This window comes from Citrobacter sp. Cb023 (assembly GCF_030336805.1).
GTDB lineage: Bacteria > Pseudomonadota > Gammaproteobacteria > Enterobacterales > Enterobacteriaceae > Citrobacter > Citrobacter braakii.
The window spans coordinates 335463-391449 of record NZ_JAOWCV010000038.1 but is presented as its reverse complement, the minus strand read 5'-3'; the positions used below and the strand labels follow the sequence as shown (position 1 = coordinate 391449).

Sequence of the window (55987 nt, the reverse complement as noted above, 5' to 3'; positions counted from 1 at the left end):
ACAGTGAGTTATGATTTTGTTGGTTACTGCGATGTTGTAAATGAAAATAACAACAGGAAGCTAAATGAGAATTGGTTGATATTGATCAAATTACACGCATGCTGAAACTTCTGTGTATGAAACATATTGATTACCATCAAAAATCCCGCATATCAGCGCTTGACTCTTTTTTTTATGTACTCTCCATATGTACCAATTGCCACTCATCCTGCATATCCATAATCACGTTAAAATTGTTACGCAACCAGAAATAATACCCTCCGGGTAAAAAATGATGTGTATGGAGATATAAAGTCTTATATTGATGTCGCTGACAGAATACCTTAGCTAAAGCAAACAATTGACTTCCGATCCCCTGTCTGCGGTAGCGCTCATCCACGTAGCAACGACAAATTTCCGCTGTTTCAGACAAGTTATAGCGACCACGTAGTTCAGTAATACGATCATCATATTGACATACCGCCAGTGTAGCGATTAATTCCTGGTTTTCACTCCACGCGCAAAGCAATGAATTCCTTTCCTGCAAGATATACTGTTGTGCGAGATCAAAGAGATCTTCTTCGGCAGAAGGCATGGCTCTACCGGCATTGAAGTATAAATTAAGATGCTCAACAAGAAACGACTGAACAGCAGGAATATCGGCGGGAGTCATCTCACTAAACCTAAATGGGATCATGGCAGCATAACTCAAATTTAGAACGGAAAATGATAATAACAATAAGACCACTTTAAAAACAATATTGAGCAGTAAGAGACAGACTCGCAATTGCATACGGAGCTATTCTCATTACGGGTTATAAATGGGTGTTTGGGCGGCCACCACAGAGTGCAATCAGGCAGAAAAACTTAACAAAATTCTTCGCGCAGAAGGTCAGGCTGTCGCGAGAACTAAGGTTTTCAGCGTCTTCTTGGGACAGAAAAAAGAATTGCATCCTATTGGGCTGCCAGGCATTTGCAACTGAGGCTGCATTTTTTTCTTCATTACCTGGATTGCCCTAATAGAAAAGCATCTGACATTTTGTTTTTGAAAACGACGTCTCAAAACATATCTGTATTCATTCTCTAAGCAGAATATTATAGAAACTAAATTATGAGTGGTAAGAGTAAATGTCACAACAAGGTGATTTACAATATGTATTATTTCATACTGTAATAGTTGATTAAGGTTAGGGTTTAGAGTATCTTTAATCTAATCGTAGATTTTCAAATAAAAGCAGACAATAACAGTATGAAAACCAGACTCTATAATTTTTCAGAAGACACAAATGAAATTTTTGTTTTTAGATGGACTCGGAAGCACTATGAATTTTGCATGGATAACGATATCTTTTTGAATCATAGAGGTAAGAAAGTTTATAAAGAAAGAAATTTGTTACTGTTCTCGAAAGGTGACAAAATTAGAATTGAAGCTGATGTTATTGCTGAACAATATTCCACAATGCCAGTAAAAAGTTTTTCTAGCGTTGGTGCGTTTTCATTTCCAACCTGTTATTTTCCGGGTAATGTAAATATCGGAAGATTTTGTAGTATTGCATCAAACGTAAAAATCATGGGAGGAAACCATCCTATGAATCGTTTTACAACTCATATGCTTACTTATAATGGCGAGTTTGATAAATATGCTGCCAACGAGTTCGGACAAAACTGGGTATTGAAACCATTTATTACAAAGCCTAAAAATACAACGATTGGCAATGATGTCTGGATTGGCAATGATGTCGTTTTAAAAGGTGGTATTTCAATTGGTGATGGTGCTGTTGTTGCAGCAAATTCCGTTGTTACTAAAGATGTGCCTCCATATGCTATTGTCGCAGGGGTTCCTGCGAAAATTATCAAATACAGATTTGAGTCAGATATTATTGAACAGTTGTTAAAAATAAAATGGTGGAACTATAATTACACCGATTTACCTGATAACAGCAAGTGTGATGATATTATAAATTTTGTCACTGAAATGAGCACGTTGATATCGAATGGCACTATAAAAGAAAAAGCATATAAAAAATTTAATCTTACCGAAATATTTACAACTCTTTAGTTTAATATGTCATTGTTGGGACTGTTATCCGGCGAAAGCAAAATGAGATAAGGACAACACGATGACAAAAGTTAGCATCTTGCTAGCGATGAGCGTTTTGCCATTGTCAGCATACGCAGCAACGACCGGACTAACCAGACTGGCACCGAGCGTCTGTGTAGAAACGATTGCTATTTCGGGCCAGATGGTAAGCGTAGCGGGAAACTGAATACTCGTTACACCGCTCTATTGTTCAGACAGAACGATAAATCCTGATAGTCCTGCGCGTTTTCCCTGCCTGCGCGGCGGGGACGCCGTTTTCTGCTTTTCCATCTGCCCGCAACACTAACTCTCAGAAATGAGAGGCCGATCCTCTGAGCAGGACTTTTGTCCTCAATCCTCTGCAAACCTCTGGTTACAATCCCTGCATATCTTCAATACCCATAATTCAGGAATTGTTATGACTGCACATATTAATGCCAAAGCGGGTGATTTTGCGCCAACCGTTATTATGCCGGGCGATCCGCTTCGCGCTAAGTTTATTGCCGAAAATTATCTAATGGATTACCGCGAAGTCACCAATGTACGCAATATGCTGGGCTATACCGGTCTTTATTTTGGGCAACCTGTTTCGGTGATGGGACATGGCATGGGTATTCCGTCAATGACGCTTTATGCTCATGAACTGGTACATGACTTCGGTGTACAGCGAATTATTCGTGTCGGCAGTCTGGGGGCAACACAACATCATGTCAAAATGCGAGATATTATTCTTGCCATCGCCGCCGGAACGGATTCCGTCACAAATTTAAAACGTAGCGCGGGCTACACGATGGCGACATCTGCCCATTTCCCATTATTGCAGCAGGCGTGGGCATTGGCGCAGAAGGCCGGTATTGACGTTAAAGTCGGCAATGTCTTCAGTGGCGATCTTTATTACGATCCTGACGAAAATTTAATACCTGCACTGGAAAAGTTTGGTGTGCTGGGTGTGGATATGGAAGTGGCAGGGTTATACGCTTTAGCGCATCAGTTTAATATTGAAGCGTTGGCTATATTAACCGTATCCGATCATTGCCTGACAGGAGAAGAAACAACGGCGGAAGAACGGCAGTTAACCTTTAAAAATATGATAGAGCTGGCGCTAAATACAGCTGTTACGGCTTAGCATCAAAATTTAAATGAACCAATCAGAGATGGCATTATATGAAGAATAAAATAGCACTTACGCTGATTAGTTTTCTGGCAAATTTTATTATGGCAGGATTTGCCAGTCAGTTTGGTATGCTGATTGAACCGATTGCAGTACGCTACAGTGCCGATGTGAATACCGTCGCCTCGATATTTTCGTTGCTTAACGGTGGGGCGTTAGCCGGGACCATCGCCGCCTTTTTCCTGATTGAGAAAATCGGCGTTAAGCGTATGACGCTCATTATCTATTCGATAGTGTTCCTCTGCGCTCTGGCAATGCACTTAAGCCCTGGCTTATGGCCGGTGATGGTCGCCATGACCCTGGTGGGTTTCTGCGGCGGGATTGGTCTGTGCGTGGCGGGAACGATCGTGGTTTCGGTTTGGCAGGATCGCATTCAAAGTACGATGCTGGTGGTGCAGGACGCCACCTTTAACGTCGCGGGCGTAGTTTTCCCGCTGATTACCACCTTCGCCCTGACGCACAATATGTCGTGGAGTTACAGCTATCTGAGCGTAGGCATAGTGGCCTTACTCACGTTGGGCGTTGTGGCTCTCACCCGCTTTACCGCCTGTGAAACGGCTCCTGCAGCGGATAGCGCAGACCCGGTGAAATCCGAGTGGAATCCAGGGATTATCAGCGGAGGCATTGGCCTGTTCTTAGGTATGTTGGCGCTGTATACCTTCCTGACCTGGGCACCATTATTTGTGAAGAACAAATTTGGTATTCCCTTCGAAGAAGCAGGTAATATTATTACGCAATACTGGGGTGCTGCGCTGGTCGGCGCGTTAGTCTCAACCGTTATTGTTTCCCGCGTAAAGATACATTATTTCTTGCTTAGCATTATTTTGTTAGCTTGCGTTATTACCACCATCATTGTCACGAAGGAAAATATCTCCGGGCTTGATTATCTGGCCTATAGTTACGGGTTTGTCTGCGCAGCGCTGTATAACTCCTTTATTGCCTACGGGGTTTCTTTCGTGAAGCGCGCGAGTAGCCAGAACGTTTCTTATATTTTAATTAGCGGTAGTGCTGGCGCCATGTTTAGTCCGGCGATCAGTGCGCTAATGGAAAAAACTATGGGGTTGCAGAAAATCATGTACGCAATACCGGTGTTGTATTTAATTATCTTTATTATGTTGATGGGTACATTAAAACTCAAACGTAATTAAACACAGTAATAACGCTTACCTCTTTAATTAGATAGCCCGCCGTCACGCCATTTATCTGGTGGGGCGACACTCAACCTTGCTCAAAGGAATTGAAAATGCTGAAGAAAAATAAATCAATGATGAAAAAAACAGTTCTGGGTGCGGTAATTGCGATGTGCTGTACGCAAGCGCTTGCGGCTGATTATGCCGATGGCAACATCCGCAAAAATGATTTTAACTGGATGCAAATGAACTTAATGCAAAGTGTGGACGCGAAAGTGCCTTATGGTATTCGTAATGACACCTATCTTGAGCTGGAGTTTGGCGCACGATCCGGGATTATCGATCTGTATGGTTATGTGGATTTTTTTGATATTTTGGATCGCGAGCAGGACGATCGTCACGGGGGTGATAACTTCTTTGCCAAGATATCTCCACGTTTTTCCCTCGACGCCATTTTTAATAAAGATTTATCCGTTGGGCCATTTAACGAATTCTATATCGCAACGGTAAATAACATTGGTGACCGGGAATTATTTGAGCATTACGTTGGTCTTGGCACGGATGTTAAAGTGCCGTGGTTTGGTCTGGTGGGAATGAACATTTATGCGCACTATGTACGTGAAAATTACGGTGCGGATAACGAAGGCAAGTGGGATGGTTACATGTTCTCGACCAACTGGTCGACGCCGTTCTATACGTTCGCCAACGGCAGTTATTTGAACTATCAGGGTTACTTTGACTACCAGTTCGCCGCGAACAAGATTGCTAACCAGCCGTTATATAGCAATAACGCGATTGAATGGTATAACGGCATCTACTGGCATTCAGAGCATTATGCGGTAGGTTATGGCTTAAAATATTTCCGCAACATGGCATTGATGGAAAACCACGGTGGAGCAGGGCGTACCACCGGGCTGGGTCACTATTTCAACCTCACCTATAAGTTCTGATTGCGCTGAAATGACACACCAATGCTCCGTTTGCCAGGGTTGGTGTGTCAGTCAATGATGTCATTGCCGAGAAATTTACGCAGCCCATCCAGATCCTTAATCTCCAGTCCTTGCTTCGTGCGCGTTACCAGCCCGGCATCCGTCAGCGCTTTCACCGCCCGCCGATAGACCCGGTCGGTGGTGCCGAATCGCTCAGCTTCCTGGTATTTTTTATGAAAACCATCCATTGGCTGCTTGTCCTGATGCTGGCGATACAGGTCATACGCTACGTTATGTACGATAGGGTAGAGCATCCGGTGCAGGAAGATTTCCAGCATATCCTGATAATCAACGGCCATTGCGCTGGCGAAAAATATCGCCAGTCTGGGGTGTCGGTTCAGCGCTTCCTCCAGACGGTCACAGTTGCATACCGCCACGGTCAGCGGTTCTTCGGCTACGATATCAAGCTGGCAACGATACCCGGTAAAAAACTCCATTTCGCCAAACAGTTGCTCATCACATTCCATTGCACCCAGTTGAAAACGGCGACCATTCTCCGCGCTATAACGCAGAGAAATTCTCCCTGACTGCACCATGATTAGTCGATCGACTACCTGTCCCTGGCGGTAAAGATAGTCATCTTCCTGGATAATCTGTGTTTCAGAGAGCAACTCCTGGAATATCTTCTCAATTAAGGCATCATCTTGCTGCCAGATATTGTGAAAACGACCTTTTGTGAGGGGCTTAAGCTGCATGGCTCAACGTCTTATTGTTTGAGATAATTCTTATCGCTGACTGTATGCCATCTGCTGCGCAATGTCATTAAGAGCGGGTTGCGGATAATAAAAGGGCCAGCACCATGCTGGCCTTGACACATTAAGGATGGCTGATAAAACGAGACAATCGCTGGCGCAGCAGGCGGTTTTCCTGCCGCAGTTGAGCGTTCTCTTCCAGCAATGTCAGCGCAACGGCAATTCCCGGCCAGTCAAGTTCCAGCTCCTGACGCAGGCGTATCGCGCGACGCATGACGTTCAGCGCATGATCGTCAAAAGTCTCGTCTTCATGAGGTTCTATCACCCCTAAGCCGACAATCTCATGTAGCTCTTCTTCTGACACACCGGTGTACAGACAAAACTCGGTAATGGTAAAGGTGACGGTGACGTTAGCCATTATGCTTTCCCCCACTCTTTGCGCGGATCAAAGGTCTTTTGTGCATCCGCCAACTGCTGCCACAGGGCGGCGCTGGCGTCGTCAGGTTTCGGCGGCATGACGATTTTGATCACCGCATACAAATCGCCGGTATGTTTTTTACTTACCAGACCTTTGCCCTTAATGCGTAACCGCTGCCCGGCCTGGCTGCCCGCAGGAATGGTCAGCAGGATGCTCTCTTTTAACGTCGGAACGGTTACTTTCGCGCCCAGCGCGGCTTCCCACGGCGCCAGGGGAACGACCACTTCCAGATCCTGATTAACGATATCGAACAGCGGATGTGGCGCGATATGAATCACCAGCCACAAATCACCATTTGGCCCACCGTTTTCACCGGGGGTGCCCTGGCCTTTCAGACGAATACGCTGACCGTTACCGACGCCAGCCGGAATTTTCACATTCAACGTTTTAGGAATTTCACGTTCGACCATGCCGAACGCATTGTAAACCGGCAGGGTGTAACTGATCGTGCGGCTATGCTCAGTAAGCGTTTCTTCGAGGAATACGGCGACTTCAATTTCAATATCGTGCCCGCGGCTGGCATGACGCTGGCGAGACTGTTGCGCATGCTGACCAAAAATGGAGGAGAAGATATCGTCGAAATCTTCGGCGTTATAGCGTTGATTCTCTCCTTGTTGGAATTGACGGTTGAACTGTGGGTCGTTGCGGTGCTGCCACAACTGGTCGTACTCGGCGCGTCGCTGTTCATCACTCAGGACTTCCCAGGCTTCAGCAACCTCTTTAAACCGGGCCTCCGCGTCAGTCTCTTTGCTGACATCAGGATGATATTTACGGGCGAGTCGACGATAGGCGGTCTTGATTGTCTTGAGATCGTCTGTCGGTTTCACGCCCATAATGGCGTAATAATCCTTTAATTCCATAGCGTTCTCTCGTGTAAATCAACACTTGCAGAAGGTGAACCCTGACAACAGGTATCACCGCTAAGTTTAGGGTAATCCTGATAACGGAGAATGCCAACCGGGAAGGGAGGATATTGCTATAAACGATGCGGGCATTGCACCACCAACAGCGCTTTTTAACGTTATGGCGTCTGTTGTGTGGTGCGAATAGTGAGATTAGCTAAACATCAGGATTTAGTGATCAGGAAGCGGACCGTATCAGCATAGTTTTGTACGAACGCGTTAAGGTCATCAGATTTCAGTCCTTTCGGATTGATCATATATTTACCGTTGATAAAAATGGCGGGCACACCGGTTAAATCTACGGCTTTAGCCATTTCTTGCTGTTTGGCGGTTAGTGATTTCACGGCAAAACTATTCCATGCAGCATCATAATCACTGGCACTGACGCCCGCGCTGATAAATACGTTACGTATATCGTCCGCCGATTTAATGGTTTGTTTTTTCTGCACGGCATCAAAAAGCAACGGTTTAACTTTATCTTGCACGTTCAACAGCATGGCGACGGACCAGGCGTGCGTCATGTCTTGCCCCAGAGGGCCTAAAAAGTCGACGTGGTATTCGGTGAGTTTGACGTCAGCAGGCAAAACTTTTTTCACGTTATCAGTGATTTCAAAAACTTCATCGTACTGATAGCAGGAAGGACAATAGAATGAGAAAAACTTCAGCGCTGCCGGGGCTGAAGCGACGGGTTTTTCCAGTGAGATAAACTCTTTGCCGTCGGTAAATGGTGCTGCCTGAGCGCTAACGGTAAAAAGTAACCCAATCAGGGGTAATAAATATTTTTTCATTTCCATATACTCTAAATAACATTCAATAAACAAATTTTCTGCGAATGAATACGATCTTCATTGCGTCGGGCTATAATACGATAATCACCTAAAAATGCGCTGACCCTTACTTTCATTTACGCATCAATACGTAGCGGACAGTATTTATGTACTGTTATGGGAATATCCTTTGGTACTCTTCGTAAATAGTGAATGATCACTTCCGTGATATTTTCGTAATTACTTTGGCAATGTTATATTGTAATAAATAAAAACGGAAATATGATTAATTATCATTTGATTTATAAAACGTGAGCAGCAACGCGTTGCGCTATGTTCTGTCAACGCAGCCGTAAGATTTTCTTTTTCTTGTAGCGTTTGAATGAATAGGGTAAGTGTCAGTGATGAGCAACCAAAATGGATATCGCTATGATTGACCACCTGGATCATCTGGTATTGACCTCCAATAATGAAGAGGCATGCGTTCGTTTTTATGTCGAACTTTTAGGGATGAGGCTGGAAACCTTCGCGCAAGGGAGGAAAGCCTTCGTCTTTGGCAATCAGAAAATTAACCTCCACATTCGGGGAAAAGAGTTTGAACCCAAAGCTTACGCGCCAACGCCGGGGGCGCTGGATTTGTGTTTTATCACCACGCGTGCGCTGGAAGAGGTGATAGCCACGTTTCAAACGCACGGGGTAGATATTGTTGAGGGACCGGTTGCACGAACCGGTGCGATGGGACCGATTCGCTCGGTTTATGTCAGAGATCCCGATCTCAATCTGATTGAAATCGCGGTATATCCTGCTGATGACAGGACATAACTTTACAGCGCAAAGGTTGCCAAAACCTGGTGAGTGGTTAAGATAACTCGCATCAATCAGTGAGGGTATAATGGCGAAACGTCAACGGATGGGATGGTGGTTCCTCTGTCTGGCATGTGTTGTGGTGATGGTTTGTACCGCACAACGCATGGCGGGCCTGCACGCGTTGCAGATGGACACCGTTGCCACAAGCGTTGTCGTAAGCGCACAAGCGCAGACCGATGAGGCCTCGTCTGTTACCCCTTGTGAACTGAGCGCGAAGTCATTACTGGCGGCGCCCCCGGTACTGTTCGAAGGCGCTATTCTGGTGCTGTGTCTGCTACTGTCGCTGCTGGCGCCAGTGCGGGCGTTTCGTCTGCCTTTTTTCCCACCGCGAGCCATCTCGCCGCCCACGCTAAGGGTACATCTGCGATTTTGCGTCTTCCGTGAATGACAGAACAGCCGTTGCTGACTGTTAGATAATTATTCACGGAGAAAATATATGATGACTGTTTTCAGGCAGGCGCTGCTCTGTCTGTTATTGCTATGGCTGCCCGTAGCCTGGGCGGCTGAACCCGGCTGGCTGCGTTCACCCGATAACGATCACGCCAGCGTGCGGTTACGCGCTGATACGTCCTCAGGCGGCGAAACTCGTCTGTTGCTGGATGTTAAACTGGAGGACGGCTGGAAAACCTACTGGCGTTCGCCGGGCGAGGGAGGCGTCGCGCCATCTATCGCCTGGCAAGGGGAAATGCCTGCGGTCGACTGGTTCTGGCCAACCCCTGCACGCTTTGAGGTCGCTAATATCACGACCCAGGGCTATCACGATAATGTGACATTCCCGATGGTTGTGCGCGGCAGATCGCCCGCCACGCTTAGCGGTGTTTTGACGCTATCCACCTGTAGCAACGTTTGCCTGTTGACGGATTTTCCTTTTTCCGTGACCTCCACGACCCAGGACCCGACTTTTGCGCATGACTATGCGCAGGCAATGGGGCAGATCCCGCTTGCCAGCGGCCTGACCGATACTTTGCGCGCTGGCGCACGGGCCGGCGAGCTGGTCGTCGAGGCTCACCGCGCGGGAGGCTGGACTGCGCCTGGGCTGTATCTGGACGCCGTTGATGATGCTGATTTTGGCATGCCGCAAATTCACGTCGCAGGTGAGACGTTACGCGCCACGGTACCCGTTCATGACGGTTGGGGGGAAGGCGCGCCGGATTTACGCGGTAAGTCGGTCACGCTGGTGCTGGCAGATAACGGTGTTGCCCAGGAAAGTCGTCTTGCGATTGGCGAAGCCCCGGTTATTGAGAACGCCTCACTCCCATTGTGGCAGGTGGTGCTAATGGCGCTGCTGGGCGGTTTAATCCTCAACCTGATGCCCTGTGTGTTACCGGTTCTCGGCATGAAACTGGGCTCTATTTTGCTGGTTGAGGAAAAAAGCCGTCGCCAGATCCGCCGTCAATTCCTCGCATCGGTAGCCGGGATCCTGGCCTCCTTTATGGCCCTGGCGCTATTGATGACAGTGCTACGTTTAACCAATCAGGCGCTGGGCTGGGGGATCCAGTTTCAGAACCCGTGGTTCATTGGCGTCATGGTCGTGGTGATGCTGACGTTCAGCGCCAGCCTGTTCGGGTGGTTTGAATTCCGCCTGCCTTCGGCGATGACCACCACGCTGGCGACTCACGGTGGCAACGGCTTGTCGGGACATTTCTGGCAAGGCGCATTTGCGACCCTGCTCGCCACGCCGTGCAGCGCCCCGTTTCTCGGAACAGCGGTAGCGGTGGCATTGACCGCTTCGCTGCCAACGTTGTGGGGACTGTTTATCGCACTTGGTCTGGGGATGAGCTTACCGTGGCTGCTGGTGGCTCTGCGTCCCGGTCTGGCGCTGCGTTTGCCGCGTCCGGGACGCTGGATGAATATTTTGCGGCGTCTTCTCGGTGTCATGATGCTGGGTTCGGCTATCTGGCTTGCGACGTTGCTGCTCCCGCATTTAGGGCTGGCTGGACACGCTAGCGCTAAAGAAAGCGTGAACTGGCAACCGCTTAGCGAGCAGGCGATTGAGGATGCGCTGGCGCAACATAAGCGTGTGTTTATTGACGTCACTGCCGACTGGTGCATCACTTGTAAGGTAAACAAATACAACGTGTTGCATAAAGATGACGTACAGGCCGCTTTGCAACAGCCGGATGTAGTGGCGCTGCGCGGCGACTGGACGCTCCCTTCTGAAGCCATCACCGAATTTCTGAAAAAACGCGGCCAGGTTGCTGTGCCGTATAACCAAATTTATGGCCCCGGTCTGCCGGAAGGCCAGGCGTTACCAACGTTGTTAACCCGCGATGCGGTATTGCAAACGTTGACCGACGCCAAAGGAGTAACTCCATGAAAATAATGATTGTTCTGCTGTTAACCCTGTTTTCTGCCGTCAGCGTAGCTAAAGAACCTGCACCGTTTACACCGGAACAGGAAAAGCAAATTGAAGCATTAATCCAGGAGGCCCTGTTTAACGATCCCAACAGCCCGCGGATTGGCGCTAAGCAGGCGAAACTGACCCTGATAAACTTCACCGATTACAACTGCCCGTACTGCAAGCAACTGGATCCCATGCTGGAAAAAATTGTGCAGAAATATCCTGACGTGGCGGTAGTGATTAAACCGCTGCCGTTTAAAGGGGAAAGTTCGGAACTGGCGGCGCGGACCGTGCTGACTACCTGGCTTGAGCATCCGCAGCAGTTTCTGGCGCTACATGAAAAACTGATGCAGAAAAAGGGTTACCATACCGACGTCAGTATCAAACAGGCGCAGGAAAAATCGGGAGCCAGTCCGGTGACGCTGGATGCCCAAAGCGCTGAAACGCTAAGCACTAACCTGCAACTGGCGCGACTGGTGGGCGTGCAGGGAACCCCCGCAACGATTATTGGTGATGAGCTTATTCCCGGTGCGGTGCCGTGGGAAACCCTTGAGGAAGTGGTTAAAGAAAAGCTGGCGGCGGCCAATGCTCAGTAAACTGCGCCGCTGGCTGCGCGAAGGGCTGATCTTACTGGCGCTGTTGGCAGGGGCGATGCTGCTGATGGATGTCTGGCGCGCGCCGCAGCTCCCTGGCTCTTTTGACAGCACGCCTTTGCAAACGCTGGATGGTGAAACCGTCACGCTGGCGGCGCTCAGCAAAGACGAGCCGGTGCTGCTTTATTTCTGGGCGAGCTGGTGCGGCGTTTGCCGCTTCACGACGCCGGAAGTCGCCAGGCTGCGTTCGGAAGGGGAAAACGTGATGACCATTGCGTTACGCTCCGGCAGTGAAGCTGAGGTGTCTCGTTGGCTGTCGCGTAAAGGCGTGGACTTTCCGGTCATCAATGATGCGAACGGGGCAATTTCCCGCAGTTGGGCGATTAGCGTCACGCCCACGCTGGTGGTAGTGTCACAAGGTCGGGTGGTGTCAACAACCAGCGGCTGGACCAGCTACTGGGGCATGAAGCTGCGGCTGTGGTGGGCCAAAACGTTCTGATAATGTGCCGGGGAAACCCGGCATTTTTTATATTATTACCCGTAAGCGGGAAGACATATTTCGTTGCCTGGCGAAGCGAGCGCCGCGATTAACGTCCAGAATGGGTCATCTTCTCTTTTTCAGGAAAGTGCAACATGACGAGTTCGTTAGCGTTTGGGCCCGCTCTGGTGATGATGATTGCCGCCACGTTTGTCCTCGCAGGGATGGTAAAAGGCGTCACTGGTATGGGATTGCCCACCGTGGCTATGGGGATCCTCGGATCGCTTATTTCGCCGGTTGCGGCGGCGGCCATGCTGCTGTTGCCTTCGCTGATTAGCAATCTGTTTCAGTTTGGCGGTGGCGGAAATACGCGTCAATTAGTCAAACGACTGTGGCCAATGTTATTGACGGTGGTGGTGGCGACACTGTTTGCCAGCGCCTGGATTACCGGCGGCGATACCACCCGTACCCAGTTTGCGCTCGGCGTGGCGCTGGTGGCTTACGCTATCTGGACGCTGGCCGGAAAGAAAATCGCAGTGGCTCCGCAGCATGAAAAACCGTACTCCCTCGTCATAGGATTTGTTACTGGCTTATTGACTGGCGGAACCGGTGTATTTGTGATGCCCGCCGTGCCCTGGATCCAGTCATTGGGTTTTGAGAAAGATGAGCTGGTTCAGGCGCTCGGGATCTCTTTTACGTTTTCGACATTGGCTTTGGCGCTTGGTCTGTGGTGGCACAACGCGCTGCCCGTACAGTCGTTGAGCTTATCGGCTTTGGCCATTGTTCCTGCGCTGATTGGTCAGTGGTTAGGAACCCGTGTACGACGGGTTATTTCTCCGCTCGTGTTTAAACGCTGTTTTCTGTTTTGTTTGGTCGGGTTGGGTATCGAGATGATGCTGCGTGCGGTGTGACCTGTGCGGTGACTTTAGAACGCATTCATGGCATCGTTAATTCAGACATTCAGGGTCAAAGAGGTCGCTATGGCATCAGTGATGTTAAGTGAGGAAGAGGGTGCTCTGGAGTCGCGAATGGCGCTCACCGCGGCGGCGATGGCCGATAAATCGCGCTCGCGAATGTTGTGCGCCCTGATGGATGGCCGCGCCTGGACCGCGACCGAGCTCAGCGCAGTGGCGGATGTGTCAGCGTCAACCGCCAGTGCGCATCTGGCGCGTCTGTGCGAACAACGTTTTGTTGTGGCGCTCGCGCAGGGCAGGCATCGTTATTTTCGCCTTGCAGGCTCCGATATCGCTGAACTGCTGGAGCGCCTGATGGGCGTGGCGTGGGCTACATCTACGCCACGAAAAATCACGACGCCGCCAGGCTTACGACATGCCCGAACCTGCTACGATCATCTCGCTGGCGAGGTGGCGGTGAGGCTGTTCGATAGGCTGGTTTCCCGTCAGTGGTTAACGCCGGATGGTGAAACGCTGACCTCTCTTGGGCAGGAAAAACTGGCACAAATGGGGATTGTCCTTGCTGCGAGCGCATCGCGGCGGAAATTAACCTGCGGTTGTCTGGACTGGAGTGAACGACGTTACCATCCCGGCGGCGTGCTTGGCGCATCGCTGCTACGCTGGCTGATTGAAAAACGATGGATAAAAACGGAGCTGAGTGGTCGCCGCGTCACTTTCACCCCGCTTGGCATTCGCAAATTAGAAACCGAGTTCGGTATTAAAACGACACCGTAGATGGTTCGTTTTGCGAAAGCGTTCCGGGAAATATGTCATATTTCTGTCACACTCTGTTGTGATTGATAACAACAAGAGGTCGTAGGGATGAATAAATCGTTAATCGCCGCAGCCGTGGCAGGGGCTGTATTAATGTCAACCGCCGCGCAGGCGCAGACCGCGCCGGAAGGCTATCAGCTTCAGCAAGTATTGATGATGAGTCGGCATAACTTACGCGCACCTTTAGCCAATAATGGCAGTGTTCTTGAGCAGTCCACCCCCAAACAATGGCCAGAATGGGATGTCCCCGGCGGACAACTGACCACCAAAGGCGGCGTGCTGGAAATCTATATGGGCCACTATATGCGAGAGTGGCTGGCAGAGCAGGGGATGGTGAAATCGGGCGAATGTCCGGCGCCGGGTACGGTCTATACCTATGCTAACAGCCTGCAGCGTACGGTCGCGACGGCGCAGTTCTTTGTCACCGGTGCTTTCCCGGGTTGCGACGTCCCGGTCCATCATCAGGAAAAAATGGGCACCATGGATCCCACCTTTAACCCGGTGATCACCGATGATTCCGCCGCCTTCAGCCAGCAGGCGGTTCAGGCAATGGAGAAAGAGCGTAGCCAAATGCAGCTCAACGACAGCTATCAGTTGCTTGAGCAAATGACCGACTATAAAGACTCTCCGTCCTGCAAAGAAAAACAGCAGTGTTCCCTGACCGATGCCAAAGATACGTTTAGCGCGAAATACCAGCAGGAGCCTGGGGTTTCGGGGCCGCTGAAGGTCGGGAATTCGCTGGTTGATGCCTTCACGCTGCAATATTACGAAGGCTTCCCGATGGACAAGGTCGCCTGGGGCGAGATTAAATCCGATCAACAGTGGAAGGTTCTGTCGAAGCTGAAAAATGGCTATCAGGACAGCCTGTTCACCTCCCCGGAAGTGGCGCAGAATGTCGCCAAACCGCTGGTGAAGTATATTGATAATGCGCTGGTTACTGAACGCGTAAAAGCGCCAAAAATAACCGTGCTGGTGGGGCATGACTCAAACATCGCATCGCTGCTCACCGCGCTGGATTTCAAACCGTACCAGCTTCACGATCAGAACGAGCGTACGCCGATTGGCGGGAAGATTGTCTTCCAGCGCTGGCATGACAGCAACGCGAATCGTGATCTGATGAAAATCGAGTACGTGTATCAGAGCTCGCAGCAGTTGCGTAATGCAGACGTTCTGACTCTGAAATCCCCGGCGCAGCGTGTAACGCTGGAGCTGAAAGGGTGTCCGATAGATGCGGATGGCTTTTGCCCGATAGATAAGTTCGACAGCGTGTTGAATGAGGCGGCTAAGTAAAAGAAAAACTCCCCCGTGTTCGCGGGGGAGTCTGAGCGCTAGACGTTTTTGCGTTCGATAGTCTGTTCACCCCAAAAGAGCGAATCTTTGTCTGTTTTCTTAAAGGCTTTGATGAGCACCTCGTCGCTACCTTCTTCCCAAATTTTTTCTGCCAGTTTCTCGTCATAATGCGCGACTTCAAAAATGGCTTCGGCTATTTCCGGCGATGTATTGCGCAGACTTGCCCATTCGCCGACGCGATGGGCTTTCGCTTCTTGAGTTGGCATTCGAATCCTCCTGTTGAAGATTAGCCGTTGAGTTTTACTGCCAGACCTGCGACATATTCACCCTGATAGCGGGCGATAGATAATTCTTCCTGACTTGGCTGGCGTGAGCCGTCGCCTCCGGCGATGGTGGTTGCGCCGTAAGGGGTACCGCCGCGAACTTGAGAAACATCAAACAGCTCTTGCGCCGCGTAACCGATAGGCACAATCACCATCCCATGGTGAGCAAGCGTAGTCCAGGTTGATGTAATGGTTTGTTCCTGACCGCCGCCGGTTCCTGTCGAGCTGAATACGCTGGCGAGTTTGCCGTACAGGCCGCCTGAAGCCCACAGCCCGCCAGTCTGGTCGAGGAAGGTGCGCATCTGACCGGACATATTGCCAAAGCGTGTGGGGGTACCAAAAATAATGGCATCGTAATCTGCCAGTTCTTGCGGGGTTGCGACTGGTGCGTTTTGTGTTTTGCCGCCAGCTTTGAGGAAAATCTCCGGCTGCATGGTCTCTGGTACGCGTTTAATAATCACTTCCGCGCCATCAACCTTATTTGCGCCTTCTGCGACTGCATGGGCCATAGTTTCAATGTGTCCGTACATGGAATAATAAAGCACCAGAACTTTTGCCATTTTACACTACTCCTCGAGTTAACCGTGTCCGTAGCGACTCGCTACCTACCTTTAAAGATATGACGTACTGTCAGGAGTGCAAATTTCACAATCACTTCTTTGATTTATAACAATTTTTATAACAACTTCTCTTGTTGCAAAATGATACATATTTAACCGGGTGGAATTTGGTAGTCATAAGAAAGACTTATTGATTTCTCGCTGTGATTATTTCTCTATCACCGCCAATCCTGTTGCAGGATATTACAGTTAGCGGCTGCTCAGGCCACGCTTCACTATGCTTAATCCCACGCAGTTATTTTCAGGGTATCGCCCGTAACGCTGCGTGAGGTATCACTCCTCAGTACCTATGCAATATGATGTCTAATCAATGACGGAGGTCAGTAATGGCAAACCATCGAGGCGGTTCCGGCAACTTTGCGGAAGATCGCGAAAGAGCATCAGAAGCAGGTCGAAAAGGTGGCCAGCACAGCGGGGGCAACTTTAAGAATGACCCGCAACGCGCTTCAGAGGCAGGCAAAAAAGGGGGCAAAAATAGCCACGGCAACAACAAATCGTAATTGCTGGGCTAGCTGTCAGATATGCCGTGACGGCTGAGGATCAGAGTCAGACGTTACGTAGCCACCCACCGCCGCCGGTTTCTTCCGGCGGTTTTTTTTGTCTGCAAGGTTGAACTGTAACAAAACGCAACGCAGACTAACGACATTCAGTTAATCGGGTGTCTCATGTCATTACTTTCTCGTTATTCCTTCTCTGTTAAACCTCAGGAAGCGATCCTCATTGTGATCACTATGTTCTGGGGTGGCACGTTTTTGGCCGTGCAATATGCCGTTACCCTGAGCGGACCTTTTTTCTTTGTCGGCGTGCGTTTTGCCACCGCTGCGCTGGCGGTCGCGCTTTTGTCACTACGCACATTGCATAAACTGACGTGGCTGGAAGTCAAAGCAGGCGTTGCGATCGGTATCGCAATTGCGTTGGGCTATAGTCTGCAAACCTGGGGGCTACAGTTTATTCCCAGCAGTAAATCGGCGTTTATTACCGCGATGTATGTGCCGTTGGTACCGCTTTTACAATGGCTGTGTCTGGGGCGTATGCCCGGCCTGATGCCGTGTGTCGGCATTGTGCTGGCCTTTATCGGGTTGATTTTTCTCGCCGGACCAGGAGGCAATTTGCTGGCTTTAGGCGAAGGAGAGTGGATCACACTCGCCGGCGCGGTGGCGATTGCGGCAGAAATTATCCTGATTAGCGCGTGGGCGGGAAAAGTGGATGTGCGGCGGGTAACGGTGGTACAACTGGCAACCGCTTCGATAGTGGCGTTTATTGCCATGGCTCCGGCCGGAGAGTCCGTGCCGCCGATGTCTACGGGATTGCTGGTGGTGGCGCTGGGATTGGGGATTTTCAGTGCGATTATTCAGGTCACCATGAACTGGGCACAGCGCAGCGTTTCGCCGACGCGCGCGACGGTCATTTATACCGGTGAGCCGGTGTGGGCGGGGATCTTTGGTCGCCTTGCGGGGGAGCGCTTACCGCTACTGGCTTTGCTCGGCGCAGCATTCATTATTGTTGGCGTGCTGGTCAGCGAACTGAAGTTCAAAAAGAAAAAAGGGGGAGTGCAAGAGGCACCGCCGGAGTCGCTTTAATTTAACCATTCACCGCGTGATTTGGTATGCTGACGCCCTCACAAGAAGGAGAGGGCGCATGGTCCAACGCGCAGAGAAAAAAACAGGTAAGCGCTCGCAGGCCGTCAGTGCAAAACGCCAGGCCATATTAACCGCGGCATTAAATATCTTCTCCCAATATGGGATCCACGGCACGCGTCTCGAACAGGTCGCTGAGCAGGCGGGTGTGTCAAAAACGAATCTGCTTTATTACTTCCCGTCAAAAGAGGTGCTCTATATTGCCGTTTTGCGGCAAATCCTCGACGTCTGGCTGGCTCCGTTGAAGGCTTTTCGCGAAGACTTTGCGCCGCTGGTGGCCATTAAAGAATACATTCGCCTTAAGCTGGAAGTGTCGCGCGATTACCCTCAGGCTTCACGACTGTTTTGTATGGAGATGCTGGCAGGTGCGCCTTTATTGATGGCTGAATTAACGGGCGATCTCAAAACGCTAATTGATGAGAAATCGGCGCTGATTGCCGGTTGGATCAAAAGTGGGAAACTGGCTCCGGTCGATCCGCATCATCTGATTTTTATGATTTGGGCTTCAACCCAGCACTACGCCGACTTTGCCCCACAGGTTGAGGCGGTAACGGGCGCAACGCTGCGTGATGAAGCCTTTTTTAACCAAACGGTGGAGAGCGTGCAGCGGATGATTATTGAAGGGATCCGCGTGCGTTAACTGGCTGGCGGTAACGGACAGCTTAAATCGCCCTCTTCGCACTGTAAAAGCGAGGCGAGAAACGCTTCACGCTCGTTGGTTTTATCCGTCAGGCACTGGCTGGAAATCATCGCCTGGACGCTACCGCCTTCGGTGCCGGAACTGATTAACGCGCAGTCCGCATCGCGCAGGGTTATCCATGAGATTTGCGCTTTTTTCAGTAAATCGCGCTGGGTCGGGGCGGCGCGCTTAAGCGCATTCTGATAAGTGTCATTAAGTTTGGTGTCGGCCGCCTTAAACTGCTCTGCGGCACAGGTGTTCATCTCAATCTGAGTGTTCGCGTTGGCGCAGTCATCCGCCAGCGCCTGGCCGCTCAACAGCAGCGTTGCACATGTCAGTACGATTCGTTTCATGCTTCCCTCTGGCTCCATAAAAAAGGCCCCGTTACCGGAGCCTTAATTAACCACAACCTTAGCCGATTGTCATCAGGCTGGCGTTCCCCCCGGCAGCGGCGGTATTGACGCTCAAGGAGCGTTCAATGTACAGCCTCTCCAGCAGAATATTGCTTTCGCCACGGGCAAAGCCCTGGACTGATACAATCGCCCCTTCGCGGGCAGCTACCGCTTCGCACAGTGAACGCAGTTGGTCGGAATCGCCGTGGAAAATAACGGCATCAAACGGCTGCGTAGTGATGTTGTCCGCTTTGGCAAACTGAATGCGCCCGGAGACGGCGGCTGGCAGACGTTTTGCCAGTTCACGATGGAACGCATCATCTGGCCACAGGATTAAGCTACCAACGGAAGCCACGGCGGCAACCTGTACCAGCGCGTCCTGTTCATCATCGGCGATACACAGTACGCGTTCACGCGGCAACAGCGTCCAGGTATTGCGCTCGCCAGTGGGTCCTGGCAGCAGACGCTGGGTACCGGCCTGCGCCAGTTCGCCAAACTGCTGACAGAGCGCATGCAGCGAGGGTCGATCGGTTGCCCATTCGCTGAGCGCTTCCAGCGGCTGAACGAGTGCAGCTTTAAGCTGCGCATCGACCGGGTAGTCTGCATCCTGACGGGCCAGCGTAATGCCTAACGCATTTTCCGGGCGGTTAGCCAGCAGGCGATACAGATACAGCGGTCCACCTGCTTTTGGCCCGGTACCAGACAAGCCTTCGCCACCGAATGGCTGCACGCCGACGACGGCACCGACCATATTGCGGTTAACGTACAGGTTCCCCACGTGTGCCGATCCTGTGACCTGGGCGATGGTTTCATCGATACGGGTGTGTACGCCCAGCGTCAGGCCGTAGCCGGAGGCATTAATTTGCTCAATCAGGTTGCCCAGATTGTTACGGGTGTAGCGCACGACGTGCAGTACCGGACCAAACACCTCTTTTTGTAATTCGTCGAAGCTATCCAGCTCGATCAGCGTCGGAGCAATAAATGTACCGGTTTGCCATTCACGCGCATCGTCGCTGTTTTCGCGCACGGCCTGAAACACCGGACGTCCTTTGGCGCGCATGGCCTGAATATGGCGTTCAATATTGGTTTTGGCTTCTTCATCAATTACCGGCCCAATATCGGTGGTCAGGCGACCTGGATTACCCATGCGACATTCCGCCATCGCGCCGCGCAGCATTTTCAGCGTATGGTCGGCTACATCATCCTGCAGACACAGGACGCGCAGCGCGGAGCAGCGCTGTCCGGCGCTGTCAAACGCTGAAGCCAGAACGTCGACCACGACCTGTTCCGTCAACGCGGAGGAGTCGACAATCATTGCGTTCATCCCACCGGTTTCGGCGATAAGCGGGATTGGACGCCCCTGAGCATCAAGGCGGGTGGCAATATTGCGTTGCAACAGCGTGGCGACTTCCGTTGAGCCGGTAAACATGACGCCGCGTACGCGCTCATCGGAAGTGAGCTGCGCCCCGACGGTTTCACCCTGACCAGGCAACAGTTGCACCACGCCCGGCGGTACACCCGCTTCGAGCAAAATAGCGATGCCCTGGGCGGCAATTAACGGGGTTTGTTCCGCCGGTTTCGCCAGCACGCTGTTACCCGCCGCCAGCGCGGCGGCAATCTGCCCGGTGAAAATGGCCAGCGGGAAGTTCCATGGGCTGATACAAACCACGGGTCCTAACGGTCGATGGGTTTCATTATCGAAATCATCGCGAACCTGACCGGCATAATAATGCAGGAAGTCTACCGCTTCGCGCACTTCCGCAATGGCGTTGCTGAAGGTTTTACCCGCTTCGCGTACCAGGATGCCAATCAGCTGCTGCATCTGACCTTCCATCAGAACGGCGGCACGATGCAAAATGGCGGCGCGCTCTTGTGGCGGTGTGGCGAACCAGATCGGCGCGTTATTCGCTGCGTTCTGTAACGCCTGTTCCACTTCAGCATGAGTCGCCTCGCGCACGTAACCGACAATGTCTTTCGGCTCGGCTGGGTTAACGACTGGCGTCATTTCGCCGTCAGCAACCGGGTGCTCCAGAATGGGTTTAGCGTGCCATTTTTGTAGCGCGCTGTTGAGCAGGGCAGAGGACAGCGAGGCCAGACGATGTTCGTTAGCTAAATCCAGCCCGCCTGAGTTTTCGCGGCCTTTACCGTACAGGTCACGCGGCAGGGCAATCTTCGGATGCGGCAGACCGGCCTGACCTTCTTGCTGCGCCAGTTTTTCAACAGCCTCGACCGGATCGGCAACCAGTTCATCCAGCGGCAGGGTCGTGTCGGCAATGCGGTTGACGAACGAGGTGTTGGCGCCGTTTTCCAGCAGACGACGCACCAGGTACGCCAGCAGCGTTTCGTGCGTGCCGACCGGTGCATAAATGCGGCATGGACGATTCAGTTTGCCATCCGCAACTTTGCCGGTGACCTGCTCATACAGCGGTTCGCCCATACCGTGCAGGCACTGGAACTCGTACTGACCCGGATAGTAGTTTTGACCGGCTAACTGATAAATCGCCGCCAGCGTATGGGCGTTGTGGGTGGCGAACTGCGGGTAGATCAGATTCGGTACGGTAAGCAGTTTTTTCGCACAGGCCAGGTAAGAAACGTCGGTGTACACCTTACGGGTGTAGACCGGATAACCTTCCAGACCGTCCATCTGGGCACGTTTAATTTCGCTATCCCAGTAGGCGCCCTTAACCAGACGGATCATCAGGCGGCGGCGGCTGCGCGTGGCGAGGTCAATCAGATAGTCGATAACATACGGGCAGCGCTTCTGGTAGGCCTGGATAACAAAACCGATCCCGTTCCAGCCTGCCAGTTCGGGTTCAAAGCACAGTTTTTCCAGCAGATCGAGGGAGATCTCCAGTCGGTCAGCCTCTTCGGCGTCGATATTAATGCCGATGTCGTACTGACGTGCCAGCAGAGTAAGCGATTTCAGACGAGGATAGAGTTCATCCATTACGCGATCATACTGCGCACGGCTGTAACGCGGATGCAGTGCCGACAGCTTGATAGAAATGCCTGGCCCTTCGTAGATACCGCGCCCGTTAGAGGCCTTACCAATGGCGTGGATCGCCTGCTGGTATGAAACCATATAAGCCTGTGCATCGGCGGCGGTCAGGGCCGCTTCGCCCAGCATGTCATAGGAGTAACGGAAGCCTTTTTCTTCCAGTTTACGCGCGTTAGCCAGCGCTTCAGCGATGGTCTCCCCGGTGACAAACTGCTCGCCCATCAAGCGCATGGCCATGTCGACGCCTTTACGCACCAGCGGCTCACCGCTCTTGCCGATAATACGGTTGAGTGAGCGTGAGAGGCTGGCTTCGTTATGCGTAGAAACCAGACGACCGGTAAACAACAGCCCCCAGGTCGCCGCGTTGACGAACAGAGACGGGCTGCGGCCAATGTGCGACTGCCAGTTACCGTTGCTGATCTTGTCGCGGATTAATGCATCGCGGGTCGCTTTATCTGGAATACGCAGCAAGGCTTCGGCCAGACACATCAGCGCGACGCCTTCCTGTGAAGAAAGGGAGAATTCCTGCAATAAACCTTGTACCATCCCGGCGCGGCCGCTGGCGGTCTTCTGGTTACGCAGTTTGTCTGCCAGATCGTATGCCAGCTTATGCGCCTGCTCGGCGATGGGCTGCGGCAGACGAGCCTGCTCCATCAGCATTGGTACGGCGTCAGTTTCGGCGCGGCGGTAAGCAGCGGTGATTGCCGCGCGGGAAACTGACTGCGGCAGGATCTGTTCAGCAAATTCCAGGAAAGGCTGATGCGCTTCATTTTGCAGCGTGGTCGACTCATCGCCCTCATTCGCAGCACCCGCCAGTAGGGCCGGTAGTTCTGGAAGCGCGTCGTCATTTTCTAGTCTTTCGAGATAATTAAAAATGGCTTGTTTGATCAGCCAATGTGGCGTGCGATCGATTCGTGATGCTGCTGTTTTAATACGCTCGCGAGTGGCGTCATCCAGCTTAACCCCCATCGTGGTGGTTCCCATGCCGTTTACTCCTGTTGTACTGAAATACGGGTCTGATAGTTACCGAGAAATATCCACTATGTTGCAACTTTGTGCAACCGTGTTAAATGTGACTTGGTTTGCAAGCTTGGAAATGAATGAAATGTTAATAAACGTGAGTGTTTTGACGGGGGCTATAAAAGTTGCCGAATCTTTTTCTCTGCGGTAGTTAACACTTTTAAAAGGTGCAACCGAAAAAAGTGTGAGAGAGTGCAACCTACAGAAAAATGCTATCTACTCTGGATCAAATTTGATGTAAATGGTGTGTTAAATCGATTGTGAATGACCATCGCTTCCGGCAGGATACGGTCGCCCTGGTAAACATAGATATCTTTGCCACGTTCCGGCAGGGTAATAAAACGGCAAGCCACGGCATTGCTGATACATAATTTTGGAGAGTTTTGATGGCTATTAGCACACCGATGTTAGTGACATTCTGTGTCTATATTTTCGGCATGATATTGATAGGGTTTATTGCATGGCGTTCAACCAAAAACTTTGACGATTACATTCTGGGTGGACGCAGTCTGGGTCCATTCGTGACCGCGTTATCCGCCGGGGCATCTGACATGAGCGGCTGGTTGCTGATGGGGCTGCCTGGCGCGATTTTCCTGTCGGGGATTTCAGAAAGCTGGATCGCTATTGGCCTTATTTTGGGCGCGTGGATCAACTGGAAACTGGTGGCCGGACGTTTACGCGTGCATACCGAATACAATAACAATGCGCTGACGTTACCGGATTACTTTACCGGTCGCTTTGAAGATAAAAGCCGAATTCTGCGTATTATCTCTGCGCTGGTTATTCTGCTGTTTTTCACCATCTATTGTGCTTCCGGTATTGTGGCAGGGGCGCGTCTGTTTGAAAGCACCTTTGGCATGAGTTACGAAACAGCGCTGTGGGCAGGGGCGGCCGCGACGATTATTTATACCTTTATCGGTGGTTTCCTGGCGGTAAGCTGGACCGATACCGTCCAGGCCAGCCTGATGATCTTCGCCCTGATCCTGACGCCGGTGATGGTAGTCATTGGCGTGGGTGGGTTTGACGATTCGCTGGAAGTGATTAAACAAAAGAGCATTGAGAACGTGGACATGTTCAAAGGGCTGAATTTTGTTGCCATTATTTCCCTGATGGGCTGGGGTCTGGGCTATTTCGGTCAGCCGCATATTCTGGCGCGCTTTATGGCGGCTGATTCTCACCATAGCATTGTTCATGCTCGCCGCATCAGTATGACCTGGATGATCCTGTGTCTGGCAGGTGCAGTTGCCGTTGGCTTCTTTGGTATCGCTTACTTTAACAACAACCCACAGCTTGCCGGTGCCGTTAACCAGAACGCCGAACGCGTGTTTATTGAACTGGCGCAAATCCTGTTCAACCCGTGGATTGCCGGTATTCTGCTGTCTGCGATCCTCGCTGCGGTGATGTCGACTCTGAGCTGCCAGTTGCTGGTGTGCTCCAGTGCAATCACCGAAGACTTGTATAAAGCGTTCCTGCGTAAAAATGCCAGCCAGAAAGAGCTGGTATGGATTGGTCGCATCATGGTGCTGGTTGTGGCGCTGGTGTCTATCGCGCTGGCGGCGAACCCGGAGAACCGTGTGCTTGGTCTGGTAAGCTACGCCTGGGCTGGCTTTGGCGCGGCGTTTGGTCCGGTGGTTCTGTTCTCCGTAATGTGGTCGCGTATGACGCGTAACGGCGCGCTGGCCGGGATGCTCATCGGTGCGGTGACGGTAATCGTCTGGAAGCAGTTTGCCTGGTTGGGTCTGTATGAAATCATCCCGGGCTTTATTTTCGGCAGCATCGGTATTGTGGTCTTCAGCCTGTTGGGTAAAGCGCCTTCAGCCGCTATGCAGCAACGTTTTGCCGAGGCTGATGCGCATTATCACACAGCTCCGCCATCGCGTTTACAGGCAGAGTAATCCTCCTCGATCTTTAAGCCCGCCGCGTGCGGGCTTTTTTATTTGTCCCCGCTGCAAAACCGCCCTAATCGTTACCCGCCTAACTGTTTACATTAAGTCATCATTCTCAAAACATTCTGCTTGAGTTTTTCTTTACTGTAATGATAATCACTATCACTGTAATTTACTTTTCTTTTCATCAATTGACTGAGAATAACGTTTAAGGGTTCTTCGCATGTTTGTTCCATTTCTTATTATGTTGCGCGAAGGGTTAGAGGCCGCGCTGATAGTCAGCCTGATTGCCAGCTACCTGAAACGGACTCAGCGTGGTCGATGGATTGGTGTGATGTGGATTGGTGTTCTGCTGGCGGCGGCGTTATGCCTGGCGTTAGGCGTTTTCATCAATGAAACCACCGGTGAATTTCCGCAAAAAGAACAGGAGCTGTTTGAAGGCATCGTGGCGGTCATTGCCGTGGTGATCCTCACCTGGATGGTGTTCTGGATGCGTAAAGTTTCGCGCAACGTCAAAGTCCAGCTTGAACAGGCTGTCGATAACGCGTTGCAACGCGGCAATCATCACGGCTGGGCGCTGGTGATGATGGTCTTTTTTGCCGTTGCCCGTGAAGGCCTGGAATCGGTGTTCTTCCTGCTGGCGGCATTCCAGCAGGATGTAGGCATTTGGCCACCGTTAGGTGCGATGCTGGGGCTGGCCACCGCAGTGGTACTGGGTTACCTGATTTACCTCGGCGGCATTCGCCTCAACCTCGGGGCATTCTTCAAATGGACCAGCCTGTTCATTTTGCTGGTGGCCGCTGGTCTTGCTGCTGGGGCCATCCGCGCGTTCCACGAAGCCGGGTTATGGAATCATTTTCAGGATGTGGCGTTTGACATGAGCAGCGTGCTTTCAACGCATTCGCTGTTTGGCACATTGATGGAAGGTATTTTCGGCTATCAGGAAGCGCCGAGCGTCAGTGAAGTCGCCATTTGGTTTATCTACCTGATTCCGGCATTGATTATGTTTGCACTGCCGCCGCGTTCAGGCACTACGGCATCGCGTACCGCACCCTGATAAAAACGCGATGCAGAACATTCCTTAGTTACAACATACTTATTTATAGGGATAGGTTATGACGTTTAATTTTCGCCGTAGTGCGCTGCAGTTGGGTATTGCCGCGCTGTTTGCCTCCGCTTTTTCTGCACAAGCCGCCGATATTCCGCAGGTGAAAGTCACGGTTAACGACAAACAGTGTGAGCCGATGACGATCACGGTTAACGCTGGGAAAACGCAGTTCATCATCCAGAACCACAGCCAGAAAGCGCTGGAGTGGGAGATCCTTAAAGGGGTTATGGTGGTTGAAGAACGTGAAAACATTGCGCCGGGCTTTAGCCAGAAAATGACAGCTAACCTGCAGCCAGGTGAATATGATATGACCTGCGGTCTGTTGACCAACCCAAAAGGTAAACTAATTGTAAAAGGTAGCGCAACGGCGGATGCCGCGCAGGGTGATGCTCTGCTGAGCCTAAGTGGCGCGATTACGGAATACAAAGCCTATGTGACAGCCGAAACTGCACAACTGGTTGCGGGCACCAAAGCATTCACCGATGCGATTAAAGCTGGCGATCTGGAAAAAGCGAAATCGCTGTATGCGCCAACCCGTCAGCATTATGAGCGTATTGAACCGATTGCTGAACTGTTCTCCGATCTCGACGGCAGCATCGATGCGCGTGAAGATGATTATGAGCAAAAAGCCGCCGATCCTAAATTCACCGGCTTCCACCGCCTGGAGAAAGCGTTGTTCGGCGACAACACCACCAAAGGAATGGACAAGTATGCCGACCAATTAAACCGCGATGTTCTTGACCTGCAAACGCGTATTAGCGAACTGGCCTTCCCACCGTCAAAAGTGGTTGGCGGGGCAGCAGGACTGATTGAAGAAGTCGCTGCCAGCAAAATCAGCGGAGAAGAGGATCGCTACAGCCATACCGATCTGTGGGATTTCCAGGCCAATATCGATGGCGCGCAGAAAATCGTCGATCTCCTGCGCCCTCAGTTACAAAAATCCAATGCTGAGCTGTTGGCGAAGGTGGATGCGAACTTCAAAAAAGTCGATACCATTCTGAGCAAGTACCGTACCAAAGACGGCTTTGAAACCTATGACAAACTGACCGACGCCGATCGCAATGCGCTGAAAGGGCCAATCACGACGCTGGCGGAAGACTTGTCGCAATTACGCGGTGTTCTGGGTCTGGATTAAGCAAAATGCAGCAAGATAATGAAAACGGCGTGAGCGAACCTTCACGCCGACGTTTACTGAAAGGGATGGGCGCCCTGGGTGGGGCGCTGGCGCTGGCGGGTGGATGTCCGGTTGCCCACGCGCAAAAACCACAAAGCGCGCCGGGAACGCTGTCCCCCGATGCGCGTAGTGAAGCGCAGCCGTTTTATGGTCAGCATCAGGCAGGGATCCTGACGCCGCAGCAGGCATCGATGATGCTGGTGGCGTTCGATGTTCTCGCCAGCGATAAGGCTGATCTGGAACGCTTGTTCCGCTTGCTGACTACCCGATTTGCGTTTCTGACCACGGGCGGGCCGGCGCCGGATACGCCGAACCCGCGTTTACCCCCTATGGATTCCGGTATCCTCGGCGCATACATTGCGCCAGACAACCTGACGATGACGTTGTCAGTCGGCGCCTCGCTATTTGATGAACGTTATGGCCTGAAATCGCAGATGCCGAAAAAGCTGCAAAAAATGACCCGCTTCCCGAATGATTCGCTGGATGCGGCGCTGTGCCATGGTGATTTGCTGCTGCAGATTTGTGCCAACACGCAGGACACCGTTATCCATGCGCTGCGCGATATCATTAAACATACGCCCGATCTCCTTAGCGTGCGCTGGAAACGTGAAGGGTTTATTTCCGACCATGCCGCGCGCAGCAAAGGCAAAGAGACCCCGGTCAACTTGCTTGGTTTTAAGGATGGCACCGCGAATCCGGACGCGACGGATGCGAAGTTGATGCAAGACGTGGTGTGGGTTACGGACGGGCAGGGCGAACCTGTCTGGGCGCAAGGTGGTAGTTATCAGGCCGTCAGGCTCATTCAGTTTCGCGTCGAGTTCTGGGATCGTACGCCGCTGAAAGAGCAGCAAACGATATTTGGTCGAGATAAACACACCGGCGCGCCGCTGGGTATGCAGCACGAGCACGATGTGCCTGACTATGCCAGCGATCCCGAGGGTGAGGTGATTGCGCTCGACAGTCATATCCGCCTGGCGAATCCGCGCACGAAAGAGACCGAGTCCAGCCTGATGATGCGCCGTGGCTACAGTTATTCGCTCGGTGTGACCCCATCCGGTCAACTGGATATGGGACTGTTGTTTGTCTGCTATCAACACGATCTGGAAAAAGGCTTTTTGACTGTGCAGAAACGCCTCAACGGTGAAGCGCTGGAAGAGTACGTCAAACCAATTGGTGGGGGCTACTTCTTTGCTTTGCCGGGTGTCAAAACCGCTGATCAATATCTGGGACAATCTCTACTCGAAGCCTGATGATCACGCCCCGTTGTACAGCGGGGCTTTTCCTGACATCTGTATGAATGAACAAATTATTTTTTATGATCGGTATGAGACTGAAATAATTCTGTCATCTCTCTGCAAGAGACTGTCTCTGGTGATTAGATAGAATTTAAGTTAACAGCAAGTAAAAATATTGTTGCATTAACGAAAGATTATGATGTAATTATAAGAAACAGCGGTAGTTCCCGGCGGTGATAGTCGTTCACTATGGAGATCGCGATGGAAAAGTCCTGTATTGGACACATTTTTCACAGTAGCTGCAGTACGTTACGCGGACGTTTCTCTTCCGGTAGCCACCTCGTCACCGCTAAATCTCTCTCCCTTTCACTTCTTATCTTCGTAACTGACACCTTGTACGGTGCGCGTAGCCGTGTGTGGCGTCTTATCCGAAAGCAAGCAATGGCTTACAAGGAAGCCAACCCTCAGATGTTCGTGCGCATAATCGTGCCGCCAACGGCGCGTGTGATGTATACCTACAACTCAAGGTGCTATCCATGGGAAGACAAAAAGCAGTGATCAAAGCTCGTCGTGAAGCAAAACGTGTGCTGAGGCGGGATTCGCGTAGCCATAAACAACGTGAAGATGAATCGGTCACCTCGCTTGTGCAGATGGGCGGCGTAGAAGCGATTGGTATGGCGCGTGATAGTCGCGACGCCACGCCAATCACGGCGCGGAATGAAGCTCAGGCCCAGTACCTGAATGCTATCGAGAGTAAACAGCTGATCTTCGCTACCGGTGAAGCCGGGTGTGGTAAAACCTGGATCAGCGCGGCAAAAGCAGCAGAGGCCCTGATCCACAAAGACGTGGACAGGATCATTGTAACCCGTCCAGTTCTGCAAGCTGATGAAGACCTCGGCTTCTTACCTGGAGATGTTTCCGAGAAGTTTGCGCCTTATTTTCGTCCAGTGTATGACGTGCTGGTGAAACGTCTGGGCGCCTCCTTCATGCAATATTGCCTGCGGCCTGAGATTGGTAAGGTGGAAATCGCGCCATTCGCCTATATGCGTGGACGCACATTTGAAAATGCAGTGGTCATTCTTGACGAGGCTCAGAATGTTACTGCAGCACAGATGAAGATGTTTTTGACTCGCCTCGGGGAGAATGTGACGGTGATTGTGAACGGGGATGTGACCCAGTGCGATCTACCCGCCCACGTTCGCTCAGGGCTAAGCGATGCGCTGGCCCGTTTCGAAGAAGATGATATGGTTGGGATTGTTCGTTTCAATAAAGACGATTGCGTCCGTTCGGCACTCTGTCAGCGGACGCTCAATGCTTACAACTGATAAGTACTCCGTCTTCAAGGCCCGGGAAACCGGGCTTTGTTATTTGACGTCAGCAGATTACTTTCTTTTGCTGCTCCAGTAGTTGGCGCAGGCCTGGTCAAACAGCTGGTTATTTTCGTCTATTTTCTTTAGCGCTTGTGCCAGAAAGGTCAGCAGGTCATCCTTATAAATCCCACCTACCGTAGTTTCTTTTCGTAAGATCCCATTGCTGGTGTAGATTTTTTTAATGGTGACGTTATGCCTGACGTTGCAAATAACCGTTCGCTGATACTCTTCGTAGAATCGGCTGTCAGGATCGAAAAACGTATTTATTTCATTCGGTGTACGTTTGAGGATTTTTCGCGAGAAAACCTTTAAGGGAATAAATCCTGCTTCGTCTGCCTGCGACATGATCTCATCAAGCAAAGTTCCTTCTATGTTTAACATGCCGTTATTTTCCTGATTGCTTGAGAAAGCGGTTGTTACAGCATAAGAGTGGTTTGGATAATGTGCAACGGGGCGGGGGATGATGCTTGATAGCGCGATGCTTATCAGACCTACAGGTTAACGCTATTGAGGACGGGTCACATGCGAAAAAAAAGCCCGTACTTGCGTACGAGCTCTTTCTCGAATATGGCGGTGAGGGGGGGATTCGAACCCCCGATACGTTGCCGTATACACACTTTCCAGGCGTGCTCCTTCAGCCACTCGGACACCTCACCATATTGTTGTTCCTATGCTACCGGAACGGGCGCTAATTTAGGGAAATACCGCTCCGGCGTCAATCAACTTTTTGAAAAAAACGTGCATTTACACAAACTTCAATCAATATGCAGCTTAAATAAGCGGGAATTGTTTTTTTTGCCAGCACCCTAAAGTTTGCTACTCTGATGTTCCCTCGAAAAATGATGATTATAAGTGCGAGTACGTTCCGCATAACAATGTTCAGGAGACGTTATGGATATAATTTTCTATCACCCAACATTCGATACGATCTGGTGGCTTAATGCGCTGACAAAGGCCATACCTGGCGCGCGGGTCCGTGAGTGGAAGGCAGGTGATAATGCGCATGCTGACTACGCGCTGGTCTGGCATCCTCCGGTTGAAATGCTCGCCGGACGAAAATTAAAAGCCGTATTTGCGCTGGGTGCGGGCGTCGATTCTATTCTCAGTAAACTAAACGCTCATCCGGAAATGTTGGATGCGTCGATCCCGCTTTTCCGTCTGGAAGATACGGGGATGGGCCTGCAAATGCAGGAATATGCGGTTAGTCAGGTATTGCACTGGTTCCGTCGCTTTGATGACTACCAGGCATTAAAAAACCAGGCGAAATGGCAACCGTTGCCAGAATATACCCGCGATGAGTTTAGCGTCGGGATCATGGGCGCTGGTGTTTTAGGCGCAAAAGTTGCAGAAAGTCTGCAAGCATGGGGGTTCCCGCTACGCTGCTGGAGTCGTACGCGTAAATCCTGGTCTGGTGTGGAAAGCTTCGCCGGTACCGAGGAACTGGGCGCGTTTTTGAGTCAAACTCGCGTGCTGATCAACCTCCTGCCTAATACGGCAGAAACCGTAGGCATTATTAACGCTGATTTACTCAGCCAATTGCAGGATGGCGCTTACGTGCTCAACCTGGCGCGCGGCGTTCATCTCAATGAAGACGATCTTCTGGCATCGCTGGACAGCGGCAAAGTGAAAGGTGCCATGCTGGATGTCTATAGCCGTGAACCGCTGCCGGAAACCAGCCCGCTATGGAAACATCCGCGTGTGGCAATGACGCCGCATATCGCCGCGGTAACACGCCCGGCAGAGGCGGTGGACTACATCTCCCGTACGATTTTGGACCTGGAAAGTGGGAAATCCGTAACGGGTCAGGTTGATCGCGTTCGGGGATATTGATGGTAACCCGGCAAGTGCCGGGTTTCAGCTAATAAATGGCGACGATACCTGCTATCCTTGACGGAAAATGACTACAGGAGAGAGTTATGTATCCCGTTGACCTGCATATGCATACCGTCGCCAGTACCCACGCCTACAGCACCTTAAGTGATTACATCGCTGAAGCCCATCGCAAAGGCATCAAGCTGTTTGCCATAACCGATCATGGACCGGACATGGCGGATGCGCCTCATCACTGGCACTTTATTAATATGCGCATTTGGCCTCGTATCGTCGATGGCGTAGGGATCCTGCGCGGTATCGAGGCGAATATTAAGAATATTGAAGGCGAAATCGACTGTTCAGGTCCGATGTTTACTTCTCTGGATCTCATCATTGCGGGCTTCCATGAGCCGGTTTTTGCACCTCATGATAAAGACACCAATACCCAGGCAATGATAGCCACGATGGCCAGCGGTCACGTGCACATCATCAGCCATCCGGGGAATCCCAAATATCCCGTGGATATCACAGCGATTGCGCAGGCGGCGGCAAAATACCAGGTCGCGCTGGAAATCAATAACTCCTCGTTTTTGCATTCGCGTAAGGGGAGTGAGGACAATTGTCGCGCGGTCGCTGCGGCAGTGCGTGATGCCGGAGGCTGGGTGGCGTTAGGATCGGATTCACATACCGCTTTCACACTGGGTGAATTTGGTGAATGCCGTAAAATTCTGGATGATGTAAATTTCCCGGAAGACAGAATTTTAAACGTCACCCCTAAACGCCTGCTGGCGTTTCTGGAATCGCGAAGCATGGAGCCGATCGCGGAATTTGCTGAACTGTAATTGTTACTAACTGGAATATATCAATGAACGAGTTTTCTATCCTGTGTCGTGTACTGGGCTCGCTGTTTTACCGCCAACCGCAGGACCCTTTACTGGTTCCTCTGTTTACCCTGATTAGTGAAGGTAAACTGTCCGCCAACTGGCCGCTGGAACAGGACGAACTGCTCACTCGTCTGCAGAAAAGCTGCGATATGCCTCAGTTGGCTGCGGATTACAACGCGCTGTTTGTCGGCGACGAGTGTGCGGTGCCGCCTTACCGTAGCGCCTGGGTAGAAGGGGCGAAAGAATCCGATGTTCGTGCTTTTCTTTCTGCCCGCGGAATGCCGCTGGCAGATACGCCTGCAGATCATATTGGCACGCTGTTGCTGGCGGCTTCATGGCTTGAAGACCAGTCTGCGGAAGATGAAAGTGAAGCACTCGAAACCTTGTTTGTGGAATACCTGTTGCCCTGGTGCGGCACGTTCCTTGGCAAAGTTGAAGCGCACGCAAACACACAGTTCTGGCGTACCATGGCACCGTTAACGCGTGATGCCATTGGCGCGATGTGGGACGAATTGCAGGAAGATACTGAAGAGTAAATGTGATTTAGATCTCATTAAACTGCAACTCAAATTACATCATTGCATGAATTGTGTGCACGATCTCATTCCCATGCCGTTTTTCTGCTAAGATACGCGGCATGAACATACTTCTCTCAATTGCAATCACTACGGGCATTCTCTCTGGGATTTGGGGATGGGTGGCCGTATCTCTTGGTTTACTCAGTTGGGCTGGCTTTCTGGGCTGCACGGCCTATTTTGCCTGTCCGCAGGGTGGGCTGAAAGGGTTGTGGATCTCGGCGTGTACGCTGCTAAGCGGTGTGGTGTGGGCGTTGGTGATTATTAACGGTAGCGCGCTTGCCCCGCATATGGACATTATTGGTTATGTCATGACGGGAATTGTCGCGTTTCTAATGTGTATTCAGGCAAAGCAATGGTTGCTTTCATTTGTGCCGGGTACCTTTATTGGCGCATGCGCAACGTTTGCAGGGCAGGGTGACTGGCAGTTGGTCGTGCCTTCTCTGGCGCTGGGGCTGGTATTCGGCTATGCGATGAAAAACAGCGGATTGTGGCTGGCATCTCGTCGTGAGAATCGGCTATCGTCGACGCTGACCAGTAAATAAAAAAAGCGTGAGGGTTTTCCTCACGCTTTTTATGCTGTATCGACCACTCAGGATTCCGGAGGTACCGACAAATGGCGGTATTTAACCAGGATGTCATTATCAACTTGTTTCTTATCCTGCAAATCCCACAATCCGCGATCAATCCCGTCATTAATCAGGAAGATAACGCCGGTTTCAATTGCTGACATCAGACAAAGCATAACCGGTTCGTTAGAGGTGTAGCCAATTTCACCTTCCAACAGTCGCTGGTAGTCAATGAAGCGGAATACCCCAGCCTGCACTTCATAAGACAAGATAGTTTTGCTGGTATTCACCGATGAGAGGATTTCACCGGTACTAACGTTAACCACACGTAGGTTGACCGCTATCTGGTCGAGCTGGTACTGCGTATCGGCGCCAATACCGAAATAGCGCGCACCAACGCCACCCGATTTAACGTTGCTTTCATAACCAATAATTGACCCTTCTACCATGATGTTTGCCGCGGTCAGAGACTGCAGAGGGATCCGGTTATTAATGGCAACTGTGCCGTTTTCCTGAGCCGCACGAATGATTTTTCGTTCGTTAAGCAAGTTCTGCAATCCCTGACGTTCCAGCGGAACGAACCAACGAGAATCCTTCAATGCGGTGACAAGCATCGCCGTGGCGCTTTGCGGGACGGCGGTTGAGAAGTTACTTGCCGGATAAGGTTTAAACTGGCCAGTCTCATCCTGAATATTGTATACCGAGACAAAAATCTTACCTGTAGGCATGGGCAGGTGCGTCAAGTCTTTATAGCTTTGGGCTCGGGGCATTAATGTCGGCTTAGCGGCTTCTTGCGGCGGGGCTGTTAAACATCCGCTGAGTAAAATTACTGCCACCATGATAAGTAAGCGCTGCATGATTTTTTCCTTTCGTGGCTATAATTTAGAAATCGGTCGACTGATTTTGTAAACCCGACACTTCAATAGTCGACGTTCTCCCCGTTTTCCTGTCCGTGACATTCAGTTGCAGTTGTCCATCCCGGTTGGCGATATCAACGATAAAATCGCTGGTTACCATCCTTCCCGGCTTACCGGTATTGATATTGGTAAGTAAGCCACCGAGTATTTGTGACTGGATCGCCTGGGTAAAGTTATCCAGCGCTGTTGGGGTTTCAATGCCGTAGTCGCCGGCACTCGGATCTTTATACGAGTTTTGCGCCTGTGCGCTGTTCAGTAAAAAAGAGCCGTTATTTGGGTTACCACCAAAGTTAGGGTTGCGGAACTGGAACGTCATATTTCCGGCCCAACTTAATGGTGAAATCAGCATGAGCAAAACCACTGCATGTTTGACACGCATGAAAGCCTCCGGACAAAATCATGTTTTAGAATTCATCGCGCGCTAAATCGCTCGTGCTTAATAGTGTTTGATCTATTTGCCGACGATTTAATGCTTCCTCAGTTTCTGCCAATGCAAAGACCACAATTTTGTCGAAGTCTCTTTTCGTCGGGAATAAAAAAGTCTGGAAGATAACGTCCTGATTGACCGTTATGGTGATCCAACTTCCCCAACGTGCACTGGGTCTTTCATTAATGGTTAAGTTTCCTGTGTACTTACTTTCCCACTTGTCACTAAAGGCCCGGTAAAAATCATGGCCAATGGAAGAGACAGTGTGGTCAGTTAACAGTCCGGGAACCTCCACCTCTACAGCCGCGTGTAGATTCCCGGCAGCAAGGAACAAATTTGCTGCCACAATCCAGGTCAAATAGCGTTTCATGGCTTTATCGCCTGAGGTTATCATTGGCCCACGAGACCGCCTGCGTACGATTTTTGACAGCTATCTTTTTGAAAAGATTATAAAGATGTGTTTTCACCGTATTTTCACTAATAAATAGTGAACGCGCGATTTCAATATTTGAGGCGCCGATACGCAGTTTATTAAGGATCTCTTTTTCACGGTGCGTAAGTAATGCCGACTCCGTGCTGTTATAGCGGTAGTTCCCGGAATGCGTGATCAGGTAGCTGGCAAGCTTTTGCGAAAAGTAGCATTCGCCCCGCAACACACCCTGCAAACCGCTGACTACACGCTGCTCATCTTCAGTTGCGTAAAATACGCCATTGATATGCGGCCAGTTTTCAATATCCCGGTAAGGATAATCATCTGGGGTATTCAACAATAAAGTTTTTATATTGTTGTTTTTTCTGCTCAAATTATCTTGCCAGTAATGGATCAGTTTTTTATCTGCCTCCATCATATCCAGTAAAACAATGCAGCTGGAGGATATATCATCCAGAGAACGTTGAATATTATGTAGTTTTCCGGTTAACGCCAGCGATTGCTTTAAATGCTGTAATAACGCAGTTGCCTGCAGGGATGGTTTAGTGATCAACAATAATGTATGACCATGAATACTATGGACTTCATTAAACATGATGAAACTCCACTTTTTTAGTCGCACACCTGACAGTTGCCTCTACTAAAATAGAGGCACCAGAAGTACTGACAGATGTTGCACTGCTGTGTAGAAATAAAACTTCGACCCAACGGGGTGAAAATATTAAAACAAATGGACTTCAACTGATTTCAATCTAGCTATTACAAATCTTAAAGCAAGTGTTAAACATGTTACATAATGTAAATTTATATATTAAAATGTGATTTTTGCGTTTTTGTGGAGTTTAGATTTGATAGTAAAGTTGTACATTTTAGCGTTATTGCATAGATTTAAAAAATCATACAAATTATAATATCTTATTGAATTTTAAGAAATAAAATTATAATTAGATGGTTTTAGATTTCTAATGAATTTTGATTTTTTTGTCTCACTTTAAGTTGAACAATTTTAGATAGAAAAAAATGACACTTGTCACGACTTGTACCGAGGACAATCCCACTACCGTCTGCAAGGCCCAGAAAACGCGGGAAACGCGTTTTTTTGTTACTGCATAGAAATTCACTCATCGGGTTACAAAAGAAATAAAATCCAGAGCTATAACGGTGTTAATTGCGGTTAATTAGTACTTTGGGGTGAATCTGGATATAAAAATACAACTGGTGGGTGAGTTATTTAAAATGTTTCAACGGACATACTCTTCATCGTAACGTGGCGTTAACAAATGTAAGTCACGTTAACAATAATTTGAGTGGTAAATAATTTAACCTTATGTACGACCAGGTCCAGGGTGACAACATGAAAAACAAGTTGTTATTTATGATGTTTACAATGCTGGGTGTGCCTGGGATTGCATCCGCTACAAGTTATGATTTAGCTAACTCAGAATATAACTTTGCGGTAAATGAATTAAGTAAGTCTTCATTTAATCAGGCAGCCATTATTGGTCAGGTTGGCACTGCGAACAGTGCAAATACTCGACAGGGGGGCTCGAAGTTATTGTCGGTTATTTCGCAAGAAGGTTCTGGTAACCGAGCGAAAACAGACCAGACGGGATCATATAACTTTGCATATATTGATCAAACGGGTAGTTCCAATGACGCGAGTATTAAACAAGGTTCATACGGTAATACGGCGGTAATTATCCAGAAAGGTTCTGGTAATAAAGCCAATATTACTCAGTACGGTACACAAAAAACAGCAGTTGTGGTGCAGAGACAGTCGCAAATGGCAATTCGCGTTACTCAACGCTAATCCATTAACGACGATTAAATCAATCCGATGGGGGTTTACCATGAAACTTTTAAAAGTGGCAGCATTCGCAGCAATCGTAGTTTCTGGCAGTGCTCTGGCTGGTGTTGTTCCGCAATGGGGCGGCAATCATCATGGTGGCGGTAGTAACTATGGCCCGGACTCTTCACTGAGTATCTACCAATATGGGTCAAACAACGCTGCGAATGCTCTGCAAAGTGATGCGCGTAAATCAGATGTCACTATCACACAACAGGGGCGTGGTAACGGGGCTGTAGTTGGTCAGGGCGCTGATGACAGTACCATTAGCCTGAAACAGACTGGCTTCCAGAACAATGCCACTATCGATCAGTGGAATGCTAAAAATGCTGATATTAGTGTAACCCAGTTCGGTGGCCGTAACGGTGCGTTGGTTAATCAGACCGCTTCTGACTCCAATGTGCTGATTCAGCAAGTTGGCTTTGGCAACAACGCTACAGCTAACCAACACTAATTCAGTTTTCTGACTGATAATAAACAGGGCGTGAGCCCTGTTTTTTTTTCGGGAGAATATGATGCATACGCTATTACTCATTGCCGCGCTGGCAAATCAAATAACATTCAATACAACTCAGCAAGGTGATATGTACACCATTATTCCTCAGGTGACGTTAACCCAACCGTGCGTATGTGAGGTACAAGTCCTTGCCATACGTAAAGGGCAGGGGGGACAAAGCCAGTCGCAGCAGAAAATAAGCCTTTCGGTCCCTGCTAATCGACCGATTGAATTAACCAAACTGAGCTTTAATATTTCATCTGAGGATTCGGTCAAAATTATCGTTACCGTTTCAGATGGGCAGTCTCTGCATCTGTCGCAACAATGGCCTGACTCAAACAGTCACCCATAATTTTTTGCTGTATTTGCATTAAGGGTGTGGCTGGGAATGCGCTGCTGTTCTATGAATATAGAAGCGTGTGAGCGTTTGTATTTGATCGTTAATCGTAGCGGTGAAGGATCATTTCGATCCCTCAAAGATGGCTAATCATTGAGGAACCCTTATGTGTACATTATTAAAGCGTATTTTAAGTACCAGTTTATGTGCTTTTTCTCTTTTAACCCTCCCTGCAATTGCGCAGCAAATCACAACCGGCGGGGTTATTCATTTTCGCGGAGCGATAGTTGAATCACCTTGCGACGTTAACAGACAGCAGCAGCAAATTGAATTGTCATGTATCCGCAACGGCACCAACCAGAATAGTCTTTACAACCCGCAACAGCTCGCGACAGCCCCTCAGAATGTGCAGGAAATTGCCACAGTCAAAATGCACTACCTCAATGAACAGAAAAACATGGCGATTCTTAATATTGAATATAAATGACTCGCTGTGGCGTAGATATGCACACTTACGGTTAAAAAGAGAGATTTAAGGGAAAACCCTGCTGTACACTTAACGAATGGTGTTTTGTCAGGGGGAACTTATGCAATCACGTGTTCATGTGTTACATGGCGATATTACGACTGTCGCTGTTGATGTGATTGTCAATGCGGCGAATTCATCGCTACTGGGAGGCGGGGGCGTCGATGGCGCAATCCATCGCGCTGCCGGACCAGCATTGCTGGAGGCCTGCAAACAGGTTATCCAGCAACAAGGAGAATGCCCGACAGGGCATGCGGTGATCACTCTGGCGGGGGCGCTTGCGGCAAAAGCGGTCATTCATACCGTAGGACCCGTCTGGCAAGGGGGAGGTCATCATGAGGCCGAACGCCTCGAAGAAGCTTACTTAAACACCCTGCAACTGGCCCTGGCCAATGGTTATCACTCCATTGCTTTTCCGGCGATCAGTACCGGGGCTTATGGCTATCCGCGCGCCGCAGCGGCAGAAATAGCGGTGAAAACGGTGCTGAAATTTATTACCCGCCGCGCACTTCCTGATCAGATATACTTCGTGTGCTTTGATGACGAAAACGCTCAACTTTATAAGAGATTGCTAACACAACAAGGCGATGATCACACGGACTGATATGACGCGACTTGAGCGTGCCATCACGCCCCTTTGCGAAGACCACCCGGGAGAATGCGGCATTCTTGCGTTGGATGACAGCCTGGATGCGTTTGCTGCTCGCTATCGGTTAACGGAAATGGCGGAACGTACCCTGGATGTGCAGTATTACATCTGGGAAAACGACATGTCTGGGCTATTGTTATTTTCCGTTCTGCTGGCCGCAGCGAAGCGAGGCGTACGGGTGCGTTTGCTGCTGGATGATAACAACACGCCGGGTCTGGACGACACGCTGCGTCTGCTGGATAAGCACCCCAATATAGAAGTTCGCCTCTTCAATCCGTTTTCCTTTCGCATCCTGCGCGCGCTGGGCTATTTAACCGATTTTGCCCGGCTTAATCGGCGCATGCACAATAAAAGTTATACCGCTGACGGCGTGGTGACCCTCGTTGGTGGGCGTAATATTGGCGATGCCTATTTTGGCGCGGGTGAGCAACCGCTGTTTTCCGACCTGGACGTCATGGCTATCGGGCCGGTTGTCAAAGATGTGGCAGATGATTTTGAGCGTTACTGGCACTGTCGCTCGGTTTCAACGTTACAAAATGTGCTTGAGATGTCTGAGCCAGATTCTGTGCAGCGTATTGAGCTACCCGAATCCTGGTATAACGATGATATTACCCGCCGCTATCTGCATAAACTGGAAACCAGCCAGTTTATGTCGAGTCTCGATCAAAGGTCGCTGCCGCTGATTTGGGCCAAAACGCGTTTGCTGAGCGATGATCCTGCAAAAGGGGAAGGGAAAGCGCCGCGCCACTCGCTATTACCGCAGCGTTTGTTTGATGTAATGGGCTCGCCGACCGAACGTATTGATATTATTTCTGCCTACTTTGTGCCGACGCGTGCCGGTGTGGCGCAGCTCCTGAGACTGGTAAGAAAAGGCGTCAAGATTGCCATTTTAACCAATTCACTGGCGGCGAATGATGTGGCGATCGTCCATGCGGGCTATGCGCGATGGCGAAAAAAACTACTGCGCTACGGTGTAGAATTATACGAACTTAAACCGACCCGCGATCGCGTCTCGGTCGTTCACGATCGTGGATTAACCGGGAATTCAGGGTCCAGCCTGCATGCGAAAACGTTCAGTATTGATGATCGCAAAGTGTTTATCGGCTCGCTTAATTTTGATCCTCGTTCGACGCTGCTCAATACAGAAATGGGATTTGTGATTGAGAGTGAAGTGCTGGCCGAATTGATTCATAAACGGTTTATGCAAAGCCAGCGTGATATGGCCTGGCAGCTACGCCTTGACCGTTGGGGGAGAATTAATTGGGTCGACCGACTTTCTGGCAGTGAACAGGTCCTGAAAAAAGAACCCGCCACAGGATTCTGGAAGCGGATTCTGGTAAAGCTGGCATCCGTGTTACCCATTGAATGGCTGCTTTGAACCACACAATGATTGAGGGAAAAACTAGCCGGCTACGGCCTTGTTTTTATCCTGCTTAACGGGCGGTTTACCCGAAAAGAGAAACTTCAGCACCGGTATGCGTAAATGGATTTCGTACAGTATTACCGCAATCCCAACCACAAACAGCAGACCGCAGAGAAAACCCAGCAGATTCGACGTGATATGCGGTGTGATGTAAGCGCCAAAAAACAGCGTTAACGGGTGGTGCACCAGATAGATAAACAGCGACGCGTTGACAAAATAGGTCACGCGGGCAGACTGGAAATTAAGCAAACGGTGACCCAACGAAAAGACGACGTTCACCATCCACAGTCCCATGACCATGGTAATGACATATTCGGTTTCATACATCCAGGCATCGCCGTTGCCATAACGCTGATTGAGCAGGTATGCCACAAATGCGAATGCAGCACCGAGCGTGCAACCGCGTGACGGTGTGGTAAACAGCGCTTTCAGATTCGGGTTGATAAACGCCAGTGCGCCGAGGATAAAGAACGGCGCATAGAACAGCGTTTGCATAACGATAAAATTGAACATGCCATCGCTGAGAATCGAAGGGTAGAGGATGAAAATTGTCCTTCTGACGGCAGCGTAACCGACACCTAACAAGATGAAGATCAGCGATAATTTAGTCATCGACACCGCCGGGGCGCTGGCGGCGTCACTACGCGTCAGTCTGTTTTTCATCTGGGTGAACACCCACATGCTCACGGTCGTTAATACGACCAGAACCAGTAAAAACCACAGATGGGAAATCAGCTCCCAGGCCAGCGCATTGTATTTATCGTAGCCGCTGAGAGTATGCCAACTGTCTGCTTTTCCCTTTACGTATTGCAGCATGATAAATTGCGGCAGCGTAAGTAATGGAATCGCGGTCAGCATCGGGATCCCCACGCGTTCTACACGCACCTTCCACCAGCGCTTTAGTGGATAGCGCAAAAATAGCATGTAGGAAAAATAACCCGAAATGACAAAGAAGACTTGCATGCGAAAAGCATGGATAAAGTCGTTAAACAGGGTCAACCACCACGACGGTTCAGCGCTGTTCACGTGCCAGGTGTGGGTCGAGTAAATCAATGAAATATGGAATGGGATCCCTAACAACATTAGCCAGGCACGGATGGAGTCAAGAAAATATTCGCGTGGTGGTGATACAGAGCTCATAGACAGTTATGTATTCTCAGACTTTTCGTCTTATCCCTAAGACGAATAATGGTTACATTCGAGGGCAACCCTACACGAAGTCCAACAACCTGTCTCCAGGATAAGCACGCAAAGTGAAAACAGGTAGTTGAACCTGATTAAACCATGAGCCAGCGCGCGAACAATACAGGGATTCAGTTGTCGGAATACCCGATTATCCATTAAAATGGATCGGATCAATATAAGCACACAAAGGGGGAAGTGCTTACTAATTATGAAACATAAACTACAAATGATGAAAATGCGTTGGTTGGGTGCAGCAGTTATGTTAACGCTGTACACATCATCGAGCTGGGCGTTCAGCATCGATGATGTTGCAAAACAAGCTCAATCCTTAGCCGGTAAAGGCTATGAGGCGCCAAAAAGTAACTTGCCCTCCGTTTTCCGCGACATGAAATATGCGGATTATCAGCAGATCCAGTTTAACCGCGATAAAGCCTACTGGAGCAATCTCAAGACCCCATTTAAGCTCGAGTTCTACCACCAGGGTATGTACTTCGACACGCCGGTCAAAATCAACGAAGTTACCGCTACAGCGGTGAAAAGAATCAAATACAGCCCGGATTATTTTAATTTTGGCGATGTTCAGCATGATAAAGACACGGTAAAAGATCTCGGTTTCGCCGGGTTCAAAGTGCTGTATCCGATCAACAGCAAAGATAAAAACGACGAAATCGTCAGCATGCTCGGTGCCAGCTATTTCCGTGTTCTGGGGGCAGGGCAGGTCTACGGTCTGTCTGCGCGCGGTCTCGCGATTGATACCGCTCTGCCTTCTGGCGAAGAATTTCCCCGCTTCCGTGAGTTTTGGATCGAGCGTCCGAAACCGACTGACAAACGTTTGACCATTTATGCCTTGCTGGATTCTCCGCGCGCAACCGGAGCGTATCGCTTTGTCATCATTCCGGGTCGTGACACGGTAGTCGATGTTCAGTCCAAAGTTTATCTGCGCGACAAAGTGGGCAAGCTGGGCGTGGCACCGTTAACCAGTATGTTCCTGTACGGACCAAACCAGCCTTCTCCGGCGACCAACTATCGTCCGGAACTGCATGACTCTAACGGTTTGTCGATCCACGCTGGCAACGGCGAGTGGATTTGGCGTCCGCTGAATAACCCGAAACATCTGGCGGTGAGCAGCTTTGCGATGGAAAACCCGCAAGGTTTCGGCTTGCTGCAGCGTGGCCGTCAGTTCTCGCGTTTTGAAGATATCGACGATCGTTACGATCTGCGCCCAAGCGCCTGGATCACGCCAAAAGGTGATTGGGGTAAAGGTAAGATTGAGTTAGTTGAAATCCCAACTAACGATGAAACGAACGATAACATCGTTGCGTACTGGACGCCGGATCAACTGCCTGAAGCCGGCAAAGAGATGAACTTCAAGTACACCCTGACGTTCACGCGTGACGAAGACAAGCTTCATGCCCCTGATAGCGCCTGGGTCCAGCAGACTCGTCGTTCTACCGGTGATGTAAAACAGTCTAACCTCATTCGTCAGCCTGATGGCACTATCGCGTTTGTGGTGGACTTTACCGGCACGGATATGAAAAAGCTGCCGCAGGATACCCCGGTTACCGCACAAACCAGTATTGGCGACAACGGCGAGATCGTTGAAAGTACTGTGCGCTACAACCCGGTCTCTAAAGGTTGGCGTTTGGTATTGCGCGTGAAAGTGAAAGACGTGAAGAAAACCACTGAAATGCGTGCTGCCTTGGTCAATGCCGATCAGACGCTGAGTGAAACCTGGAGCTACCAGTTACCTGCCAATGAATAAGACAACTGAGTATATTGACGCAATGCCGCTTTCGGATATCGAAAAAGCGGCACTGCCGAAAACTGACATCCGCGCCGTTCATCAGGCGCTGGATGCCGAGCATCGTACGTACTCGCGCGAAGATGATTCACCGCAGGGTTCGGTGAAAGCTCGCCTGGAGCAGGCGTGGCCTGATTCTCTGGCCAAAGAGCAGTTGGTTAAGGACGATGAGGGGCGCGATCAGCTGCAGGCGATGCCAAAAGCAACGCGTACCTCTATGTTCCCCGATCCCTGGCGTACCAACCCGGTTGGCCGCTTTTGGGATCGCCTGCGCGGGCGCGATGTGACTCCGCGTTATCTTTCGCGTTTGACGAAAGAAGAACAGGAGAGCGAGCAAAAATGGCGTACGGTTGGCACCATCCGCCGCTATACGTTGTTGATCTTAACGCTGGCGCAAACGGTCGTCGCAACCTGGTATATGAAGACGATCCTTCCGTATCAGGGGTGGGCATTCATTAATCCTGTTGACATGATGGGGCAGGATTTATGGGTCTCCTTTATGCAACTGCTGCCCTACATGCTCCAGACCGGCATTCTCATTTTGTTTGCCGTGCTTTTCTGTTGGGTTTCAGCAGGATTCTGGACCGCGCTGATGGGCTTCCTGCAACTGTTGATTGGGCGAGATAAGTACAGTATCTCCGCCTCAACGGTTGGGGACGAACCGTTAAATCCCGAACACCGGACCGCGTTGATTATGCCGATCTGTAACGAGGACGTTGACCGCGTATTCGCGGGACTTCGCGCCACGTGGGAGTCGGTCAAAGCGACGGGCAACGCCGAGCATTTTGATGTTTACATCCTGAGCGACAGCTACAACCCTGATATCTGCGTAGCAGAACAAAAAGCGTGGATGGAGCTGATTGCCGAAGTGCAAGGCGAAGGGCAGATTTTCTACCGCCGTCGTCGTCGTCGCGTGAAGCGTAAAAGCGGTAACATTGATGACTTCTGCCGTCGCTGGGGAAATCAGTACAGCTACATGGTGGTGCTGGACGCTGACTCCGTGATGAGCGGTGACTGTCTGAGCGGACTGGTGCGCCTGATGGAAGCGAATCCAAATGCCGGGATTATCCAGTCTTCACCGAAGGCTTCCGGTATGGATACGCTGTATGCGCGCTGTCAGCAGTTTGCGACCCGTGTTTATGGTCCGTTGTTTACCGCTGGACTTCACTTCTGGCAATTGGGGGAATCGCACTACTGGGGCCATAACGCGATTATTCGCGTGAAGCCGTTTATCGAACACTGTGCGCTTGCGCCGTTACCGGGCGAAGGCTCGTTTGCGGGTTCGATTCTCTCCCATGACTTCGTCGAAGCGGCGTTGATGCGTCGTGCCGGCTGGGGCGTGTGGATTGCTTACGATCTGCCGGGCTCTTATGAAGAGCTACCGCCGAACCTGCTGGATGAACTCAAGCGTGACCGTCGCTGGTGTCATGGCAACCTGATGAACTTCCGTCTGTTCCTGGTGAAGGGGATGCACCCGGTTCACCGTGCGGTGTTCCTGACCGGCGTTATGTCCTATCTGTCCGCGCCGCTGTGGTTTATGTTCCTCGCGTTATCGACCGCATTGCAGGTGGTGCATGCGTTGACGGAACCACAGTACTTCCTGCAACCGCGCCAGCTGTTCCCGGTATGGCCGCAGTGGCGTCCTGAACTGGCGATCGCGCTGTTTGCTTCTACGATGGTGCTGCTGTTCCTGCCGAAGCTGCTGAGTATTTTGCTCATCTGGTGTAAAGGGACGAAAGAGTACGGCGGGTTTATCCGCGTCACGCTGTCGCTGCTGCTGGAGGTTCTGTTCTCCGTGCTGCTGGCGCCGGTGCGTATGCTGTTCCATACCGTCTTTGTCGTGAGCGCCTTCCTCGGTTGGGAAGTGGTGTGGAATTCACCGCAGCGTGATGACGATTCCACCCCGTGGGGTGAAGCATTTATGCGTCACGGTTCTCAGTTACTGCTGGGGCTGGTGTGGGCGGTAGGTATGGCCTGGCTGGATCTGCGTTTCCTGTTCTGGCTGGCGCCGATTGTCTTCTCGCTGATCCTGTCGCCGTTTGTTTCCGTGATTTCCAGCCGTTCCACGGTTGGGTTACGTACCAAGCGCTGGAAGCTGTTCCTGATCCCGGAAGAGTATTCTCCGCCGCAGGTGCTGGTGGATACGGATACCTACCTGGTGATGAACCGCAATCGTACACTGGACGACGGCTTTATGCATGCGGTGTTTAACCCGTCATTTAACGCACTGGCAACGGCAATGGCGACTGCACGTCACCGCGCGAGTAACGTGCTTGAGATTGCCCGTGACCGCCATGTGGAGCAGGCGCTGAACGAAACGCCGGAGAAACTAAACCGTGACCGCCGTCTGGTGCTGTTGAGCGATCCGGTGACGATGGCGCGTTTGCACTATCGCGTCTGGAATTCACCTGATAAGTATTCTTCGTGGGTGAATTACTACCAGGGACTGACCCTGAATCCGCTGGCGCTCAGGAAAAAGTAAGCGTTATGTAACGTGAAAATACCGGCCTGGTGCCGGTATTTTTTTATACTAAATAAAAGAGCCGTGAGGTATCAGGTGCGAATATTGGCAGTGGCAATCATGGTGTGCTTGCTGAGCGGATGCGGCAGTATTATTAGCCGAACTATCCCAGGGCAAGGGCACGGAAACCAATACTATCCTGGCGTGCAATGGGATGTCCGGGACTCCGCGTGGCGCTACGTCACCATCCTCGACCTGCCATTTTCGCTGGTGTTTGATACCTTGCTGCTCCCGCTCGACATTCACCACGGACCTTACGAGTAGCTATCGCTCATCCCATTCATCGGCCGCGGTCTGACCCTCTTCGGTATCCAGGGGAGGTTCCAGCTGGAATTCACCTTCATCCCATTCGTGAAGCGTGTTTTCTTCCTGCCACTCCTGACGGATTTCAATTTCATCATAGTCGCCATCAAAAACGCTTTGGGCCGCTTCACCACTCAGCATTGGCAGGCATTCACCCTCGCCCTCATCCTCATCAGCAAAGAATTCCGCCTGCCACATAATGTCACCATCCTGTAGCACGTATTTTTGTACGCTTAGCTGTTGAACGCTGGCTTCGTCGGGCTCAAGGTCAGGGTTATCAGCCAGAAATTCTTCACGAGCGGCATCAATGGCTTCTTCCAGCGTGGCATACATGGTCATCAGAGTCTCCCTTTGATTTAATGAAGTATTCAGGAAAATAATAGTTGATTCTCCGATATTGCAAGTATGAATGCACAAAAATCATCCCGTAGCCTCAGTGCTCCGGCGACGGCGCAGACTATTCCACGAGTAGAAAGCGTTAAACAGTACGACGCCCGCGGTCACGCAGAAGACGGCGCGAAAACCGTAGTTGGCGGAAATTGCCGCCCCCATTAACGGTCCCGTTACGTTACCGATATCGCGAAATGACTGGTTATAACTGAAAATACGCCCGGCGATCTGATTGGTTGAGTTATAGACCAGCAGCGTTTGTACTGCCGGGAGCAGAGCCCCATCAGCGGCCCCCAATAAAAAGCGCAGAACGGCAAGTTGCCAGGGCGATTGTACAAACGACATTGGAATAAGCAGCAGCACGGAGATGACCAGAGCAACAATCAGGATCTTCTCCGGGCCAATTCGGTCACCTAATTTGCCAAGTCGCGGGGCGCTAATTAACGCAGCCACGCCCGGTACGGAAGCAATCATCCCGCTGATAAAGGCGATGTTACTGACGTTGCCAGCCAACTCTCGAACGTACAGCGTCAGAATTGGCGCGATGGACCCGGTTGCCACCTGGATTATCAGCGTTGTGACAAACAGGCTCAGCACCAGTTTGGGATTTTTTAACGAGGCCACGACTTCGCGAATGTGCAGCATCTCTTTCTTGCTCACCGGTTGGAAACGTTCGCGAATAAAAAATAGCGTCAGGATAAAACAGACCAGCAGTACGCTGGCGGTGATGAAAAATACCGGGCGTAGTCCGTACTGATCCGCGAGCAGCCCGCCTGCCAACGGTCCGAGCAGTGCGCCGCTGACGCCGCCGGTGGAAAGCGTTCCCAGCGCCCAGCCGCTTTTATTGCGCGGAACCTGGGTGGCGATCAGCGCATTGGCGTTGGGAATGAAACCGCCGAGCAGACCCAACAGGGCGCGCAGGACCAGGAACTGCCAGATATTTTGCGCCAGCCCCATCAGCAGCATCACAATCGCCATACCCAATGCGGAACGCAGCAGCATGATTTTTCGCCCTTTGCGATCGGCAAGTCCACCCCAGAAAGGAGAGGCGATGGCAGAAAAGAGAAAAGTGATGCTGAAGACCAGACCTGACCACATATTCAGGGCGCTATGACCCGTGACGCCGAGGCTCTCGACATAGAGGGGCAAAAAGGGCATAACCAGGCTAAATGCTGCACCGGTTAAAAAACAACCCAACCAGGCAACGGTGAGGTTGCGTTTCCAGTTTATGGGAGCATCTGAGGGTGACATAGCGTTCCGCAGTGTGGCGCGCTGTTTGCGCTATCGATTGAATATAAGCAAGCAGGCTAATTATGCGCCTGGTAGATAGTTGCTGCAATGCGGATAGCAGTTAAACCTAAAGCGGGCAGGGAAGGTGTTGCAGTCCGCAGGACTGCAACCGTGCTTTAGTACAGGGAAGGTGAACCTTCAGGACGCGTCTTGAAACGACGGTGTAGCCACATGTACTGCTCTGGGGCCATCATGATGCATTGCTCAACAATCTTATTCATCCACGCAGCCGTAGTCTCCGCGTTGTCTAACGGCGGTGAACACTCCGGAGGCAGCATAATCAATTGATAACCTTTACCGTCAGGCTTGCGGCGAGGAACAAACGGTACCAGGCAGGCATTCGACATGCGTGAAAGCATCCAGGTCCCGGAGGTTGTTGCGGCCTGTTCAACAGCAAAAAGCGGGACAAATACGCTGGCGCGGGGACCGTAGTCATGATCCGGCGCGTACCAGACCACTTCGCCTTTTTTCAACGCTTTAATCATTCCTTTCAGGTCTTTACGATCGAGCATGGATTTATTAGAGCGCATACGGCCCCAGGTTTGTAGCCAGTCGAGCAGTGGGTTGTCGTTAGGGCGATATACGCCTATCCCCGGCTCCTGCAAACCAAACTGACGCGCACCCAGTTCAAGGGTCAGAAAGTGCAGACCCACTAACAAAATTCCCCGTTTTTGCGCCTGAACGTCGCGGATATGTTCCATCCCGATAACTTCCGTCCAGCGTGAAATGCGCTTGTCAGACCAAAACCAGGCCATTCCGGTTTCCATCACGCCCATGCCCACGGACTCGAAGTTCTTGATGATCATCTGCTGGCGTTCCTGCTCGCTCATTTGCGGGAAGCACAGTTCCAGATTACGGGAAACAATTTTTGCCCGACGTTTCATCAAACGTAATGCCAGACGACCTAATGCGCAGCCCAACTTGTAAAGAATCGGGTAGGGTAACTGCACGATTAACCAAAGGATGCCAATGCCCAGCCAGGTTAACCAATAACGTGGATGCAGTAACGCAGCCGAAAACTTGGGTAAATTCGTCATGTCTATCCTGTCTTCAAACGACCAATTGCCTGTATTGTCGCATTTTTTCGCGCATATCAAAAATTTGTGACGGGAGAACGGTGATTAAACCAGCAATTGTTGTTGCACTTTTATATTGGAGTAAGAAATGTAGCGTAAAATGTGTGGATGTAAATTGGCGGTGTTTGCTTTATTATGCCGCCGATTTTCATTTTCTCCCTATTTGCAGGATACGTACACCATGCCAGTGTTACACAACCGCATTTCGAACGATGCGCTCAAAGCCAAAATGTTGGCTGAGACCGAGCCGCGCACGACGATCTCATTCTATAAATATTTCACCATCGCCAATCCTCAGCACACGCGTGATGCGCTGTACCAGATGTTCACTGCATTGAACGTCTTCGGGCGCGTTTATCTTGCCCATGAAGGAATCAATGCGCAAATCAGCGTACCGCAAAGCAACGTCGAGGCATTCCGCCAGCAGCTTTATGCGTTTGATCCCGCATTCGCCGGGTTACGTCTGAATATCGCGCTGGATGATGATGGTAAATCGTTCTGGGTGCTGCGCATGAAAGTGCGTGAACGCATCGTGGCGGATGGCATTGACGATCCGCAATTTGACGCCAGCAACGTAGGTGATTACCTGAAGGCGGCGGAAGTAAACGCCATGCTGGACGATCCTGACGCGGTATTCATTGATATGCGCAACCACTATGAATATGAAGTGGGCCATTTCGAGAATGCGCTGGAAATCCCGGCAGACACGTTCCGCGACCAGTTACCGAAAGCCGTTGAAATGATGCAGGCGCATAAAGATAAAAAAATCGTTATGTATTGCACGGGCGGGATCCGTTGTGAGAAAGCCAGCGCCTGGATGAAACACAACGGATTTAGCAAAGTCTGGCACATTGAGGGCGGTATTATTGAATATGCCCGCAAGGCACGTGAACAGGGGCTTCCTGTACGTTTTGTCGGTAAAAACTTCGTTTTTGATGAGCGTATGGGCGAAAGGATTTCTGAAGATGTTATTGCGCATTGCCATCAGTGCGGAACGGCGTGCGACAGCCATACTAATTGCAAAAATGATGGCTGCCATCTGTTGTTTATCCAGTGTCCGGCCTGCGCGCAGAAGTATAACGGCTGCTGTAGCGAGTTGTGTAGCGAAGAGAGTAAGTTGCCGGAAGAAGAGCAACGTCGTCTGCGCGCCGGACGTGAAAATGGCAACAAAATTTTTAATAAGTCACGTGGTCGCCTGAATACCAAACTGGGTATTCCGGACCCTGCGCAATAGTCATCATGCCGGATGGCGGCTTTAGCCCCATCCGGCAACTCATATGTTACTTCTGTTGGACGCCTTCCACTGAGATGATCAGATCGACTTCCTGAGACGCCGGGCCGAGATCGGTGGTGATGTTGAAGTCCTTCAGCTTAATTTTACCTTCTGCTTCAAAACCCGCACGCGTGCCACCCCACGGATCTCCGCCCTGACCGATCAGCTTCGCATCCAGCGTAACCGGTTTGGTGACGCCGTTCAGGGTGAGATTACCGGTGATATCCAGGTCGTTCCCCTCTTTCTTCACGCTGGTAGAGCTAAAGGTCGCCTGCGGGAATTTGGCCACGTTAAGGAAATCTGCGCTACGCAGGTGCTTGTCGCGTTCGGCGTGATTGGTATCAACGCTGTTGGTGTTGATGGTGACGTTAACCTTATCGGCTGCGGGATTTTTCTCATCAAAGGTAAAAGTCCCGTCGAAATCTTTAAATGTGCCGTACAGCCAACTGTAACCCAGGTGCTGAATACGGAAATTAACAAAGGCATGCTGTCCTTCTTTGTCAATTTTGTAATCTGCCGCCACGGCTGACCCGGTGGTGAATAACAGAGAGGCGAGTGTAAGTCCCAGCAGGTTTTTTTTCATTTTAAGCTCCATAGTCAGATGACGATTTTCCCAACATGCGATTCAGGGTATCGTCGTTATCGATAAAGTGATGTTTCAGGGCCATCAGTCCGTGCAGAAGCGATAAAACCACCACGGTCCACGCAAGCCACAGGTGCAGACTACCGGCGAGGTCGGCCTGAGCGCCCGCATTGGCAAGGGTGGCAGGAATGTCGAACCAACCAAATACGCTTATCGCTTTGCCATCAGCGGTGGAAATCAAATACCCGCTGATGACAATAGAAAAGAGCAATGTGTATAGCGCGAGGTGACCCAGTGCCGCCGCGATGCGGGTGAAACGGGAATAACTTGCCAGCGCAGGAGGAGGAGGGGAGATCAACCGCCAGACGACGCGGATAACCAGCCCCATCATAAGCACAACGCCGATGCTTTTATGCAGTTCAGGGGCCTGGTGATACCAGCCGTCGTAATAGCTGAGCGTGACCATCCACAATCCCAGCGCAAACATGCCATATACAGCAATCGCAATCAGCCAGTGCAAAGCGGCAGACACCACGCCATAGCGTTGTGGAGTATTATTGAATTGCATAAGTGCACCGTTAGATATTTCAGAAGTGAATGAAAATGGCGCGTAAAAGACATTAATGCAACTAATAAATAACAATAATGGTGATATTTGTTTTTGATTCAATAAAATTGATTGAATTGTGAAGTAATCATCAAGGAATTAGTAGGGGTGGATGACATTAAGGCTTGGTTTCTGGGTGTTTAAGGTATTTTTCTTGTTCAGTTAATTGCAATGAAAATTAAGTTAATATCAGTTTATGTCAATTAGTGTCAGCGTTGCGGGTTCAGAAAAACATAATATATATCACATCCATAATTGCCAGCAGCGACCATAAAATAATGTAGAGCATAAGATGCTCGCGAATATTATTAACCAGATAGTGAAAGATGCGGCGCATCAACGTTATTCCTGTCATTAAAAATGGCCTCACCAACGAGGCCATTCATTTATTATCGCTTAAAACGATTTAGCCTGAAGGGAGTCAGGTCAAAGTCAGACGGTTTGTCCTGGGCGAAGTCTGCCGCAATCTCTCCGAGGACGGAGGCAAACTTAAAGCCATGTCCGCTCAGCCCGGTGATGATCAACGTGTTGTCATGCTCCGGTAGAGTATCAATAATAAAGTCTTCATCTGGTGAGTTATCATAGGTGCAGGACGCACCGTGCAGACAGCAGCCCACGCCTGGCAGAATTGTGCGCAGGAATGGGAAGGCTTCAGAACCATCGCTGGCTACAGCGGCAAACGGCTTGCGCTCTTCTGCCGAATGAATTACCTGTCCGCCATTGTGCTTACCAATTTTTAGCTCGTCGTTTTCTGCCGGGAAACCATAGAATTGATCGCCATTTGGTAGCTCTCCGGTGAAGGCAGGGAAGTTATTCTTAACGCTGTAACGCCCATCGGCTTGATACCAGGCGAACACTTTGCGTACCGGTTGTATCGGTAGTTCAGGGACTAATGCCTGTACCCAGGTTCCGGCGCTGATCACCGCTTTTTGCGCGTGATAGTCACCATCGGCGGTTTCTACCGTGACGCCATCATCACTATGACGAATTGCGCTGACCGGGCATTTAAATAGCTGCGCACAGCCTGCTTCTTCCGCCAGACGGATCCAGGTTTTAATCGCTAACTCACTACGTAAAAAACCAGACTCCGCTTCAAACAGACCGATATAGTTTTCAGGTACGCGAATCTCTGGCCAGCGCGCCATAATGGCTGCTGCATCCAGTTGTTCAACATTGAGTTGCCACTGTTTTGCGCTTTGCGCCGCGGTCGCTAAGAAGGTTGAATCTGCCGGACCAAGGTTGATGACACCAGAGCGCACAAAAATCGGTTCTTCATTTTGGGTGGATAATTCATCCCATAATGTTTGCGCACGCAGCACCAGCGGAACATATTTTTCACCTTCGCCATAGGCATGACGAATTAATCGAGTGTCGCCGTGGTGGCTGCCCTGCTGATGCGGTGGCATATGCGCATCGATCATCAGAACCTTCAGACCGGCGCGAGTGGCATAGTATCCGGCTGCGGCGCCCACGGAACCGCTGCCAATTATGATTAAGTCGTATTTCATCCGCTTCTCTCTGCAATCGCGATAGTAGCAGGGTAAATAAGTGACCCGGAATATTCAACCTGGAAATAAGAAAGGCACCGGAAAGGTGCCTTTTGATGGTTGGATGTATCAGATTTAATGTCGCTGATACTCATTTACCTGGTAATCGCCGGATTCAATTTTAGCGATTCCTGCTTCTAATATCGAAATAAATTGCCTGGCAACATCAGTGGTTAACCAGAGCGTTTGACCAACTTCAGTCCCATCCGGGTCTGGACGATTCGGGGTCTGGTAGTGCAAACGCAGCATCAGCGCATCGTAGCTATCAACAGTGCTGATGTCCCATCCTACTAACGGATGAGTCTGAATGACTTCATTATTCTTTTCCATCATGCCCCCTAATTCGTGTTACTAGACAACGGTTTTCGAGGTTCAATGCGTTTTTTCTGAAGCAACTTCAGTATATCAATAAATAAGGGTATTCATTGAAAATTTAAAGAGGTAAGCACATAAAATTTTCGTTTTCAGCGTTATCTGACTAACAAACCGACATGTTATTCATTTTTTTTAAGCATGTTGCACAATTATTTTGGTGTTGTGGTTAAAAGATAGCCAGGAATTTATTATTAAAATATCAGTTTGCCAGAAGGAATGAACTATTGATTAAAAGATGGTGTGTATAAAAAAGCCGGGGCGACCCGGCAAACAAACATCACTGCATATCATTATTTATTCATTGATGAACCAGTCATCCGCGCTTTCCCAGGTCTCCTGGAGGATCTCGCTGATGCGTTCTTTATCCTCTTTGGTGGCACCAATAACCGACAGATTGTTTGCGCCGGCATAACGGACGGTAACGTTACCTTCGTTATCCGGGAAATGGTGCTGAATACGGCGGGAGAGTTCACCTGCCAGCGCGTCAATTGCACCAGCAGGTAAAGGTGAAGTTTTGGCAATAGTGACTTCAATACGCATAGTAGCCCCCTGTGGAATATACTGTTTATTTATACAGTTATTCTCGCCAGTTGGCTACACTTTTTTTAGCTTTTCACGGACCAGTGTACCGTTTCGCCACCCAGGAAAGGCATCAGCGTATCATCTTGCAGCGCAATGCTCTCTGGGACCTGGTGCTGCACGCGTTCCAGCTCAATAAAGGTTTCATTCACCGGCAAACCGTAGAACTGTGGGCCATTGAGTGAGCAGAAGGCTTCAAAATGGTCCAGTGCATTCATCTCTTCAAACACGGTGGCATAACTGCCCAGTGCGGTCGGCGCATTAAAGCAGCCCGCACAGCCACAGCTTGACTCTTTACGATGACGCGCATGCGGCGCTGAGTCGGTACCGAGGAAGGCGCGGTTAAACCCGCTGGCGACCAGCTCACGCAGCGCCTGTTGATGGACGTTACGTTTGAGGATCGGCAGGCAGTACAGATGAGGGCGAATCCCGCCGACCAGCATGTGGTTGCGGTTAAACATCAGGTGCTGCGGCGTAATGGTCGCCGCCAGAAGGTCATTGCCGTCGCGCACGTATTCGGCAGCATCTTTAGTCGTGATATGTTCGAACACCACTTTCAGCGCAGTTAAACGCTGACGCAGTGGTTCCATTACCGTCTCAATAAAGCGCGCCTCGCGATCGAAAATATCGATATCCGCATGCGTCACTTCGCCGTGCACCAGCAGAGGCATACCCAATTTTTCCATCCGTTCCAGCACTGGCATGATGGCATCAATAGAGGTTACGCCATGCGTCGAGTTGGTGGTGGCATTGGCCGGATAGAGTTTTGCGGCGGTGAACACGCCTTCGTTGAATCCACGTTCCAGCTCATTGGGATCCAGCGTATCCGTTAAGTAGCAGGTCATTAATGGCGTGAAGTCGTGTCCGGCAGGTACCGCGTCAAGAATTCGCTGGCGGTAAGCGATAGCCGCGTCCACCGTGGTGACGGGCGGAGCCAGGTTCGGCATGACAATGGCGCGGCCATAAACTTCGCTGGTATAGGGCACGACAGTTTTTAACATGTCGCCATCGCGAAAGTGAAGATGCCAGTCGTCTGGGCGGCGGATCTTTAAAACCTGGGATGGTGCAGTCATCAATATGCTCCGGCTGAGGATAGTCTTTTTTGCCGGAAACAAAGGATAAGCGGAAACGTTTTCGTTTGCACGAAAAAAAAGGGCGCATCGGCGCCCTCTGTCATATTAGTCGGTGAACGGGATAATGATTTCTCCCGGTTTCACCTCAATGCCTTTCGCCAGTTTTTTCGCCAGCGCTTCCCCCTGGCTGCTGTCATCCCGCAGAATGTATGCCGGCTGCTGGTTGAAATAGTTGCGCAGCGACTGATTTAAATAAGGCATCAGCGTTTGCAGTACCGACTGCATTTTTTCCGGCGTGACGGTAGCGTCCACGACTTCCATTTCTTGCAGATAAATCGCGCCTTTTTCTTTATTGAAAACCGGTAAGGCTTTTAGCTTCAACTTCATGGTCGCTTTCTGACTGCCAAACAGGGAGTTCATGTCCAGTTTGGCGTCTCCGGTCAGCGTCACTTTATTGGGTTCTTCACGGCCTATCTGGCTGGCGAGATTGTTCAGTACGATATGTGCTTCAGCGACGCCAGGCAAACCGATATCTTTTGAAAAGTTATTATTCTTCGCCAGGGCCTG

61 protein-coding genes and 1 tRNA gene (1 of these 62 running past the window's edge) are annotated in these 55987 nt (G+C 50.5%); 35 read left to right on the top strand and 27 right to left on the bottom strand.

Annotated features, from left to right (window positions below):
- Positions 1-172: 172 nt before the first annotated feature.
- The gene (locus tag OGW44_RS15690) at positions 173-676 is read right to left on the bottom strand and encodes a GNAT family N-acetyltransferase (protein ID WP_185654405.1); all 504 of its coding nucleotides are present in this window, start codon (positions 674-676) and stop codon (positions 173-175) included.
- A gap of 552 nt (positions 677-1228) precedes the next feature.
- Between OGW44_RS15690 and OGW44_RS15685 the strand changes: the two genes are divergently transcribed.
- The 4 genes from OGW44_RS15685 (at position 1229) to OGW44_RS15670 (ending at position 5310) form a co-directional block, all read left to right on the top strand.
- On the top strand, positions 1229-2038 hold the full coding sequence (locus OGW44_RS15685; protein WP_032931140.1) for a CatB-related O-acetyltransferase: 810 nt from the start codon (positions 1229-1231) through the stop codon (positions 2036-2038).
- 439 nt (positions 2039-2477) lie between these two features.
- Positions 2478-3185 carry a purine-nucleoside phosphorylase gene (gene deoD, locus OGW44_RS15680; RefSeq protein ID WP_016156154.1) on the top strand — a complete coding sequence of 236 codons (708 nt, stop codon included), beginning with the start codon at positions 2478-2480 and terminating at the stop codon, positions 3183-3185.
- Between the two features lie 38 nt (positions 3186-3223).
- Positions 3224-4378: an MFS transporter TsgA gene (tsgA, locus tag OGW44_RS15675; protein WP_016156155.1), complete on the top strand. Its 1155-nt coding sequence runs from the start codon at positions 3224-3226 to the stop codon at positions 4376-4378.
- Between the two features lie 95 nt (positions 4379-4473).
- Entirely contained in the window at positions 4474-5310 is an 837-nt protein-coding gene (locus OGW44_RS15670; RefSeq protein WP_016152568.1) for an outer membrane protein OmpK, read from the top strand.
- A 47-nt stretch (positions 5311-5357) separates the two neighbouring features.
- Here OGW44_RS15670 and OGW44_RS15665 read toward each other — a convergent pair whose 3' ends face one another.
- The 4 genes from OGW44_RS15665 to dsbA all read right to left on the bottom strand — a co-directional run bounded on the left by OGW44_RS15665 (position 5358) and on the right by dsbA (position 8209).
- Positions 5358-6044, bottom strand: coding sequence for a Crp/Fnr family transcriptional regulator (locus OGW44_RS15665; protein ID WP_131348276.1), 687 nt, complete (start codon positions 6042-6044; stop codon positions 5358-5360).
- A gap of 121 nt (positions 6045-6165) precedes the next feature.
- Complete coding sequence (cbpM, locus tag OGW44_RS15660) at positions 6166-6459, bottom strand: chaperone modulator CbpM (protein WP_016156156.1); 294 nt, start codon at positions 6457-6459, stop codon at positions 6166-6168.
- The gene (gene cbpA, locus OGW44_RS15655; protein WP_016152571.1) at positions 6459-7379 is read right to left on the bottom strand and encodes a curved DNA-binding protein; all 921 of its coding nucleotides are present in this window, start codon (positions 7377-7379) and stop codon (positions 6459-6461) included. Before cbpA ends, cbpM begins: the two co-directional genes overlap by 1 nt.
- Before the next feature lie 206 nt (positions 7380-7585).
- The gene (dsbA, locus tag OGW44_RS15650; protein WP_016156157.1) at positions 7586-8209 is read right to left on the bottom strand and encodes a thiol:disulfide interchange protein DsbA; all 624 of its coding nucleotides are present in this window, start codon (positions 8207-8209) and stop codon (positions 7586-7588) included.
- Between the two features lie 396 nt (positions 8210-8605).
- Here dsbA and OGW44_RS15645 point away from each other — a divergent pair, with 396 nt between their 5' ends.
- The 8 genes from OGW44_RS15645 (at position 8606) to agp (ending at position 15484) form a co-directional block, all read left to right on the top strand.
- Positions 8606-9010: a VOC family protein gene (locus OGW44_RS15645; RefSeq protein ID WP_016156158.1), complete on the top strand. Its 405-nt coding sequence runs from the start codon at positions 8606-8608 to the stop codon at positions 9008-9010.
- Between the two features lie 70 nt (positions 9011-9080).
- Positions 9081-9443 (top strand): hypothetical protein, encoded by a 363-nt coding sequence (locus OGW44_RS15640; RefSeq protein ID WP_016152574.1) that lies wholly within the window; start codon positions 9081-9083, stop codon positions 9441-9443.
- A 48-nt stretch (positions 9444-9491) separates the two neighbouring features.
- Positions 9492-11372, top strand: a complete 1881-nt coding sequence (locus tag OGW44_RS15635; protein ID WP_049271389.1) for a protein-disulfide reductase DsbD family protein — start codon at positions 9492-9494, stop codon at positions 11370-11372.
- Positions 11369-11992 (top strand): DsbA family protein, encoded by a 624-nt coding sequence (locus OGW44_RS15630; RefSeq protein WP_046274457.1) that lies wholly within the window; start codon positions 11369-11371, stop codon positions 11990-11992. Before OGW44_RS15635 ends, OGW44_RS15630 begins: the two co-directional genes overlap by 4 nt.
- Positions 11982-12488 (top strand): protein disulfide oxidoreductase, encoded by a 507-nt coding sequence (locus tag OGW44_RS15625; RefSeq protein WP_016152577.1) that lies wholly within the window; start codon positions 11982-11984, stop codon positions 12486-12488. The genes OGW44_RS15630 and OGW44_RS15625 overlap by 11 nt, the downstream gene beginning before the upstream one ends.
- Before the next feature lie 134 nt (positions 12489-12622).
- On the top strand, positions 12623-13378 hold the full coding sequence (locus tag OGW44_RS15620; RefSeq protein WP_049271386.1) for a sulfite exporter TauE/SafE family protein: 756 nt from the start codon (positions 12623-12625) through the stop codon (positions 13376-13378).
- Between the two features lie 69 nt (positions 13379-13447).
- Positions 13448-14155 carry an ArsR/SmtB family transcription factor gene (locus OGW44_RS15615; protein WP_103283698.1) on the top strand — a complete coding sequence of 236 codons (708 nt, stop codon included), beginning with the start codon at positions 13448-13450 and terminating at the stop codon, positions 14153-14155.
- Between the two features lie 87 nt (positions 14156-14242).
- A complete protein-coding gene (gene agp / locus OGW44_RS15610) occupies positions 14243-15484 on the top strand; it encodes a bifunctional glucose-1-phosphatase/inositol phosphatase (RefSeq protein ID WP_016156163.1) in 1242 nt (413 codons plus the stop codon).
- A gap of 38 nt (positions 15485-15522) precedes the next feature.
- Here agp and OGW44_RS15605 read toward each other — a convergent pair whose 3' ends face one another.
- Both OGW44_RS15605 and wrbA read right to left on the bottom strand, forming a co-directional pair.
- Positions 15523-15750 (bottom strand): YccJ family protein, encoded by a 228-nt coding sequence (locus OGW44_RS15605; protein ID WP_016152581.1) that lies wholly within the window; start codon positions 15748-15750, stop codon positions 15523-15525.
- A 20-nt stretch (positions 15751-15770) separates the two neighbouring features.
- Positions 15771-16367 (bottom strand): NAD(P)H:quinone oxidoreductase, encoded by a 597-nt coding sequence (gene wrbA, locus OGW44_RS15600; protein WP_003832057.1) that lies wholly within the window; start codon positions 16365-16367, stop codon positions 15771-15773.
- 386 nt (positions 16368-16753) lie between these two features.
- On the opposite strand from wrbA, the gene OGW44_RS15595 reads away from it, so the two are divergent.
- From OGW44_RS15595 to rutR, 3 genes are all read left to right on the top strand, one after another.
- On the top strand, positions 16754-16927 hold the full coding sequence (locus OGW44_RS15595) for a con-10 family general stress protein (protein ID WP_003036022.1): 174 nt from the start codon (positions 16754-16756) through the stop codon (positions 16925-16927).
- 165 nt (positions 16928-17092) lie between these two features.
- Positions 17093-18007: a DMT family transporter gene (locus tag OGW44_RS15590; RefSeq protein ID WP_016156164.1), complete on the top strand. Its 915-nt coding sequence runs from the start codon at positions 17093-17095 to the stop codon at positions 18005-18007.
- A gap of 58 nt (positions 18008-18065) precedes the next feature.
- Positions 18066-18704, top strand: coding sequence for an HTH-type transcriptional regulator RutR (gene rutR / locus OGW44_RS15585; RefSeq protein ID WP_016156165.1), 639 nt, complete (start codon positions 18066-18068; stop codon positions 18702-18704).
- Here the strand turns inward: rutR and OGW44_RS15580 are convergent.
- Both OGW44_RS15580 and putA read right to left on the bottom strand, forming a co-directional pair.
- A complete protein-coding gene (locus OGW44_RS15580) occupies positions 18701-19096 on the bottom strand; it encodes a lysozyme inhibitor LprI family protein (RefSeq protein ID WP_053389922.1) in 396 nt (131 codons plus the stop codon). The two genes, rutR and OGW44_RS15580, sit on opposite strands and share 4 nt — an antisense overlap.
- A 58-nt stretch (positions 19097-19154) precedes the next feature.
- On the bottom strand, positions 19155-23117 hold the full coding sequence (putA, locus tag OGW44_RS15575; RefSeq protein ID WP_185654355.1) for a trifunctional transcriptional regulator/proline dehydrogenase/L-glutamate gamma-semialdehyde dehydrogenase: 3963 nt from the start codon (positions 23115-23117) through the stop codon (positions 19155-19157).
- A 422-nt stretch (positions 23118-23539) separates the two neighbouring features.
- On the opposite strand from putA, the gene putP reads away from it, so the two are divergent.
- From putP to phoH, 6 genes are all read left to right on the top strand, one after another.
- The gene (gene putP, locus OGW44_RS15570) at positions 23540-25048 is read left to right on the top strand and encodes a sodium/proline symporter PutP (protein ID WP_016152586.1); all 1509 of its coding nucleotides are present in this window, start codon (positions 23540-23542) and stop codon (positions 25046-25048) included.
- Positions 25049-25262: 214 nt separating this feature from the next.
- Positions 25263-26096, top strand: a complete 834-nt coding sequence (efeU, locus tag OGW44_RS15565; RefSeq protein ID WP_019076441.1) for an iron uptake transporter permease EfeU — start codon at positions 25263-25265, stop codon at positions 26094-26096.
- Positions 26097-26154: 58 nt separating this feature from the next.
- Positions 26155-27282: an iron uptake system protein EfeO gene (gene efeO / locus OGW44_RS15560; protein ID WP_016156169.1), complete on the top strand. Its 1128-nt coding sequence runs from the start codon at positions 26155-26157 to the stop codon at positions 27280-27282.
- Positions 27283-27287: 5 nt separating this feature from the next.
- Positions 27288-28571 (top strand): iron uptake transporter deferrochelatase/peroxidase subunit, encoded by a 1284-nt coding sequence (gene efeB, locus OGW44_RS15555; RefSeq protein WP_185654356.1) that lies wholly within the window; start codon positions 27288-27290, stop codon positions 28569-28571.
- A gap of 246 nt (positions 28572-28817) precedes the next feature.
- Positions 28818-29114 (top strand): hypothetical protein, encoded by a 297-nt coding sequence (locus OGW44_RS15550; protein WP_016152591.1) that lies wholly within the window; start codon positions 28818-28820, stop codon positions 29112-29114.
- Positions 29093-29881 carry a phosphate starvation-inducible protein PhoH gene (gene phoH / locus OGW44_RS15545; protein ID WP_016152592.1) on the top strand — a complete coding sequence of 263 codons (789 nt, stop codon included), beginning with the start codon at positions 29093-29095 and terminating at the stop codon, positions 29879-29881. The genes OGW44_RS15550 and phoH overlap by 22 nt, the downstream gene beginning before the upstream one ends.
- A 57-nt stretch (positions 29882-29938) precedes the next feature.
- Here phoH and OGW44_RS15540 read toward each other — a convergent pair whose 3' ends face one another.
- Both OGW44_RS15540 and OGW44_RS15535 read right to left on the bottom strand, forming a co-directional pair.
- On the bottom strand, positions 29939-30307 hold the full coding sequence (locus tag OGW44_RS15540; RefSeq protein WP_185654357.1) for a hypothetical protein: 369 nt from the start codon (positions 30305-30307) through the stop codon (positions 29939-29941).
- A gap of 187 nt (positions 30308-30494) precedes the next feature.
- Positions 30495-30582, bottom strand: a tRNA-Ser gene (locus tag OGW44_RS15535).
- A 235-nt stretch (positions 30583-30817) separates the two neighbouring features.
- On the opposite strand from OGW44_RS15535, the gene ghrA reads away from it, so the two are divergent.
- The 4 genes from ghrA to OGW44_RS15515 all read left to right on the top strand — a co-directional run bounded on the left by ghrA (position 30818) and on the right by OGW44_RS15515 (position 33742).
- Positions 30818-31756, top strand: coding sequence for a glyoxylate/hydroxypyruvate reductase GhrA (gene ghrA, locus OGW44_RS15530; protein WP_185654358.1), 939 nt, complete (start codon positions 30818-30820; stop codon positions 31754-31756).
- Positions 31757-31842: 86 nt separating this feature from the next.
- On the top strand, positions 31843-32580 hold the full coding sequence (locus OGW44_RS15525; RefSeq protein WP_185654359.1) for a phosphatase: 738 nt from the start codon (positions 31843-31845) through the stop codon (positions 32578-32580).
- 23 nt (positions 32581-32603) lie between these two features.
- A complete protein-coding gene (locus OGW44_RS15520; protein ID WP_016152596.1) occupies positions 32604-33158 on the top strand; it encodes a TorD/DmsD family molecular chaperone in 555 nt (184 codons plus the stop codon).
- A 101-nt stretch (positions 33159-33259) separates the two neighbouring features.
- Entirely contained in the window at positions 33260-33742 is a 483-nt protein-coding gene (locus OGW44_RS15515) for a DUF1097 domain-containing protein (protein ID WP_016156175.1), read from the top strand.
- A 47-nt stretch (positions 33743-33789) separates the two neighbouring features.
- Here the strand turns inward: OGW44_RS15515 and csgG are convergent, their stop codons facing one another.
- The 4 genes from csgG to csgD are packed head-to-tail and all read right to left on the bottom strand — an operon-like array spanning position 33790 to position 36135.
- Positions 33790-34623: a curli production assembly/transport protein CsgG gene (csgG, locus tag OGW44_RS15510; RefSeq protein ID WP_016152598.1), complete on the bottom strand. Its 834-nt coding sequence runs from the start codon at positions 34621-34623 to the stop codon at positions 33790-33792.
- 25 nt (positions 34624-34648) lie between these two features.
- A complete protein-coding gene (csgF, locus tag OGW44_RS15505) occupies positions 34649-35062 on the bottom strand; it encodes a curli production assembly/transport protein CsgF (RefSeq protein WP_016152599.1) in 414 nt (137 codons plus the stop codon).
- A 25-nt stretch (positions 35063-35087) separates the two neighbouring features.
- On the bottom strand, positions 35088-35480 hold the full coding sequence (gene csgE / locus OGW44_RS15500) for a curli production assembly/transport protein CsgE (protein ID WP_016152600.1): 393 nt from the start codon (positions 35478-35480) through the stop codon (positions 35088-35090).
- Positions 35481-35484: 4 nt separating this feature from the next.
- Positions 35485-36135 (bottom strand): biofilm master transcriptional regulator CsgD, encoded by a 651-nt coding sequence (gene csgD / locus OGW44_RS15495; protein ID WP_003036091.1) that lies wholly within the window; start codon positions 36133-36135, stop codon positions 35485-35487.
- Positions 36136-36894: 759 nt separating this feature from the next.
- On the opposite strand from csgD, the gene csgB reads away from it, so the two are divergent.
- From csgB to OGW44_RS15465, 6 genes are all read left to right on the top strand, one after another.
- On the top strand, positions 36895-37350 hold the full coding sequence (gene csgB / locus OGW44_RS15490) for a curli minor subunit CsgB (RefSeq protein WP_019076446.1): 456 nt from the start codon (positions 36895-36897) through the stop codon (positions 37348-37350).
- A 40-nt stretch (positions 37351-37390) separates the two neighbouring features.
- Positions 37391-37840 (top strand): curli major subunit CsgA, encoded by a 450-nt coding sequence (gene csgA, locus OGW44_RS15485; protein WP_016156176.1) that lies wholly within the window; start codon positions 37391-37393, stop codon positions 37838-37840.
- Between the two features lie 61 nt (positions 37841-37901).
- The gene (csgC, locus tag OGW44_RS15480) at positions 37902-38234 is read left to right on the top strand and encodes a curli assembly chaperone CsgC (RefSeq protein WP_016152602.1); all 333 of its coding nucleotides are present in this window, start codon (positions 37902-37904) and stop codon (positions 38232-38234) included.
- A 151-nt stretch (positions 38235-38385) separates the two neighbouring features.
- The gene (locus OGW44_RS15475; RefSeq protein WP_016152603.1) at positions 38386-38706 is read left to right on the top strand and encodes a YmdA family protein; all 321 of its coding nucleotides are present in this window, start codon (positions 38386-38388) and stop codon (positions 38704-38706) included.
- Between the two features lie 100 nt (positions 38707-38806).
- Complete coding sequence (gene ymdB / locus OGW44_RS15470; RefSeq protein WP_016156177.1) at positions 38807-39349, top strand: O-acetyl-ADP-ribose deacetylase; 543 nt, start codon at positions 38807-38809, stop codon at positions 39347-39349.
- Complete coding sequence (locus OGW44_RS15465; protein ID WP_087121833.1) at positions 39333-40772, top strand: phospholipase D family protein; 1440 nt, start codon at positions 39333-39335, stop codon at positions 40770-40772. Before ymdB ends, OGW44_RS15465 begins: the two co-directional genes overlap by 17 nt.
- Positions 40773-40796: 24 nt before the next feature.
- On the opposite strand, the gene mdoC is transcribed toward OGW44_RS15465, so the two are convergent.
- Positions 40797-41957, bottom strand: coding sequence for a glucans biosynthesis protein MdoC (gene mdoC, locus OGW44_RS15460; protein ID WP_016152606.1), 1161 nt, complete (start codon positions 41955-41957; stop codon positions 40797-40799).
- Between the two features lie 271 nt (positions 41958-42228).
- Between mdoC and mdoG the strand changes: the two genes are divergently transcribed.
- The 3 genes from mdoG to OGW44_RS15445 all read left to right on the top strand — a co-directional run bounded on the left by mdoG (position 42229) and on the right by OGW44_RS15445 (position 46588).
- The gene (gene mdoG / locus OGW44_RS15455) at positions 42229-43764 is read left to right on the top strand and encodes a glucans biosynthesis protein MdoG (RefSeq protein ID WP_087121841.1); all 1536 of its coding nucleotides are present in this window, start codon (positions 42229-42231) and stop codon (positions 43762-43764) included.
- On the top strand, positions 43757-46285 hold the full coding sequence (gene mdoH, locus OGW44_RS15450) for a glucans biosynthesis glucosyltransferase MdoH (protein WP_019076449.1): 2529 nt from the start codon (positions 43757-43759) through the stop codon (positions 46283-46285). The genes mdoG and mdoH overlap by 8 nt, the downstream gene beginning before the upstream one ends.
- Before the next feature lie 75 nt (positions 46286-46360).
- A complete protein-coding gene (locus tag OGW44_RS15445; RefSeq protein WP_016152609.1) occupies positions 46361-46588 on the top strand; it encodes a YceK/YidQ family lipoprotein in 228 nt (75 codons plus the stop codon).
- Here OGW44_RS15445 and OGW44_RS15440 read toward each other — a convergent pair whose 3' ends face one another.
- The 3 genes from OGW44_RS15440 to OGW44_RS15430 form a co-directional block, all read right to left on the bottom strand.
- A complete protein-coding gene (locus OGW44_RS15440) occupies positions 46589-46966 on the bottom strand; it encodes a MysB family protein (protein WP_016152610.1) in 378 nt (125 codons plus the stop codon).
- An 81-nt stretch (positions 46967-47047) separates the two neighbouring features.
- On the bottom strand, positions 47048-48268 hold the full coding sequence (gene mdtG / locus OGW44_RS15435) for a multidrug efflux MFS transporter MdtG (protein ID WP_046274768.1): 1221 nt from the start codon (positions 48266-48268) through the stop codon (positions 47048-47050).
- A 155-nt stretch (positions 48269-48423) separates the two neighbouring features.
- Positions 48424-49344 carry a Kdo(2)-lipid IV(A) acyltransferase gene (locus OGW44_RS15430; RefSeq protein WP_049282344.1) on the bottom strand — a complete coding sequence of 307 codons (921 nt, stop codon included), beginning with the start codon at positions 49342-49344 and terminating at the stop codon, positions 48424-48426.
- A gap of 220 nt (positions 49345-49564) precedes the next feature.
- Here OGW44_RS15430 and trhO point away from each other — a divergent pair, with 220 nt between their 5' ends.
- Complete coding sequence (gene trhO / locus OGW44_RS15425) at positions 49565-50617, top strand: oxygen-dependent tRNA uridine(34) hydroxylase TrhO (protein WP_016152613.1); 1053 nt, start codon at positions 49565-49567, stop codon at positions 50615-50617.
- A 46-nt stretch (positions 50618-50663) separates the two neighbouring features.
- On the opposite strand, the gene OGW44_RS15420 is transcribed toward trhO, so the two are convergent.
- The 8 genes from OGW44_RS15420 to OGW44_RS15385 all read right to left on the bottom strand — a co-directional run.
- On the bottom strand, positions 50664-51239 hold the full coding sequence (locus OGW44_RS15420; protein WP_016152614.1) for a YceI family protein: 576 nt from the start codon (positions 51237-51239) through the stop codon (positions 50664-50666).
- Between the two features lies 1 nt (position 51240).
- A complete protein-coding gene (locus OGW44_RS15415) occupies positions 51241-51807 on the bottom strand; it encodes a cytochrome b (RefSeq protein ID WP_016152615.1) in 567 nt (188 codons plus the stop codon).
- Positions 51808-52069: 262 nt separating this feature from the next.
- Positions 52070-52183 carry a YceO family protein gene (locus OGW44_RS15410; RefSeq protein ID WP_003036148.1) on the bottom strand — a complete coding sequence of 38 codons (114 nt, stop codon included), beginning with the start codon at positions 52181-52183 and terminating at the stop codon, positions 52070-52072.
- A gap of 52 nt (positions 52184-52235) precedes the next feature.
- The gene (solA, locus tag OGW44_RS15405) at positions 52236-53354 is read right to left on the bottom strand and encodes an N-methyl-L-tryptophan oxidase (protein ID WP_049269882.1); all 1119 of its coding nucleotides are present in this window, start codon (positions 53352-53354) and stop codon (positions 52236-52238) included.
- Positions 53355-53468: 114 nt separating this feature from the next.
- A complete protein-coding gene (bssS, locus tag OGW44_RS15400; RefSeq protein WP_003036154.1) occupies positions 53469-53723 on the bottom strand; it encodes a biofilm formation regulator BssS in 255 nt (84 codons plus the stop codon).
- Between the two features lie 339 nt (positions 53724-54062).
- Positions 54063-54308 carry a DNA damage-inducible protein I gene (dinI, locus tag OGW44_RS15395; RefSeq protein WP_003036157.1) on the bottom strand — a complete coding sequence of 82 codons (246 nt, stop codon included), beginning with the start codon at positions 54306-54308 and terminating at the stop codon, positions 54063-54065.
- Between the two features lie 65 nt (positions 54309-54373).
- Positions 54374-55420, bottom strand: coding sequence for a dihydroorotase (gene pyrC, locus OGW44_RS15390; RefSeq protein ID WP_185654360.1), 1047 nt, complete (start codon positions 55418-55420; stop codon positions 54374-54376).
- A gap of 105 nt (positions 55421-55525) precedes the next feature.
- Positions 55526-55987, bottom strand: partial view of a lipoprotein gene (locus OGW44_RS15385; protein WP_185654361.1) — the 3' portion only. The gene runs 99 nt beyond the window's last position; 462 of the gene's 561 nt are visible here — the last part of the coding sequence; its start codon lies off the right edge, out of view — the gene reads right to left on this strand; it ends in the stop codon at positions 55526-55528.

Bases quoted from the DNA above. Each gene is read 5' to 3' on its own strand.
- OGW44_RS15690 (WP_185654405.1), bottom strand. From the start codon at position 676: ATGATCCCATTTAGGTTTAGTGAGATGACTCCCGCCGATATTCCTGCT.
- OGW44_RS15685 (WP_032931140.1), top strand. From the start codon at position 1,229: ATGAAAACCAGACTCTATAATTTTTCAGAAGACACAAATGAAATTTTT.
- deoD (WP_016156154.1), top strand. From the start codon at position 2,478: ATGACTGCACATATTAATGCCAAAGCGGGTGATTTTGCGCCAACCGTT.
- tsgA (WP_016156155.1), top strand. From the start codon at position 3,224: ATGAAGAATAAAATAGCACTTACGCTGATTAGTTTTCTGGCAAATTTT.
- OGW44_RS15670 (WP_016152568.1), top strand. From the start codon at position 4,474: ATGCTGAAGAAAAATAAATCAATGATGAAAAAAACAGTTCTGGGTGCG.
- OGW44_RS15665 (WP_131348276.1), bottom strand. From the start codon at position 6,044: ATGCAGCTTAAGCCCCTCACAAAAGGTCGTTTTCACAATATCTGGCAG.
- cbpM (WP_016156156.1), bottom strand. From the start codon at position 6,459: ATGGCTAACGTCACCGTCACCTTTACCATTACCGAGTTTTGTCTGTAC.
- cbpA (WP_016152571.1), bottom strand. From the start codon at position 7,379: ATGGAATTAAAGGATTATTACGCCATTATGGGCGTGAAACCGACAGAC.
- dsbA (WP_016156157.1), bottom strand. From the start codon at position 8,209: ATGAAAAAATATTTATTACCCCTGATTGGGTTACTTTTTACCGTTAGC.
- OGW44_RS15645 (WP_016156158.1), top strand. From the start codon at position 8,606: ATGGATATCGCTATGATTGACCACCTGGATCATCTGGTATTGACCTCC.
- OGW44_RS15640 (WP_016152574.1), top strand. From the start codon at position 9,081: ATGGCGAAACGTCAACGGATGGGATGGTGGTTCCTCTGTCTGGCATGT.
- OGW44_RS15635 (WP_049271389.1), top strand. From the start codon at position 9,492: ATGATGACTGTTTTCAGGCAGGCGCTGCTCTGTCTGTTATTGCTATGG.
- OGW44_RS15630 (WP_046274457.1), top strand. From the start codon at position 11,369: ATGAAAATAATGATTGTTCTGCTGTTAACCCTGTTTTCTGCCGTCAGC.
- OGW44_RS15625 (WP_016152577.1), top strand. From the start codon at position 11,982: ATGCTCAGTAAACTGCGCCGCTGGCTGCGCGAAGGGCTGATCTTACTG.
- OGW44_RS15620 (WP_049271386.1), top strand. From the start codon at position 12,623: ATGACGAGTTCGTTAGCGTTTGGGCCCGCTCTGGTGATGATGATTGCC.
- OGW44_RS15615 (WP_103283698.1), top strand. From the start codon at position 13,448: ATGGCATCAGTGATGTTAAGTGAGGAAGAGGGTGCTCTGGAGTCGCGA.
- agp (WP_016156163.1), top strand. From the start codon at position 14,243: ATGAATAAATCGTTAATCGCCGCAGCCGTGGCAGGGGCTGTATTAATG.
- OGW44_RS15605 (WP_016152581.1), bottom strand. From the start codon at position 15,750: ATGCCAACTCAAGAAGCGAAAGCCCATCGCGTCGGCGAATGGGCAAGT.
- wrbA (WP_003832057.1), bottom strand. From the start codon at position 16,367: ATGGCAAAAGTTCTGGTGCTTTATTATTCCATGTACGGACACATTGAA.
- OGW44_RS15595 (WP_003036022.1), top strand. From the start codon at position 16,754: ATGGCAAACCATCGAGGCGGTTCCGGCAACTTTGCGGAAGATCGCGAA.
- OGW44_RS15590 (WP_016156164.1), top strand. From the start codon at position 17,093: ATGTCATTACTTTCTCGTTATTCCTTCTCTGTTAAACCTCAGGAAGCG.
- rutR (WP_016156165.1), top strand. From the start codon at position 18,066: ATGGTCCAACGCGCAGAGAAAAAAACAGGTAAGCGCTCGCAGGCCGTC.
- OGW44_RS15580 (WP_053389922.1), bottom strand. From the start codon at position 19,096: ATGAAACGAATCGTACTGACATGTGCAACGCTGCTGTTGAGCGGCCAG.
- putA (WP_185654355.1), bottom strand. From the start codon at position 23,117: ATGGGAACCACCACGATGGGGGTTAAGCTGGATGACGCCACTCGCGAG.
- putP (WP_016152586.1), top strand. From the start codon at position 23,540: ATGGCTATTAGCACACCGATGTTAGTGACATTCTGTGTCTATATTTTC.
- efeU (WP_019076441.1), top strand. From the start codon at position 25,263: ATGTTTGTTCCATTTCTTATTATGTTGCGCGAAGGGTTAGAGGCCGCG.
- efeO (WP_016156169.1), top strand. From the start codon at position 26,155: ATGACGTTTAATTTTCGCCGTAGTGCGCTGCAGTTGGGTATTGCCGCG.
- efeB (WP_185654356.1), top strand. From the start codon at position 27,288: ATGCAGCAAGATAATGAAAACGGCGTGAGCGAACCTTCACGCCGACGT.
- OGW44_RS15550 (WP_016152591.1), top strand. From the start codon at position 28,818: ATGGAAAAGTCCTGTATTGGACACATTTTTCACAGTAGCTGCAGTACG.
- phoH (WP_016152592.1), top strand. From the start codon at position 29,093: ATGGGAAGACAAAAAGCAGTGATCAAAGCTCGTCGTGAAGCAAAACGT.
- OGW44_RS15540 (WP_185654357.1), bottom strand. From the start codon at position 30,307: ATGTTAAACATAGAAGGAACTTTGCTTGATGAGATCATGTCGCAGGCA.
- ghrA (WP_185654358.1), top strand. From the start codon at position 30,818: ATGGATATAATTTTCTATCACCCAACATTCGATACGATCTGGTGGCTT.
- OGW44_RS15525 (WP_185654359.1), top strand. From the start codon at position 31,843: ATGTATCCCGTTGACCTGCATATGCATACCGTCGCCAGTACCCACGCC.
- OGW44_RS15520 (WP_016152596.1), top strand. From the start codon at position 32,604: ATGAACGAGTTTTCTATCCTGTGTCGTGTACTGGGCTCGCTGTTTTAC.
- OGW44_RS15515 (WP_016156175.1), top strand. From the start codon at position 33,260: ATGAACATACTTCTCTCAATTGCAATCACTACGGGCATTCTCTCTGGG.
- csgG (WP_016152598.1), bottom strand. From the start codon at position 34,623: ATGCAGCGCTTACTTATCATGGTGGCAGTAATTTTACTCAGCGGATGT.
- csgF (WP_016152599.1), bottom strand. From the start codon at position 35,062: ATGCGTGTCAAACATGCAGTGGTTTTGCTCATGCTGATTTCACCATTA.
- csgE (WP_016152600.1), bottom strand. From the start codon at position 35,480: ATGAAACGCTATTTGACCTGGATTGTGGCAGCAAATTTGTTCCTTGCT.
- csgD (WP_003036091.1), bottom strand. From the start codon at position 36,135: ATGTTTAATGAAGTCCATAGTATTCATGGTCATACATTATTGTTGATC.
- csgB (WP_019076446.1), top strand. From the start codon at position 36,895: ATGAAAAACAAGTTGTTATTTATGATGTTTACAATGCTGGGTGTGCCT.
- csgA (WP_016156176.1), top strand. From the start codon at position 37,391: ATGAAACTTTTAAAAGTGGCAGCATTCGCAGCAATCGTAGTTTCTGGC.
- csgC (WP_016152602.1), top strand. From the start codon at position 37,902: ATGCATACGCTATTACTCATTGCCGCGCTGGCAAATCAAATAACATTC.
- OGW44_RS15475 (WP_016152603.1), top strand. From the start codon at position 38,386: ATGTGTACATTATTAAAGCGTATTTTAAGTACCAGTTTATGTGCTTTT.
- ymdB (WP_016156177.1), top strand. From the start codon at position 38,807: ATGCAATCACGTGTTCATGTGTTACATGGCGATATTACGACTGTCGCT.
- OGW44_RS15465 (WP_087121833.1), top strand. From the start codon at position 39,333: ATGATCACACGGACTGATATGACGCGACTTGAGCGTGCCATCACGCCC.
- mdoC (WP_016152606.1), bottom strand. From the start codon at position 41,957: ATGAGCTCTGTATCACCACCACGCGAATATTTTCTTGACTCCATCCGT.
- mdoG (WP_087121841.1), top strand. From the start codon at position 42,229: ATGATGAAAATGCGTTGGTTGGGTGCAGCAGTTATGTTAACGCTGTAC.
- mdoH (WP_019076449.1), top strand. From the start codon at position 43,757: ATGAATAAGACAACTGAGTATATTGACGCAATGCCGCTTTCGGATATC.
- OGW44_RS15440 (WP_016152610.1), bottom strand. From the start codon at position 46,966: ATGACCATGTATGCCACGCTGGAAGAAGCCATTGATGCCGCTCGTGAA.
- mdtG (WP_046274768.1), bottom strand. From the start codon at position 48,268: ATGTCACCCTCAGATGCTCCCATAAACTGGAAACGCAACCTCACCGTT.
- OGW44_RS15430 (WP_049282344.1), bottom strand. From the start codon at position 49,344: ATGACGAATTTACCCAAGTTTTCGGCTGCGTTACTGCATCCACGTTAT.
- trhO (WP_016152613.1), top strand. From the start codon at position 49,565: ATGCCAGTGTTACACAACCGCATTTCGAACGATGCGCTCAAAGCCAAA.
- OGW44_RS15420 (WP_016152614.1), bottom strand. From the start codon at position 51,239: ATGAAAAAAAACCTGCTGGGACTTACACTCGCCTCTCTGTTATTCACC.
- OGW44_RS15415 (WP_016152615.1), bottom strand. From the start codon at position 51,807: ATGCAATTCAATAATACTCCACAACGCTATGGCGTGGTGTCTGCCGCT.
- OGW44_RS15410 (WP_003036148.1), bottom strand. From the start codon at position 52,183: ATGCGCCGCATCTTTCACTATCTGGTTAATAATATTCGCGAGCATCTT.
- solA (WP_049269882.1), bottom strand. From the start codon at position 53,354: ATGAAATACGACTTAATCATAATTGGCAGCGGTTCCGTGGGCGCCGCA.
- bssS (WP_003036154.1), bottom strand. From the start codon at position 53,723: ATGGAAAAGAATAATGAAGTCATTCAGACTCATCCGTTAGTAGGATGG.
- dinI (WP_003036157.1), bottom strand. From the start codon at position 54,308: ATGCGTATTGAAGTCACTATTGCCAAAACTTCACCTTTACCTGCTGGT.
- pyrC (WP_185654360.1), bottom strand. From the start codon at position 55,420: ATGACTGCACCATCCCAGGTTTTAAAGATCCGCCGCCCAGACGACTGG.